Origin of the sequence: Brevundimonas sp., from assembly GCF_004210735.1 — a bacterium.
Taxonomy (GTDB): Bacteria; Pseudomonadota; Alphaproteobacteria; order Caulobacterales; family Caulobacteraceae; genus Brevundimonas.
The window spans coordinates 1-55,564 of sequence record NZ_SDZL01000012.1 but is presented as its reverse complement, the minus strand read 5'-3'; the positions used below and the strand labels follow the sequence as shown (position 1 = coordinate 55,564).

At 65.7% G+C, this 55,564-nt stretch carries 48 protein-coding genes and 1 tRNA gene; 18 read left to right on the top strand and 31 right to left on the bottom strand.

Annotation, left to right across the window (positions count from 1 at the left end; all coding sequences use genetic code 11):
• The first annotated feature begins 63 nt into the window (after nucleotides 1-63).
• The 6 genes from EON91_RS04260 (at nucleotide 64) to EON91_RS04235 (ending at nucleotide 9,967) form a co-directional block, all read left to right on the top strand.
• Complete coding sequence (locus EON91_RS04260) at nucleotides 64-1,440, top strand: pyruvate dehydrogenase complex E1 component subunit beta (RefSeq protein WP_292091834.1); 1,377 nt, start codon at nucleotides 64-66, stop codon at nucleotides 1,438-1,440.
• A complete protein-coding gene (locus tag EON91_RS04255) occupies nucleotides 1,437-2,705 on the top strand; it encodes a pyruvate dehydrogenase complex dihydrolipoamide acetyltransferase (protein ID WP_292091832.1) in 1,269 nt (422 codons plus the stop codon). The genes EON91_RS04260 and EON91_RS04255 overlap by 4 nt, the downstream gene beginning before the upstream one ends.
• Nucleotides 2,706-2,714: 9 nt before the next feature.
• Nucleotides 2,715-4,118: a dihydrolipoyl dehydrogenase gene (gene lpdA, locus EON91_RS04250; protein ID WP_292091831.1), complete on the top strand. Its 1,404-nt coding sequence runs from the start codon at nucleotides 2,715-2,717 to the stop codon at nucleotides 4,116-4,118.
• A gap of 284 nt (nucleotides 4,119-4,402) precedes the next feature.
• Nucleotides 4,403-5,134, top strand: a complete 732-nt coding sequence (locus EON91_RS04245) for a hypothetical protein (RefSeq protein ID WP_292091829.1) — start codon at nucleotides 4,403-4,405, stop codon at nucleotides 5,132-5,134.
• Between the two features lie 49 nt (nucleotides 5,135-5,183).
• Nucleotides 5,184-6,584 (top strand): DNA polymerase Y family protein, encoded by a 1,401-nt coding sequence (locus EON91_RS04240; protein WP_292091827.1) that lies wholly within the window; start codon nucleotides 5,184-5,186, stop codon nucleotides 6,582-6,584.
• On the top strand, nucleotides 6,581-9,967 hold the full coding sequence (locus tag EON91_RS04235; RefSeq protein ID WP_292091825.1) for an error-prone DNA polymerase: 3,387 nt from the start codon (nucleotides 6,581-6,583) through the stop codon (nucleotides 9,965-9,967). Before EON91_RS04240 ends, EON91_RS04235 begins: the two co-directional genes overlap by 4 nt.
• Before the next feature lie 147 nt (nucleotides 9,968-10,114).
• On the opposite strand, the gene EON91_RS04230 is transcribed toward EON91_RS04235, so the two are convergent.
• The 5 genes from EON91_RS04230 to EON91_RS04210 are packed head-to-tail and all read right to left on the bottom strand — an operon-like array spanning nucleotide 10,115 to nucleotide 14,128.
• Nucleotides 10,115-10,933, bottom strand: a complete 819-nt coding sequence (locus EON91_RS04230; RefSeq protein ID WP_292091824.1) for an MBL fold metallo-hydrolase — start codon at nucleotides 10,931-10,933, stop codon at nucleotides 10,115-10,117.
• On the bottom strand, nucleotides 10,930-11,715 hold the full coding sequence (locus EON91_RS04225) for a TatD family hydrolase (protein ID WP_292091823.1): 786 nt from the start codon (nucleotides 11,713-11,715) through the stop codon (nucleotides 10,930-10,932). The genes EON91_RS04230 and EON91_RS04225 overlap by 4 nt, the downstream gene beginning before the upstream one ends.
• Nucleotides 11,715-12,695, bottom strand: coding sequence for a DNA polymerase III subunit delta' (locus EON91_RS04220; RefSeq protein WP_292091822.1), 981 nt, complete (start codon nucleotides 12,693-12,695; stop codon nucleotides 11,715-11,717). Before EON91_RS04220 ends, EON91_RS04225 begins: the two co-directional genes overlap by 1 nt.
• A complete protein-coding gene (gene tmk / locus EON91_RS04215) occupies nucleotides 12,692-13,315 on the bottom strand; it encodes a dTMP kinase (protein ID WP_292091821.1) in 624 nt (207 codons plus the stop codon). Before tmk ends, EON91_RS04220 begins: the two co-directional genes overlap by 4 nt.
• 48 nt (nucleotides 13,316-13,363) lie before the next feature.
• Nucleotides 13,364-14,128 carry a septal ring lytic transglycosylase RlpA family protein gene (locus tag EON91_RS04210; RefSeq protein ID WP_292091820.1) on the bottom strand — a complete coding sequence of 255 codons (765 nt, stop codon included), beginning with the start codon at nucleotides 14,126-14,128 and terminating at the stop codon, nucleotides 13,364-13,366.
• A gap of 181 nt (nucleotides 14,129-14,309) precedes the next feature.
• On the opposite strand from EON91_RS04210, the gene EON91_RS04205 reads away from it, so the two are divergent.
• Nucleotides 14,310-14,399: transfer RNA gene (locus tag EON91_RS04205), tRNA-Ser, on the top strand.
• A 96-nt stretch (nucleotides 14,400-14,495) separates the two neighbouring features.
• Nucleotides 14,496-15,158 carry a hypothetical protein gene (locus EON91_RS04200; RefSeq protein ID WP_292091819.1) on the top strand — a complete coding sequence of 221 codons (663 nt, stop codon included), beginning with the start codon at nucleotides 14,496-14,498 and terminating at the stop codon, nucleotides 15,156-15,158.
• 232 nt (nucleotides 15,159-15,390) lie between these two features.
• On the opposite strand, the gene EON91_RS04195 is transcribed toward EON91_RS04200, so the two are convergent.
• The 4 genes from EON91_RS04195 to tpiA form a co-directional block, all read right to left on the bottom strand.
• On the bottom strand, nucleotides 15,391-15,597 hold the full coding sequence (locus EON91_RS04195) for a hypothetical protein (protein WP_292091818.1): 207 nt from the start codon (nucleotides 15,595-15,597) through the stop codon (nucleotides 15,391-15,393).
• 400 nt (nucleotides 15,598-15,997) lie between these two features.
• Nucleotides 15,998-17,650: a CTP synthase gene (locus EON91_RS04190; protein ID WP_292091817.1), complete on the bottom strand. Its 1,653-nt coding sequence runs from the start codon at nucleotides 17,648-17,650 to the stop codon at nucleotides 15,998-16,000.
• 122 nt (nucleotides 17,651-17,772) lie between these two features.
• Complete coding sequence (gene secG, locus EON91_RS04185) at nucleotides 17,773-18,189, bottom strand: preprotein translocase subunit SecG (RefSeq protein WP_366250162.1); 417 nt, start codon at nucleotides 18,187-18,189, stop codon at nucleotides 17,773-17,775.
• 96 nt (nucleotides 18,190-18,285) lie between these two features.
• A complete protein-coding gene (gene tpiA / locus EON91_RS04180) occupies nucleotides 18,286-19,035 on the bottom strand; it encodes a triose-phosphate isomerase (protein ID WP_292091815.1) in 750 nt (249 codons plus the stop codon).
• 120 nt (nucleotides 19,036-19,155) lie between these two features.
• Here tpiA and EON91_RS04175 point away from each other — a divergent pair, with 120 nt between their 5' ends.
• Nucleotides 19,156-21,075, top strand: a complete 1,920-nt coding sequence (locus tag EON91_RS04175; protein WP_292091814.1) for a peptidylprolyl isomerase — start codon at nucleotides 19,156-19,158, stop codon at nucleotides 21,073-21,075.
• Nucleotides 21,072-22,574, top strand: coding sequence for an anthranilate synthase component I (gene trpE / locus EON91_RS04170; RefSeq protein WP_292091813.1), 1,503 nt, complete (start codon nucleotides 21,072-21,074; stop codon nucleotides 22,572-22,574). Before EON91_RS04175 ends, trpE begins: the two co-directional genes overlap by 4 nt.
• Here trpE and EON91_RS04165 read toward each other — a convergent pair.
• The gene (locus EON91_RS04165; protein WP_292091812.1) at nucleotides 22,571-22,762 is read right to left on the bottom strand and encodes a peptidoglycan-binding protein; all 192 of its coding nucleotides are present in this window, start codon (nucleotides 22,760-22,762) and stop codon (nucleotides 22,571-22,573) included. The genes trpE and EON91_RS04165 overlap by 4 nt on opposite strands.
• 103 nt (nucleotides 22,763-22,865) lie before the next feature.
• Between EON91_RS04165 and EON91_RS04160 the strand changes: the two genes are divergently transcribed.
• From EON91_RS04160 to lexA, 5 genes are all read left to right on the top strand, one after another.
• Complete coding sequence (locus EON91_RS04160) at nucleotides 22,866-23,456, top strand: aminodeoxychorismate/anthranilate synthase component II (RefSeq protein WP_292091811.1); 591 nt, start codon at nucleotides 22,866-22,868, stop codon at nucleotides 23,454-23,456.
• Between the two features lies 1 nt (nucleotide 23,457).
• A complete protein-coding gene (gene trpD, locus EON91_RS04155) occupies nucleotides 23,458-24,498 on the top strand; it encodes an anthranilate phosphoribosyltransferase (RefSeq protein ID WP_292091809.1) in 1,041 nt (346 codons plus the stop codon).
• Nucleotides 24,495-25,292 carry an indole-3-glycerol phosphate synthase TrpC gene (gene trpC, locus EON91_RS04150; RefSeq protein WP_292091807.1) on the top strand — a complete coding sequence of 266 codons (798 nt, stop codon included), beginning with the start codon at nucleotides 24,495-24,497 and terminating at the stop codon, nucleotides 25,290-25,292. The genes trpD and trpC overlap by 4 nt, the downstream gene beginning before the upstream one ends.
• A gap of 109 nt (nucleotides 25,293-25,401) precedes the next feature.
• A complete protein-coding gene (locus EON91_RS04145) occupies nucleotides 25,402-26,091 on the top strand; it encodes a class I SAM-dependent methyltransferase (RefSeq protein WP_292091806.1) in 690 nt (229 codons plus the stop codon).
• 98 nt (nucleotides 26,092-26,189) lie between these two features.
• Nucleotides 26,190-26,882 carry a transcriptional repressor LexA gene (gene lexA / locus EON91_RS04140; protein WP_292091805.1) on the top strand — a complete coding sequence of 231 codons (693 nt, stop codon included), beginning with the start codon at nucleotides 26,190-26,192 and terminating at the stop codon, nucleotides 26,880-26,882.
• Here the strand turns inward: lexA and EON91_RS04135 are convergent.
• Entirely contained in the window at nucleotides 26,863-28,989 is a 2,127-nt protein-coding gene (locus tag EON91_RS04135; RefSeq protein ID WP_292091804.1) for a ComEC/Rec2 family competence protein, read from the bottom strand. The two genes, lexA and EON91_RS04135, sit on opposite strands and share 20 nt — an antisense overlap.
• A gap of 46 nt (nucleotides 28,990-29,035) precedes the next feature.
• On the opposite strand from EON91_RS04135, the gene gltX reads away from it, so the two are divergent.
• The 3 genes from gltX to EON91_RS04120 all read left to right on the top strand — a co-directional run bounded on the left by gltX (nucleotide 29,036) and on the right by EON91_RS04120 (nucleotide 32,503).
• Nucleotides 29,036-30,448 carry a glutamate--tRNA ligase gene (gltX, locus tag EON91_RS04130; protein ID WP_292091802.1) on the top strand — a complete coding sequence of 471 codons (1,413 nt, stop codon included), beginning with the start codon at nucleotides 29,036-29,038 and terminating at the stop codon, nucleotides 30,446-30,448.
• Nucleotides 30,449-30,512: 64 nt separating this feature from the next.
• A complete protein-coding gene (gene gltA, locus EON91_RS04125) occupies nucleotides 30,513-31,814 on the top strand; it encodes a citrate synthase (RefSeq protein WP_292091800.1) in 1,302 nt (433 codons plus the stop codon).
• 17 nt (nucleotides 31,815-31,831) lie between these two features.
• Complete coding sequence (locus EON91_RS04120) at nucleotides 31,832-32,503, top strand: phytanoyl-CoA dioxygenase family protein (protein WP_292091799.1); 672 nt, start codon at nucleotides 31,832-31,834, stop codon at nucleotides 32,501-32,503.
• Between the two features lie 175 nt (nucleotides 32,504-32,678).
• On the opposite strand, the gene lpxB is transcribed toward EON91_RS04120, so the two are convergent.
• The 20 genes from lpxB to proS all read right to left on the bottom strand — a co-directional run bounded on the left by lpxB (nucleotide 32,679) and on the right by proS (nucleotide 55,409).
• Nucleotides 32,679-33,881, bottom strand: a complete 1,203-nt coding sequence (gene lpxB / locus EON91_RS04115; protein ID WP_292091798.1) for a lipid-A-disaccharide synthase — start codon at nucleotides 33,879-33,881, stop codon at nucleotides 32,679-32,681.
• Nucleotides 33,878-34,717: a UDP-2,3-diacylglucosamine diphosphatase LpxI gene (gene lpxI, locus EON91_RS04110; protein ID WP_292091797.1), complete on the bottom strand. Its 840-nt coding sequence runs from the start codon at nucleotides 34,715-34,717 to the stop codon at nucleotides 33,878-33,880. The genes lpxB and lpxI overlap by 4 nt, the downstream gene beginning before the upstream one ends.
• Nucleotides 34,714-35,502 (bottom strand): acyl-ACP--UDP-N-acetylglucosamine O-acyltransferase, encoded by a 789-nt coding sequence (gene lpxA, locus EON91_RS04105; protein ID WP_292091795.1) that lies wholly within the window; start codon nucleotides 35,500-35,502, stop codon nucleotides 34,714-34,716. The genes lpxI and lpxA overlap by 4 nt, the downstream gene beginning before the upstream one ends.
• Nucleotides 35,499-35,963, bottom strand: coding sequence for a 3-hydroxyacyl-ACP dehydratase FabZ (fabZ, locus tag EON91_RS04100; RefSeq protein WP_292091794.1), 465 nt, complete (start codon nucleotides 35,961-35,963; stop codon nucleotides 35,499-35,501). Before fabZ ends, lpxA begins: the two co-directional genes overlap by 4 nt.
• Complete coding sequence (lpxD, locus tag EON91_RS04095) at nucleotides 35,960-36,973, bottom strand: UDP-3-O-(3-hydroxymyristoyl)glucosamine N-acyltransferase (protein WP_292091792.1); 1,014 nt, start codon at nucleotides 36,971-36,973, stop codon at nucleotides 35,960-35,962. The genes fabZ and lpxD overlap by 4 nt, the downstream gene beginning before the upstream one ends.
• Before the next feature lie 8 nt (nucleotides 36,974-36,981).
• Entirely contained in the window at nucleotides 36,982-37,566 is a 585-nt protein-coding gene (locus tag EON91_RS04090; protein WP_292091791.1) for an OmpH family outer membrane protein, read from the bottom strand.
• Nucleotides 37,567-37,598: 32 nt separating this feature from the next.
• Nucleotides 37,599-39,848, bottom strand: coding sequence for an outer membrane protein assembly factor BamA (gene bamA / locus EON91_RS04085; RefSeq protein ID WP_292091837.1), 2,250 nt, complete (start codon nucleotides 39,846-39,848; stop codon nucleotides 37,599-37,601).
• A gap of 182 nt (nucleotides 39,849-40,030) precedes the next feature.
• Nucleotides 40,031-41,248 (bottom strand): RIP metalloprotease RseP, encoded by a 1,218-nt coding sequence (gene rseP / locus EON91_RS04080; RefSeq protein ID WP_292091789.1) that lies wholly within the window; start codon nucleotides 41,246-41,248, stop codon nucleotides 40,031-40,033.
• A 19-nt stretch (nucleotides 41,249-41,267) separates the two neighbouring features.
• Nucleotides 41,268-42,464, bottom strand: a complete 1,197-nt coding sequence (gene dxr / locus EON91_RS04075; protein ID WP_292091788.1) for a 1-deoxy-D-xylulose-5-phosphate reductoisomerase — start codon at nucleotides 42,462-42,464, stop codon at nucleotides 41,268-41,270.
• Entirely contained in the window at nucleotides 42,461-43,279 is an 819-nt protein-coding gene (locus tag EON91_RS04070; protein WP_292091836.1) for a phosphatidate cytidylyltransferase, read from the bottom strand. The genes dxr and EON91_RS04070 overlap by 4 nt, the downstream gene beginning before the upstream one ends.
• A complete protein-coding gene (gene uppS, locus EON91_RS04065) occupies nucleotides 43,279-44,031 on the bottom strand; it encodes a polyprenyl diphosphate synthase (protein ID WP_292091787.1) in 753 nt (250 codons plus the stop codon). Before uppS ends, EON91_RS04070 begins: the two co-directional genes overlap by 1 nt.
• A 33-nt stretch (nucleotides 44,032-44,064) precedes the next feature.
• Nucleotides 44,065-44,622 carry a ribosome recycling factor gene (gene frr, locus EON91_RS04060; RefSeq protein ID WP_292091786.1) on the bottom strand — a complete coding sequence of 186 codons (558 nt, stop codon included), beginning with the start codon at nucleotides 44,620-44,622 and terminating at the stop codon, nucleotides 44,065-44,067.
• A 36-nt stretch (nucleotides 44,623-44,658) separates the two neighbouring features.
• The gene (gene pyrH, locus EON91_RS04055; RefSeq protein WP_292091785.1) at nucleotides 44,659-45,402 is read right to left on the bottom strand and encodes a UMP kinase; all 744 of its coding nucleotides are present in this window, start codon (nucleotides 45,400-45,402) and stop codon (nucleotides 44,659-44,661) included.
• 131 nt (nucleotides 45,403-45,533) lie between these two features.
• Complete coding sequence (gene tsf, locus EON91_RS04050) at nucleotides 45,534-46,475, bottom strand: translation elongation factor Ts (RefSeq protein ID WP_292091784.1); 942 nt, start codon at nucleotides 46,473-46,475, stop codon at nucleotides 45,534-45,536.
• Nucleotides 46,476-46,578: 103 nt separating this feature from the next.
• On the bottom strand, nucleotides 46,579-47,490 hold the full coding sequence (gene rpsB / locus EON91_RS04045; protein WP_292091782.1) for a 30S ribosomal protein S2: 912 nt from the start codon (nucleotides 47,488-47,490) through the stop codon (nucleotides 46,579-46,581).
• A 163-nt stretch (nucleotides 47,491-47,653) separates the two neighbouring features.
• On the bottom strand, nucleotides 47,654-48,013 hold the full coding sequence (locus EON91_RS04040) for a GFA family protein (RefSeq protein ID WP_292091780.1): 360 nt from the start codon (nucleotides 48,011-48,013) through the stop codon (nucleotides 47,654-47,656).
• On the bottom strand, nucleotides 48,013-51,468 hold the full coding sequence (gene dnaE / locus EON91_RS04035) for a DNA polymerase III subunit alpha (RefSeq protein ID WP_292091779.1): 3,456 nt from the start codon (nucleotides 51,466-51,468) through the stop codon (nucleotides 48,013-48,015). Before dnaE ends, EON91_RS04040 begins: the two co-directional genes overlap by 1 nt.
• A 581-nt stretch (nucleotides 51,469-52,049) precedes the next feature.
• The gene (locus tag EON91_RS04030; RefSeq protein WP_292091778.1) at nucleotides 52,050-52,793 is read right to left on the bottom strand and encodes an ABC transporter ATP-binding protein; all 744 of its coding nucleotides are present in this window, start codon (nucleotides 52,791-52,793) and stop codon (nucleotides 52,050-52,052) included.
• On the bottom strand, nucleotides 52,786-54,096 hold the full coding sequence (locus EON91_RS04025) for a lipoprotein-releasing ABC transporter permease subunit (RefSeq protein WP_292091776.1): 1,311 nt from the start codon (nucleotides 54,094-54,096) through the stop codon (nucleotides 52,786-52,788). Before EON91_RS04025 ends, EON91_RS04030 begins: the two co-directional genes overlap by 8 nt.
• Nucleotides 54,093-55,409 carry a proline--tRNA ligase gene (proS, locus tag EON91_RS04020; protein ID WP_292091775.1) on the bottom strand — a complete coding sequence of 439 codons (1,317 nt, stop codon included), beginning with the start codon at nucleotides 55,407-55,409 and terminating at the stop codon, nucleotides 54,093-54,095. The genes EON91_RS04025 and proS overlap by 4 nt, the downstream gene beginning before the upstream one ends.
• Nucleotides 55,410-55,564 lie beyond the last annotated feature (155 nt).

The following is a 55,564-nucleotide window of genomic DNA, read 5'->3' as shown; positions in this document are numbered from 1 at the left end:
CAAGAGAGCCCGGAACCCGATCCGTCCGAGCTCTACACCGACGTCTACGTGGAGGCCTGATCCGTGACCGACATTCTGATGCCGGCGCTGTCCCCCACGATGGAAGAGGGCACGCTGACCAAGTGGCACATCAAGGCGGGCGACACCGTGTCGGCCGGTCAGGTGATCGCCGAGATCGAAACCGACAAGGCTACGATGGAAGTCGAGGCCGTGGACGAGGGCGAAGTGCTCGAAATCCTGGTGGCCGAAGGCGCCGAGAACGTGAAGGTCAACACCCCGATCGCCCGTCTGGCGGGCGAGGACGGCGCGGCCGCTCCCGCGCCCAAGGCTGATGCGCCCAAGGCCGAGGACGCGCCAAAGGAAGCCGCTGAAGGCAAGACCGGCGACCCCGAAAAGGCGCCGGCCCAGACGCCTAGCCCCAAGGTCGAGCTGCGCGATCCGGAAATCCCGGCCGACGCCAAGCTGGTGAAGACGACCATCCGCGACGCCCTGCGCGACGCCATGGCCGAGGAAATGCGCCGCGACGACGCCGTCTTCCTGATCGGCGAGGAAGTCGCCCAGTACCAGGGCGCCTATAAGGTCAGCCGCGAACTGCTGCAGGAATTCGGCGAACAACGCGTCGTCGACACCCCCATCACCGAGCACGGCTTCGCCGGTCTGGGCGTCGGTGCGGCCATGGCGGGCCTGAAGCCGATCGTCGAGTTCATGACCTGGAACTTCGGCATGCAGGCCATCGACCACATCATCAACTCGGCCGCCAAGACCCTGTACATGTCGGGCGGCCAGATCCGCGCGCCGATCGTGTTCCGCGGCCCCAACGGCGCGGCGTCACGCGTGGGCGCCCAGCACAGCCAGGACTATTCGGCCTGGTATGCGCAAATCCCGGGCCTGAAGGTCATCGCCCCCTATGACGCGGCCGACGCCAAGGGCCTGCTGAAGGCCGCGATCCGCGATCCGAACCCGATCGTCTTCCTCGAACACGAGATGATGTACGGCCTCGAGTTCGATGTGCCCGAGGTCGAGGATTGGATCGTGCCGATCGGCAAGGCCAAGGTCCGCCGCGAAGGCAAGGACGTCACCATCACCGCCCACAGCCGCATGGTCGGATTCGCCCTGCAGGCCGCCGAGAAGCTGGCCGAGGACGGCATCAAGGCCGAGGTGATCGACCTGCGCACCCTGCGCCCGCTGGATCACGACACCATTGTCGAAAGCGTCAAGAAGACCAGCCGCCTGGTCTCGGCCGAAGAAGGCTGGGGCTCGATGGGCGTCGGCGCCGAGGTCGTGGCCCGGGTGATCGAGCACGCCTTCGACTATCTGGATGCGCCGCCCTTGCGCGTTCACCAGGAAGACGTGCCGCTGCCCTACGCCGCGAACCTGGAAGCCCTGTCGCTGCCGGGCGTGGACAAGATCGTGGCCGCCGTTAAGCAGGTGATGGCATGACCGACATCCTGATGCCGGCCCTGTCTCCGACCATGGAGGAGGGCGTCCTGGCCAAATGGCACGTGAAGGTGGGCGACACCGTCACGGCCGGTCAGGTGATCGCCGAGATCGAGACCGACAAGGCCACGATGGAGGTCGAGGCCGTCGACGAGGGCGAGATTCTGGAGATCCTGGTCCCCGAAGGCTCCGAAGGCGTGAAGGTCAACACACCGATCGCCCGCCTGTCGGGCGACGACCCCGCGCCCGCGCCGAAGAAGGCCGAAGCGCCCGTCGAGCCCTCCAAGGCCGAGACGCCCAAGGCTGAAGCCAAGCCCGCCGAGGCTTCCAAAGCCGCACCGGCGGCCCCGAAATCCACCGATGGCGGCCGCATCTTTTCCTCACCGCTGGCGCGCCGGGTCGCGGCCCAGAACGGCGTGGACCTGAAATCCGTCAAGGGCACCGGCCCGCACGGCCGCATCGTTCGCCGCGACGTCGAGGCTGCAGGGCAGGGCGGCTCCAAGTCTGCGGCGACCTCTGCATCCGCCAGCGCCGAACCGCGCAAGGTCCAGTCGCTGGAGCAGATGGGCATCGCGCCCGGCTCCTATGACCTCATTCCGCTGGACGGCATGCGCAAGACCATCGCGCGCCGCCTGACCGACAGCTTCCGCGACGTTCCGCACTTCCCGCTGAACATCGACCTTGAGATCGACGGCCTGATGGCCGCGCGCGCCCAGGTCAACGCCATGCTGGAGCCGCAGGGGATCAAGGTGTCGGTGAACGACTTCGTCATCGCCGCCGCCGCCCGCGCCCTGAAGGCCGTGCCGGAAGCCAACGCCAGCTACACCCCCGAAGGCATCGCCATGCATCACCACGCCGACGTGGCGATGGCGGTGGCGATCGACGGCGGCCTGATCACCCCGATCATCCGCAAGGCCGAGACCAAGTCGCTGTCGCAGATCGCGACCGAGTCCAAGGACCTGGCCAAGCGCGCCCGCGACAAGAAGTTGAAGCCCGAGGAATTCCAGGGCGGCACCTTCTCGGTTTCGAACCTGGGCATGTTCGGCATCAAGTCGTTCGGCTCGATCATCAACGAACCCCAGGGCGCCATCATGAGCGTCGGGGCAGGGGAGCCGCGCCCCGTGGTCAAGAACGGTCAACTGGCCGTGGCCACGGTGATGAGCATCACCCTGTCGTGCGATCACCGCGTGGTCGACGGCGCCGTGGGCGCCCGATTCCTGCAAGCGTTCAAGGCGCTGTTGGAAAATCCTGTGACGATGCTGGCGTAAGGAACGACCATGGCCGACTTTGATCTCGTCGTCATCGGCTCGGGGCCGGGCGGCTATGTCGCCGCGATCCGGGCCAGCCAGCTGGGCCTGAAGGTCGCCGTCGTCGAGCGCGAAAACCTGGGCGGGATCTGCCTGAACTGGGGCTGCATCCCGACCAAGGCGCTGCTGAAGTCCGGCGAGAAGTACGAGAGCCTGTCACACCTCAAGGATTATGGCCTGTCGGCCGAGAAGGTCGGCTTCGACTTCGACGCCATCATCGCGCGCTCGCGCGGCGTGGCGAAACAGCTGAATCAGGGCGTCGGCTTCCTGATGAAGAAGAACAAGATCGAGGTCATCGAAGGCACGGCCAAGCTGGAAAAAGGCGCGGCTGCGCCCAAGGTCGTCATCGCCCTCAAAGCCGGCGGCTCACGCACGGTCGAGGCCAAGTCGGTCATGCTGGCCGTCGGCGCCCGCGCCCGCGCCCTGCCACAGATCGGCCTGGAAGCCGACGGCGACCGCATCTGGGCCTATCGCGAGGCGATGGCTCCGAAATTCCAGCCCAAGTCGATCGTGGTCATCGGCTCGGGCGCCATCGGCATCGAGTTCGGCAGCTTCTATCGCGCCCTGGGCTCCGACGTCACGGTCGTCGAAGCCGTGGACCGCATCATGCCGGTCGAGGACGAAGAGGTCTCAAAGGCCGCGCAAAAGTCCTTCGAAAAGCGCGGCATGAAGTTCAAGCTGGGCGCCAAGGTGACCAAGGTCACCAAGTCGGCCAAGGGCGTTCAGGTCGCCGTCGAAATCGGCGGCAAGGCCGAAACGCTGGAGGCCGAGGTCTGCATCTCGGCCGTCGGCATCACCGCCAACACCGACGGCATCGGGCTGGAGGCGCTGGGCGTCGAACTGGACCGTGGCCACGTCAAGACCGACAGCCACTGCCAGACCAACGTTAGGGGCCTATACGCCATCGGCGACTGCGCCGGCGCGCCCTGGCTGGCGCACAAGGCCAGCCATGAAGGCATCCACGCGGCTGAGCACATCGCCGGCTTCAAGACGCCGAACGTCCATTCGCCCATCGCCGGCTGTACCTATGCCCAACCGCAGGTCGCGTCCGTCGGCATGACGGAGCAAGGGGCCAAGGCCGAGGGGCGCGAGGTCAAGATCGGCCGCTTCCCGTTCCGCGTGAACGGCAAGGCCATCGCCTCGGGCGACACCGACGGCTTCGTAAAGGTCATCTTCGACGCCAAGACCGGCGCCCTGATCGGCGCCCACATGATCGGCCACGAAGTCACCGAGATGATCCAGGGCTACGTCACCGCTATCACCATGGAGGCGACCGAGGAAGACATCCACGGCATCGTCTATCCGCACCCCACCATGTCCGAAGCCATGCACGAGGCGGCATTGGACGCCTATGGCCGCGTGATCCACATCTGAACGCTCGCGATTTTCCGCGCGGAGTCTGAGGAAAGAAAGTCGCAAAATTCTTAGATACGCCTAAGATATATTATGCGAAATAAGACATAGTCAGCTGCACAGCCATCAGTGCATGGCGGCTGATTTGGACCCTATCATGAATGATCGATTTCATAGGGGCCAGCTTAACAACCAGCCTTGATCGACCAGCAGCTTCGCTTGACTTGCAGAGCTGTTAGATCGAAATAGAACAAATGAAGAACGTCAGGGTTTTGCCCGGCCAGATTAACGCCTTAAAGGAGCGCTTGGCGGCCTTTGAGGGTTATTGCGGACGCCTCTGCGATCATGCCGGCGATGACGGGCCACTGGCGTCTTTGTCACGTCAGGCCCTGCACGACCTCTATGCCGCCTCCCCCGCAGACGCGATGGCAGGGAATGCGGTCGGACTGGGCATGGCCATTGAAGCGGCGGCAGAGCGGCCGGTCGTGTGGGCGCTCCACGAAATGGCGGCGCAGGAGGCAGGCCGCCCTTATGCGCCCGGTTTGAACGAGATGGGGCTTTTGCCCCAGAACCTGTTGCTGGTGCGGGTACGCGATATTCAGACCCTGCTGGCCGTGGGAGAAGAGGCGTTGCGCAACCAGGCAGTCGGGGCCGTGCTGTTAAGCGCCTGGGGTGAAGCAAGGGCGATGAATTTAACCGCCAGTCGCCGCCTGGCTCTGGCCGCCCGGTCCGGCGGAGCGACGGTCTTCCTGGCACGCGCGGCAGCCGAGCCGGCCCCAAGCGCGGCCGAGACGCGCTGGTCCGTGCGCGCTGTCGCCTCTGCGCCGCTGGAGAGGGACGCCCCCGGCCGCCCGGCCTTTTCCGCGACCCGGTTACGTCATCGCGGCGGGGGCGTACCCCGAACCTGGACACTGGAGTGGGATCGTGAACACCGCGTCTTCGTCGAACCCGCGCCGCTATCTGGCGGTCTGGTTTCCCTGGCTGCCGAGCGACCGGCTGGCGCGCGAGACACAGACATCGTCCGATGCATCGTCTGAGCCCGCTCTACCCTTGGTTCTGATCGAAAAGGTCGGCGGCTCGCTGGGGTTGGCCGCCGTCGATCCAGCGGCGGCGCAGGTGGGCCTGACGCCCGGTATGACCTTGGCCGATGCACAAGCGCGCACCCCCCTGCTGCGGACCGTCGTCCATCGCCCAGACCTCGACGATGCCCTGCTGGCGCAGGTGTTGGAGGACTTCGGCCGCTTCACGCCGATGATCGCGCTGGACCCGCCGCACGGCGTAATGCTTGATGTGACCGGTTGCGCCCACCTCTTCGGCGACGAGACGGGTTTGGCGAGAGCTCTGAAAGGGCGCGTCGGACGGGCTGGGCTTCAGGCCCGCGTCGCTCTGGCTGGAACGCCCCAGTGTGCGCGTGCCTTGGCCCGCTTCGGGTCTGGCGGGCTCTTCACGCCAGAACAGGATCGCGTTGCCGTCCGTCGCCTGCCGGTCGCGGCGCTGGAGCTTCCGGACAAGGTGGAACAAGCCCTGCGCCGTGCGGGACTGAAACGGATCGGCGATCTTGATGATCGGCCCCGCGCGCCCCTGGCCGCCCGCTTCGGCGCCGACTTTCCCGCACGGCTGGCGCGCGTGCTAGGCGACGAGGATGTGCGCATCACATCGCATCGGCCGCCGCCGCCGATCGTCGTCGATCGCATCTTCTTCGAGCCGATTTCCGCGCCTGAAGATGTCGAGCGTGTGTTGTCGGTCCTGCTGGTAGAGACCGCCGATCGACTGGATCAGGCCGGGCTGGGCGGGCGCGTCTTTGAAGCCGGATTCTATCGCGTGGACGGCGTCACCCGACGAATTATGACGCGCACCGGTCGGCCGACGCGCGACGCAGATGTGATCCTGCGCCTGTTCCGTGAGCGTTTGGCGGCCTTGGCCAACCCGCTGGATCCAGGTTTCGGCTTCGACCAGATTCGGATGGCGGTGATAACGGCCGAGACTTTGGCGCAAACTCAGCGCAGTCTGGATGGTGACCGGCCGACGGACGAGGATTTCAGCCGCCTGATCGACCGGCTGACCGCGCGGCTGGGGCCAGAAGCGGTGCTTCGGTTCGCGCCTTACGACTCGCACATGCCTGAACGTGCCCAGCGTATGATCCCCGCGGCCGCACACGTTTCGGACGGCGACTGGCCCGCGCCAGATCCGGACGCTCCTCCCTTGCGTCCCTTGCAGATGTTCCACCCGCCCCAGCCAGTCGAAACCCTGGCCGAGGTGCCGGACGGCTCGCCCCTGCGGTTCCGCTGGCGTAGAATCCTGCATCAGGTCGTGCGCTCCGAAGGTCCCGAACGGATCAATGGGGAATGGTGGCGCGCCCCTGACCAGCGAACCCGCGATTATTACCGCGTCGAGGATAGCGAGGGGCGTCGCTTCTGGTTATTCCGCCAAGGCCTTTACGGCGAAACGGCCGAGCCGCGATGGTTTATCCATGGGTTGTTCGCATGAGCGCTCACGACCCTCGCGGCGACTATGCAGAACTGGCGACCACCAGCAACTTCTCCTTCTTGCGCGGGGCCTCACACCCCAAGGACCTCGTGCTGACGGCTCTGCTACGCGGCCATGCCGGGATGGGCCTGGCCGACCGCAACACCGTGGCGGGGGTGGTGCGGGCATGGAGCGCCCTGAATGATCTGCGCCGCGACGGCCTGGCCCCGCCGGAGAAGCTGAGAGATGGCGGTAGTCCGGGCGAGGTCGCCTTTGTCGAAAACCCATTAAACGATCCGGCCCTGTCGGAAGAGATCAAGCAGTGGGCGGCCGATTTTCGCCTGATCGTCGGCGCGCGTTTGAGCTTCAACGACGGGACGCCAGACATTCTGGCCTATCCCGAGACGCGGGCGGGCTGGGGGCGATTGACGCGCCTGCTGACCTTGGGCAACCTCCGGGCGAAAAAGGGCGAATGCGAGATCGGCCTGCATGACCTGCTGGCCGATCCCGAGGAGCTGCTGCTGATCGTCATGCCGCCGGACCGGCTGACCGGACTGGACGCCACAGTGGCGCGCGTGGTCGAGGCAGCGCCGGGGGCGGTCTGGCTGGCGGCCGCCATGCTTCGCCGGGGCGACGACCGGCGCAGGCTGGCACGGTTGCAGGCGATGGCGGCGCGGACCGGTGTTCCCCTGCTGGCCATCAACGACGTTCTCTATCACTTGCCGGCAGAACGCGACCTTCAGGACGTTCTGACATGCATTCGGGAGGGTGTGACGATCGAAACAGCCGGACGCCGGCTGCAGGTCAATGGCGAATGCTGGCTAAAGCCGCCCTCTGAAATGCTCCGCCTGTTCCGGGATGCGCCCGAGGCCGTAACGGAGACGACCGCATTTCTGTCGCGAGTGATCTTCGACCTCAAGGACCTGACCTACAACTATCCGCAAGAGCCAACGCCGCCCCACACGACATCGCAGGAGTGGCTGGATTACCTGACTTGGCGCAACGCCGACATCCGCTATCCTGACGGTGTTCCAGAAGAAGTCAGAGCGACGCTCCGAAAGGAGCTGGATTTCATCCGGAACGCCGATTACGCGCCTTATTTCCTGACCATCCACGACATCGTCCGGGAAGCCAATAACCTCGGCATTCTCTGTCAGGGACGCGGGTCGGCGGCCAACTCCGCCGTCTGCTACGTCCTGGGTGTCACCTCGGTGGACCCGGCCAAGCACGATCTGCTGTTCGAGCGATTCCTGTCTACCAGCAGGAACGAACCGCCCGACATCGATGTCGACTTCGAGCACGAGCGGCGCGAAGAGATCATCCAGTATCTTTATAAGAAGTATGGACGCCATCGTGCCGGCATCGCCGCCACCGTCATCCGCTATCGCCCGCGCAGCGCTATTCGCGACGTGGGCAAGGCGCTGGGTCTGACTGAGGACATCACCGCCCGCCTGGCCTCCAGCCACTGGGGAAGCTGGGGGACCGAAATCGGCGACCGGCACGTCGAACAGGCTGGACTGGACGCCGCCAATCCGATGATCGGCCGCGCCGTTGCCATGGCCTCGCGCCTGTTGGGCTTCCCTCGCCACTTGTCCCAGCATGTTGGCGGCTTTGTGCTGACCCAGGATCGGCTGGACGAACTTGTCCCTATTGGCAACGCCGCCATGCCGGACCGCACCTTCATCGAATGGGACAAGGACGACATCGACGAACTGCGCCTGATGAAGGTCGATATCCTGGCGCTGGGGATGCTGACCTGCATCAGGAAAGCCTTCAACCTGATCCAGGCGCACCAGGACCGGACCTATCTGCTTCACACGGTGCCCGACGAACAGCCCGACGTTTACGCCATGCTCCAGAAGGGCCACTCCATCGGCGTCTTCCAAGTCGAGAGCCGCGCTCAGATCAACATGCTGCCACGGCTTAAGCCCAGGAATTTCTACGATCTCGCCATTCAGGTGGCGATCGTCCGCCCCGGCCCCATCCAGGGCGACATGGTTCATCCCTATTTGCGACGGCGCAGTGGCGTGGAGGAGGTCAAGTATCCCCGCCCCGGCCTCGAACACCCCCAAGACGAATTGGAAGCCATAGTCAGGAAAACCCTAGGCGTGCCCCTGTTTCAGGAACAGGCGATGAAGATCGCCATGGTCGCTGCCTGCTTCACTCCTGAGGAAGCCAACGGCTTGCGCAAAGCCATGGGCACCTTCAGGGGCGACGGCGACTTGATGAAATACGAAGACTTGATGGTCTCCAACATGATCGCGCGCGGCTATGATCCAGACTTCGCGCGGCGCTGCTTTGAACAGATCAAGGGCTTCGGCTCCTACGGTTTTCCAGAGAGCCACGCCATTTCCTTCGCCAGACTGGTCTACATTTCCTCCTATCTGAAGAAGCGGCACCCGGCCGCCTTCGCCTGCGCCCTCCTGAATAGCCAGCCCATGGGCTTCTATGCCCCAGCCCAGATCGTGCGCGAGGCGCAAGAGATCGGCGGGATCGAGGTGCGCCCCATCGACGTCTCCCACAGCGATTGGGACAACAGCCTGGAAGGCCCTTCCGATGCGCCTGTCCTGCGCCTGGGCATGCGTCAGATCGAGGGGTTCAGGGAGGATTGGGCGACCTCAATATCTCTCGAACGGGCCGATAGTCCCCTGACCGATCCTGAAACCCTGGCCCGGCAGGCGAGATTGTCCGGCGCCGCGATGCGTAAGCTGGCCGATGCCGACGCCTTCCGCTCCTTGGGCCTGGACCGGCGTGAGGCGCTATGGGCAGTCCGTCGCCTGCCCGACGACGCCCCCCTGCCCCTGTTCGCGGCCGCCGAGGCGCACGAACGCGGCGCCCGCGAATTGGGCGCCGAAGAGGACGCCTGCCTTCCGGTAATGCCGCTGGGCGAGCATGTCGCCTCCGACTACCAGACCACGCGCCTGTCGCTTAAGGCGCATCCTATGCAGTTGCTGCGCCCCGTCTTGGATGCCGAAAAGGTGCTCAGTTGCGCAGCGACCGAGACCCGGTGCGGCGGCTCCGTGATCAAGGTCGCGGGTGTTGTCCTGGTGCGTCAGCGACCGGGTAAGGGCAACGCCATCTTTGTCACCCTGGAAGATGAGACCGGCATCACCAACGTCGTCCTTTGGGCGCGAATGTTGGAGCAGTTCCGGCGCGAGGTGATGTCCGCCCGCCTGATGCTGGTCGAGGGAGTGGTCGAGAAAAGCCCTGAAGGAGTCATCCACGTCGTCGCCCGGCGCGTCGTCGACCGCTCGGCCGAACTATCGCGCCTGTCCGAGGATCATGTGGCGGAAATCCAACTGGCCCGCGCCGACGTCGTCGCCCATCCCCAGACCCCGCGCCAACCGCCACACCGCCATCCCCGCGACGTGCGCATCCTGCCGGGATCGCGCGACTTCCACTGAGCAACGCTGATCATCCGGCCATCAGATCGCCCGTTTCGTCACGCCTACAACGCTCAAGATTGAGACTTCAAACGCTTGTCGAAGACGGTGGAGAGACGATTACCCAAGAACATCACATTTTCTTGTAGCAGACCAAGAACCGCAAGCCTACCGCCGCCATACCCAACCATCGAACGCCACTTCGACATTGGGCGGTACTTCAGATCGCAAGCAATTGTAATCTAGATCAATGTGAAGATTCGTCAGGACGGCGCGCGGCACGCCGGTTCGCACAATCCAACTGAGGGACTGATCAACATGAGCGTGGCTGGGATGGCGTGTGTAGCGTAGCGCGTCCAGAATCCACAGGTCGGCCCCGCGAACGGCGTCCAACGCGACCTCATCCAAACCCGACACGTCGCTGGAATAGACGACTACACCGGTTGTCGCATCGCCCAGCCGGTAACCGACCGAGCGGATCAACCCGTGCTCCTGATCAAAGGTCGTCACCGGCAAGGGGCCGCCCGGCCCGTCGATCACGAAACCCTCGCCGTACGGCGGCAACCGACGCGCCTCGATGATCGCCGGATAGCCCAGCTTGCTCTCGAAAATATAGTCGAACCGATGCGTCAGCGATCGCTCGGTGGCGACATCCATCCATGCGGGAATGCGCCGTCGCGACCGGATGGCGAAGACGCGCAGATCATCGATTCCGTGAACCTGATCGGCATGATCGTGGGTGAACAGCACCCCGTCGACATGGGTGATCCCGGCGGCCAGGGCCTGAGCTCTCAGGTCGGGCGAGGTGTCGATCAGCACGCTGGTCACGCCGTCCGGGCCGTGCAGGCGCGCCAGCATCGAGCAGCGGGTGCGCCGGTTCTTCGGTTCGGTGGGATCGCAGTCGCCCCATTCGCCGTCCCCGCGCGGTACGCCGCCGGAGGAGCCGCAACCCAGGATCACGACCTCCAGCGCGCCCTGCCCGCTCATGCCGCTGGCCGGGGAATGCGGTCGAACAGAGCGAAGAAGGCGTCGGTCGTGCGTCGGTCGGCATCCTCATGTGACCAACCGCGAATCTCGGCCAGTTTTTCCAGAACATGGCCGATATAGGCCGGCTCGTTCCGCCGCCCGCGATGCGGCACGGGCGCGAGATAGGGGCAATCGGTCTCGACGATGATGCGGTCGGCCCGCATGTCGCGGATCACCGCCCTCACCTCTTCGGCCGCCTTGAAGGTGGCGATGCCGGAAACCGAGAACCACGCCCCCAGTTCCGCCGCTGTCCGCGCCAGTTCAGGCCCGGAGGTGTAGCAGTGCATCAGCAGGCGGAACGGCCCCCGCGCGTGTTCTTCGATCAGGATCTGCGCCATCACATCGTCCGCTTCGCGCGTATGGACGACCAGCGGCAGGCCCGTTTCGCGCGCCGCGACCACGTGGCGACGGAACACCTCGGCCTGAATCTCGCGCGGGCTCAGGTCATAGTGGAAATCCAGGCCGCACTCGCCGACCCCGACGACCTTGGGCCGCTGCGCCAGTTCGACCAGCCGCGCGGTCGTCAGGTCTTCGTAATGCCGCGCCTCGTGCGGATGCACACCGACGGTGCACCAGATGTCGTCGTGCGCCATGGCCAGACCGTGCGTCGCCTCGAACGTCTCCAGCCGGTCCGAAATCTCGACCATCAACCGCACGCCTGCCTGTCGCGCACGAGCAATCACGGCGTCACGGTCATCGTCGAACTGGGGGGCGTGCAGATTGACGTGGCTGTCGATCAGCATCAGCGGGCCGCCTTGGTTCGCGCCAGATCGGCCAGCGCCCCGGCCAGGGCGTCCCCCCGATCCATGTTCAGACCTGCGACCCGATCCGGCAATTCCGCCAACCGCGTCCACAGTTCGGCCCAGCAGGCGCCCTCGCCGCCCGGCGCGGTCAGGGCCCGGTCCTTCACAGCCGCGATCAGCCGGTCCAGCAGGGCGTCGAAACGCGCCGCGCCCTCGGCCCCGCGAAAGGTGTCGGCGATGGCCAGCTGTTCCGCCCGGTCAATGTCGCCGGCCTCGACCCAGCGGCGGGCCAGATCGTCCGCCTCCTGCGTCGCGCCGGAAGCCAGCGCCAGCGCCGCGCCCGGCGACCCGCCGGCCATGGCGGCGGCGCGTTCGGCCTGATCGGGCGTCACGCCGGTCCGGCTCATCACCAGATCCTCCAGCCGGGCCTGTGGCCAGACGGGGAAGTTCAGACGCCGGCAACGCGACCGGATCGTGGCCAGCAATCGCCCCGGCGCATGGGTCACCAAGAATAGCACGCCATTCTCGGGCGGTTCCTCAAGAATCTTTAGTAAGGCATTGGCGGCGTTTATGTTCAGATCATCCGCCGCATCCACGATCGCCACGCGATAGCGGGCCTGCGACGGGCTCTTGGCGAAGAATTCGGGCAGATCGCGTGCCTGATCGACCGAGATGGTTTTCTTGACCTTGCCCCCCTCAATCGCGCGTTCCAGCACCAGCAGATCAGGATGGGCCTGGGCCGAGATCAGACGCGCCACCGGATCATGCGGCGACACGCCCAGCGGACCGCGCGTTCGATCTTCGACCCCGCCCAGCAGGCGACGTGCCGCGCGATAGGCGAAGCTGGCCTTGCCGCTTCCCTCGACGCCGCACAGCAACCAGGCATGGTGCAGCCGCCCCCGCGACAGGGCGTCCAGAAACGCCTCTTCGGCCGCCGCATCGGGGATCAGGTCGAACCGGTCACGCGGATGCTCGCTCACAGCAGGCGCTCCGCGGCGCGCCACAGTCGCTCGGACACGTCTTCGACCTCGCCCGTGGCGTCGATGACCACGCAGCGCCCGGGATGCCTTTCAGCAACCGCCAGAAAACCCTCGCGCAGCCGCTGATGATAGGCCAGCCCCTTGGATTCAAAGCGCGTCTCGAACAGGCCACGCCCGAACGCCCGCTCCAGCCCAACCTCGACCGGCAGGTCGAAAATCAGGGTCAGATCCGGCTGACTGCCCCCCACAATGGCCGCATCCAGCGCCTCGATCAGGGTCAGCGGCGCCCCGCCGCCTGCGCCCTGATAGACACGGCTGGAATCCGCAAACCGATCGCACACGACCCACTTCCCGACCTCGAGCGCCGGGCGAATGGTCTTCTCCAGATGGTCCGAACGCGCGGCGTACATCAGCAGGGTTTCGGTATGCGAGGACCAGCGCTCGGCGTCGCCTGACACGACCAGATTGCGAATGGCCTCGGCGCCCGGCGATCCGCCCGGCTCACGCGTCTGGACGACCTCAAGCCCATGGGCGCGCAGGCGATCGGCCAGCAGCCGCGCCTGCGTCGTCTTGCCGGCGCCCTCGCCGCCCTCGAACGTGATGAATTTTCCGCGAGTCACGCGCGCACCATGGCCGCGCAGACGGCCTAGGCCAAGACCCGGCGGCGCTCAGGAGCCGGATATCAACAAGGCGTCGCCATAGCCGCGCGCCACGACCGCCTGACGCGCACGCTCGGCGGCGTTGGCGTCGGGCCAGGGACCGATCAACACGCGCCAGGTTTGCGGCTGCGCCATACCGACGACATCCAGACGCGCCTGCTCCCCCAGTCGTCTGGTCGCCTGTTCCGCCTCCGCCCGGCTGGCGAAGATGGCGGCCTGCACCCAGATGGTGTCCGCTTCGGCCGGGAGCGGCGCGACCTGCGCCTCGCGCGCCGGGTTGTCGTTCCCGGCCCGGGTCGCCGTCGCCCGCACGCCCCCGCCCGTTCGCGGGGCCCGGCCGACATAGCGAACCCGCACCCGCCCCACGCCCCTGTCCAGCAGGCCCAGTTCCTGGGCTGCGCCGCGTGACAGATCGATGATCCGTCCATCCGAGAAGGGGCCCCGGTCGTTGATGCGCAGGATCGCCTGACGCCCGTTCTCCAGATTGGTCACCTCGACCAGACCGGGCAAGGGCAGCGTCTTGTGCGCCGCCGTCAGCGCATTCATGTCAAAGGTCTCGCCGCTGGCGGTCGGCCGCCCGTTGTGCTGGGCGCCGTACCACGACGCCATGCCCACCTCGTCATAGCCGGCATCTTCGGCCGGTCGGTACCAGCGGCCCTTGATCTGATAGGGCCGCATGGTCCCCAATACGATCGGCGCCGGATCCATCACCACCGGCGCGCGGACAGCAGGGCCATGACTCCCGCCCACGCTGGCGCAGGCTGTCAGCAACATGCTGGCCGCCGCCATCGCCCAACCATTCCGGATATTCGCTCGTCCGCTCATGCGCCCACAATGACGCGCGGGCCTTCCAGCCTGGTTAACGAAAACCTCACAGACTGACTCCGTCCCTGCGCGATTTCTGCTTGGGTAGACGCAGGATTGTGGCTATTCACCCCGCTCGCGGTTCGCCGCTGGACAGGTGGCCGAGTGGTTTAAGGCAGCGGTCTTGAAAACCGCCGTAGGTGAGAGCCTACCGTGGGTTCGAATCCCACCCTGTCCGCCATAGCGGCCGCGACACGTTGGTCGACCGTTCGTCCCGTACATCTTTTCAATTATCGTCGAGCGACGACTTTGGCCGGACATTTTCCGGAGCAATTTCGTGACCCGCATTCGTATCATCCTGGCCACCCTGTCAGCAGTATCCGTAGCCGCGCCGACCGTTGTCCTTGCCCAGGACTGGCTGGGTCGCATGGCGCGTGGTGCGGCCCAGAGCGCCGCCCAGGGCGTGGTCAACAACGCCGTGTCAGGCGCGGCGAACGGGGGTGCGCACCAAGGCTCGACCGCGCCCTCGCCTCAGCCTGCCTCCACGCCCGCGCGCGCTCGGCAGGAACCGCAGATCGTTCCGGCGTCCAGTTTCGCGAACCCCGCGCCGATCAACTACACGACCGCCATGCGCAACCCGAACGACATGCGCTTCGGCGCCGATCACGAGGCGGCCAAGAAGGCTTATGAGGATTTCGGCAAGGTCGACTGCGACGATTGCGAAGGCGGCTACGCCTATGAAACCTGGATCCGCCATGCTCGCCGTGAGCTGATGGGTTTTCGGGTCCTGGAAAGCCGTATCGGCGGCATGGCCATCGGCGAATCGCTGGAATGGACCGGTAGCCGCGGCGCGCGCTACGCCCTGACCGTCGTAGACGATCAGCCGGTTGGAAGTTGGCCCTGCAAACAGGTCAAATGGACCGGCGACCGGGGCCCGGCGCACGCCGAACGCATGGGCCTGTACTGCCAGTTGAACAACAACTGGATGGATGTGTTCTAAGGGATCGAGCCGCCCCCGAACTCATCTTCGTCGTCTGGCCGCGCGCTGGTCGATAACCGGCGGATCGCTTTCCGGTTCTGGCTCAGGGTTCCGACCCCCTCAGAATTCGGAGCCCGGCCATGCGCATATCCGCCTTCGCCTCCCCCCTCATTGTCGTTGGCGCTCTCGCCCTGGTCGCGCCCGGAGCGGCCATGGCCCAGGATTTCCTGGGCGCCATCGCCCGCAGCGCCGCTCAATCCGCCGCGCAAGGTCTGGTCAATCGCGCCATCCAGGGCGCCACACGCCCCTTGACCACGCCCCCGGCGCGCCCGCCCGCAACCACACCGGCGACCACCACGCAAAACACCACCCGTCCCCCGGCCGCCGCCTCGACACCGCCGCAGGCCACAGCCGGAGGGCTGGCCCAGGACTTCCCCGCGCCGCGCCCCACCAATTTCACCGGTTCACTTCGCGATCCGACAGAGATGAAATTCTCGCAGGCGGACGAAGATGCCCGAAGGGCGTTTGACGAAGTCGGTCGCTACGCCTGCAGCAGCTGCGAGGGCGGCTACAATTTCGATTCTTGGGTCCGGCACGAAGTTCCCAAAATGTGGGGCCAGTATGTGCTCGAGAACCACCTCGGCGGTCTGGCCGTCGGCCAGGCTCTGCGCTGGACCGGCTCGCACACCCGCACCGCCTATGCGATCACCGTGGTCAGCGACCGCGCGATCGGCCAATGGCCGTGCAAGCAGCTGAAATGGACGGCCGACCGCGGCACGACTCACGTCGAACGCCTCGGCCTGATCTGCAAACCGACCGACAACTGGCACACCGCCTGTGACCGACGGGAGCCGGCTGGATCAGACCAGCCGGCTCTGCACCACCGCCGCGCCGATGAAGCTGGCGAACAGCGGGTGCGGCTTGAACGGGCGGCTCTTCAGCTCCGGGTGATACTGGACGCCGATGAACCACGGATGGTCCGGGCGCTCGACCGTTTCGGGCAGGACGCCGTCGGGCGACAGGCCGGCGAAAACCAGACCGGCCTTCTCCTCGATCGCTTCGCGATAGTTGATGTTGACCTCGTAGCGGTGGCGGTGCCGCTCGCTGATGTCGGTCGCGCCATAGATGTCGGCGATCTTCGATCCGGCCTTCAGCGTCGAGTCATAGGCGCCCAACCGCATGGTGCCGCCCAGGTCGCCGCCCTGCTGGCGCAGGACGCGCTGGTTCCCTTGAGTCCATTCGGTCATCAGACCGACGACGGGCTCAGCCGTCGGGCCGAACTCGGTCGATGACGCCTTGGGATAGCCGGCCAGATTCCGCGCCGCCTCGATCACCGCCATCTGCATGCCGAAGCAGATGCCGAAATAGGGAATCTTGCGCTCGCGGGCAAAGCGGGCCGCCTCGATCTTGCCTTCGGCCCCGCGCTCGCCGAAGCCGCCGGGCACCAGTACGGCGTGGGCGCTGGCCAGCCGCGTCTCGCAGGCCTGGGGATCGCCCTCGAAGGTGTCGGCCTCGACCCAGTCGATGTTGACTCGAACATTGTTCGCCACGCCGCCGTGATGCAACGCCTCGATCAGCGATTTATAGGCGTCCTTGAGAACCGTATATTTGCCGACCACGGCGATATTGACCTCGCCATCCGGATGCAGCCGGCGCCGGACGATCTCTTCCCAGCCGGTCAGGTCGGGCTCGGGCGCGTCGGTGATGCCGAAATGAGCCAGAACTTCGCTGTCCAATCCCTCGCGGTGATAATCCAGCGGCACGGCATAGATATCGGCCGAATCCATCGCCTGGATCACGCCGCTTTCGCGCACATTGCAGAACTGCCCGATCTTGCGCTTTTCGTCGGCCGGGATCGGCTGCTCACAGCGGCACAGCAGGATGTCCGGCTGGATGCCGATCGAGCGCAGTTCCTTGACCGAGTGCTGTGTCGGCTTGGTCTTCATCTCGCCGGCCGTCTTGATGAACGGCAACAGCGTCAGGTGGACAAAGCACGACTGGCCGCGGGGCAGGTCCTGGCCCAATTGGCGGATCGCCTCAAAGAACGGCAGCCCCTCGATGTCGCCGACCGTGCCGCCGATCTCGACCAGAACGAAATCCACGTCCTCACCGTCATCGGTCAGGGCCTTGGTCAGGCAGAAGGATTTGATCTGGTCCGTAACGTGCGGAATGACCTGGACCGTGGCGCCCAGATAATCGCCGCGCCGTTCCTTCTCGATGATCGTCGAATAGATGCGGCCCGTGGTGATGTTATCAGACCGCGCCGCCGACACACCAGTGAAACGCTCGTAGTGGCCCAGATCCAGGTCGGTTTCCGCGCCGTCGTCGGTCACAAAGACCTCGCCGTGCTGATAGGGGCTCATCGTGCCCGGATCGACGTTCAGATAGGGGTCCAGCTTGCGCAGGCGGACCTTGTAGCCGCGCGCCTGCAGAAGAGCGCCGAGAGCGGCGGAGGCGAGGCCTTTTCCAAGCGAGGAAACCACGCCGCCGGTGATGAACACATAGCGAGCCATGGGCGGACACCTTACTCCATGATTCGCGGCGCGGGCATGGCCCGATCGCGAACGAACTGTTGATCAAAAGAAGAAAGCGCGCCCTGCGGCGCGCTTTCCTGAACTCGGTGGTGGCTCCGGCCCTACTGGGCCGGCGGGGAGGCCGGGGCCGTCTGGGTCGATGGGAGGCTGGCCTCCAGATCATCCAGCGACGGAGCCGCCGGTTGGGCCGGGTTGGTCGCGGCGGGCGCATCAGCGGCCGGCGCGGCGGCCTGGCCGCCCACGGCGATGGAGCCCACGGCGCCCGCATCGATGATCGAACGCGACGCCTTGCGCTCCATATTGCCCGCGACGGTCAGGCCGATGGCGCACAAGAAGAACATGATCGCCAGGATCGACGTTGCCCGCGTCAGCAGATTGCCCGCACCGCGCGCGGTCATGAAGCCCGAAGGCCCGCCGCCCATACCCAGGGCGCCGCCCTCGGAGCGCTGCAACAGGATCACCCCGGACAGAGCGACCGAGATCAGGATCATCGCGACGAGAAGAATGGTCTGAAGCATGGTGACATTCATGTGGGCGCGGACGTGCGCCGATCAAGCGGCGGCGTCTAACACTGATGCGGCTCGCGGGCAAACCATGGCCGACATCGACTGCCGTCAGGCCGCGCGGATGATTCCCAGAAAGTCCGCCGCCTTCAGCGACGCTCCGCCGACCAGCGCGCCACCGACCTCGGCCGTGGCCAAGATCTCCGCCGCGTTCGAAGGCTTGACCGAGCCGCCGTACACAATGGGCGCGGCGCGCCCCGCTTCGCCCAGCTTCTCAATCAACGCTGCACGCACTGCGGCGTGGATTTCCGCAATCTGCTCCAGCGTGGGCGTCAGGCCCGTGCCGATGGCCCAGACCGGCTCATAGGCGACGGCCCACGATCCACCTGACACCGCTGCGGGCACGGAACCCAGCACCTGACGGGTCACTACGGCGACCGCATCACCCGCCTCGCGTTCGGCCAGAGTCTCGCCGACGCAGATAATGGGCTCCAGCCCCTGCCCCACGGCCGCCTCGGCCTTGGCGGCGATGTCGGCGTCCGTCTCTCCAAAGGCGGCTCTTCGTTCCGAGTGACCGACGATCACCAGCGACGCTCCTGCATCCTTCAGCATCCCTGCCGAAACCGAACCGGTACAGGCTCCCGAAACCGCAGCGTGACAGTCCTGTCCGCCCAGTTCGACCGCGCCGCCCGCCAGAATTCGGCCCATTCGCTCGATCAGGGTCGCGGGCGGGCACAGGGCCACACGGCATGACGCGGCGTCCTGCGCCAAGGCCGCCTTCAGAGCCTCGGCTTCGACCAGATCGGCGGCGACGCCGTTCATCTTCCAATTGCCGGCGATCAACTTCACGGATTGTTTCATGCCCGCCTGTCTAGGACGGTATAATGGTCAAGCCAAGCCGTCCGCTTGCGGTCTGGCGCGGCGCCCCGTAAAGCCCGATGCGGCACACCGCGTCGCCCGGTCGACCCTCAGGTTCATTCGATGATTTCGCACTTCCGCAGCTTCGCCAAATCCAAATGGGCCGCCGGCCTGTTCGCCCTGCTGATCCTCAGCTTCCTGGTGGTCGGGGCGCAATCCGACATCTTCGCCAGTCTGGGGCCGAAGCACGTCATCGACGCGGGCGAGCGCAGCGTGGACCAGACCCAGTTCCGCACCGAGATGGATCGCGTGCGAAACAACCTGCAGCAGCAGGCGAGCCGCCCCGTGACCTTCGAGGACATGGCCAAGGAGAACATCCACCTGCGCTATCTGGAGAGCCAGACCCAGCGTCTGGGCTTCCTGGACTGGGCGTGGAAGGTCGGCGTTCGCCCCGGCAAGGAGCTGGTGCTGAAGGAGATCCGTCAGATCCCGGCCTTCTTCAACTCCATCACGGGCCAGTTCGACCAGCAGCAGTATCAGCAGGCGCTGGCGCAGCAGAACCTGACCCCAGCCATGCTGGAGCATGAGTTCCGCGACCAGTACGCCACCAACCATTTCGCCGCCGGCCTGTTCGCCGGCGCGCGCACGCCGCGCATCTATGGCGCCCTGCTGGCCGGTCAGGCGATGGAATCGCGCGATGGCCGCTGGTTCGCCGTGACCCAGGCCATGGCCGGCGCCGCGCCTGCCCCCACCGACACCCAGCTGACCGCCTTCCTGAACGAGAACGCCGCCCAGCTGCGCCGTCCGGAATTCCGGACCGCCTCGGTCGTCCTGTTCAGCCCCGGCGGCACGGCCGCGGCGCCGATCGACGAAAAGCGCATCCAGGAGCGGTTCGAGTTCCGCAAGGCCGCCCTGTCCCAGCCGGAAACCCGTTCGTTCGTCACCCTGTCGGTGCCGGACAAGGCCAAGGCCGACGCCGTCGTCGCCGCCCTGCGCGGTGGTCAGGATCCGGAAGCGGTCGCCCGCGCCAACGGCGTCCAGCCCCAGACCTATGCCGGTTCGCCGCAAACAGCCGTGGGTGACGCCGCCGTCGGCGCCGCCATCTTCCGTCTGGCTGCCGGTCAGGTGTCTGATCCGATCCAGGGCCAGGTCGGCTTCACCGTCGCCAAGGTCGCCTCGGTCAGCCCGGGTCGCCCGGCCACGCTGGAAAGCGCCCGCGAGGCGCTGATCCAGGAACTGCGCGCCGAGGACGTAAAAGGCGCCGTCTACGAAAAGGTCGAGCAGTTCGAAAAGGCTCGCGAGCAGGGCAAGCCCCTGGCCGCCGCCGCCGAAGAGGTCGGCGCCCGGATCGTGCAACTGCCGCCCTTCACCGCCGATGGCCGCCTGCCGGACGGTCAGCAGTTGAACGCTCCGCCGCAAATCTTCACCACCGCCTATGGCCTGGCCAAGGGCGGCGAGAGCGAGGTCGTGGACGCCGGTCAGGGTCAGTATTTCGCCCTGCGTCTGGACGACGTGAAGCCTGCCGCCCTGCCGACCCTGGATGAAGTCCGCGCGCCGCTGGCCCAGCAATGGACCCTGCGCGAAAACGCCAAACGCCTGGCCGCCAAGGCCGAGGAACTGGCCGGCCGCATCCGCTCGGGTCAGGACATCGGCGCCGTCGCCACCTCGGCCGGCGCGACTGTCACCACCAGCAACGGTGTGAAGCGCGATCGCGAAACCCAGGAGTCTCTGGGCCAGGGCCTGCTGATGGGCCTGTTCGGTCAGGGCCGCGGCCAGACCTTCGTCCAGCCGCAATCGCAGAACACCTACGTCGTCGGCCGCGTCGAACAGATCCACGCCGCGACACCGGCCCTGGCCGCTCCGCTGGCCGAACAGGCGCGCGGTCAGCTGACCCAGGAACTGGGCAACGCCCTGGTTGAACGGTCGGTCGCCGCCGCCGCGACGCGCTCGGGCGCGCGCAACAATCCGGAGCTGGCGCGTCAGGCCCTCGGCCTGACCACGCCGACCCCGGCCCCGGCGGCGCCCACCGCTCCCGGGAAATGAGCCACGGCGACGACTTCGCGGCCTTTTCCAAGGGACTGACCGCCGGACGGCCACAGGTGGTGGTCCGGCGTCTGGTCGACGATCTGGAGACCCCGGTTTCGGCCTATCTGAAGGTCGGCCGGGGTCGCCCCTACGCCTTCCTGCTGGAATCGGTGGAAGGCGGCGCGGTCAACGGCCGCTATTCCATCATCACCCGCGAACCTGATGTCGTCTGGCGCTGCCGTGACGGTCAGGTTGAGGTGGCGCGCGGCGGCGATGTCGCGACCGCCCGGTTCACGCCGACCGAAAGCCTCGCGCTCGACTCCCTGCGCGCGCTGATGGCCGCTTCGCGTTTCGATCTGCCGGATGACCTGCCGCCCATGGCCGCCGGTCTGTTCGGCGTGTTCGGCTATGACATGGTCCGCCTGCTGGAGCCGCTGGGCGCGCCCAATCCCGATCCGCTGGACCTGCCCGACGCGGTGCTGACCCGTCCGGCGCTGGTCGCCATCTTTGATTCGGTGAAGCACGAGATCGTGCTGGTCTCGGCCGCCTATCCCGATGCAGGCCTGTCGCCGGACGCCGCCTGGACCGCCGCGGTCGCCCGGCTGGACGCCTTCGAGAACGAGCTTCGCGCGCCCCTTCCCGCCCGATCCCGGCCGCAGCCCGCGCCAGCGCCTGCGTTCACCTCGCCCGTCGGTCCCACCGACTTCGACGTCATGGTCGCAGCGGGCAAGGATTACATCAGCTCGGGCGACGTGTTTCAGGTCGTGCTCAGCCACCGTTTCTCGGCCCCGTGGAACACCGACCCCTTCGCCTTCTACCGCTCGCTGCGGCGGCAGAACCCCTCGCCCTACCTCTTCTATCTCGATTTCCAGGACTTCCAGCTGGCCGGCTCCAGCCCCGAGATCCTGGTCCGGCTCAAGGACGGCGGCGTGACCATCCGCCCGCTGGCCGGCACCCGCCCGCGCGGCGCCACGCCCGAGGCGGACAAGGCGCTGGAGGTCGAGCTTCTAGCCGATCCCAAGGAACGCGCCGAACACCTGATGCTGCTGGACTTGGGCCGCAACGACGTTGGCCGCGTCTCGGCCCCCGGCACGGTCGAGGTGACCGAGAGCTTCGTCGTCGAACGCTACAGCCAGGTCATGCACATCGTCTCGAACGTCCAGGGCCGGGCGGATCCGTCCATCGACGCGGTCGACGCTTTGCTGGCCGCCCTGCCCGCCGGCACCCTGTCGGGCGCGCCCAAGGTGCGGGCGATGGAGATCATCGACGAGTTGGAGCTGACCAAGCGCGGCGTCGGCTATGGCGGCGGCGTGGGCTATATCTCGGCCAGCGGCGAGGCGGACATCTGCATCGTCCTGCGCACCGCCCTGTTCGCGCGCGACCAGATCTTTGTCCAGGCCGGCGCCGGCGTCGTGGCGGACAGCGACCCAGCCGCCGAATACGCCGAAACCCTGGCCAAGGCCCGCGCGCCCATGCGGGCGGCCGAGGACGCCTGGCGCTACGACATCGTCGGTTAGCGGCTGACGCGCGCCTGCGGGTTCTCGACCTCAAACCCCGGCCCCAGCACGACCGTCCCGGCCATCAGCAAGGCCGCACAGGCCGCGAAACCGGCCGCGGCCAGCGCGCGCCACGGGCTTTCGGCACGCACGCGCGGCGGCGTCAGCAGCGCTCGCGCCTGTTCGATCTCGGCCGTCACGTCGCGCATGAATCCCCCCTCAGCGGCGACAATAGCGCGCATCGCGGGTTAAGTTTTCGCTTAAGGTCATCCCCCGCTTGGCGCGTGCCCGCCTGACGCCTAGAAGCGGGGCATGATCCTGGTCGTCGATAACTACGACAGCTTTACCTACAACCTTGTCCACTACCTCGCGGAGTTGGGCGCGACGACGCACGTCATCCGCAACGACGACCTAACGGCGGACGAGGCCTGGGCCTTAAAGCCCGAGGCCGTGCTGCTGTCTCCAGGCCCCTGCGCCCCGGATCAGGCGGGCATCTGCCTGCCGCTGATCGACACGGCGCCGCTGGACATGCCGATCCTGGGCGTCTGCCTGGGCCATCAGTCGATCGGTCAGGCCTTCGGCGGCGAGGTGATCCGCGCCAAGACCCTGATGCACGGCAAGACCTCGCCCATCCTGCACGACGGACGCGGCGTGTTCGGCGGCTTGCCTTCGCCGTTCACAGCCACCCGCTATCATTCCCTGGCCGTGCGCCGCGAGACCCTGCCTGACGTGCTGGAGGTCACCGCCTGGACCGGGGACGGCGAGATCATGGGCCTGTCGCACCGGACCCGCCCGATCCACGGCGTCCAGTTCCACCCCGAGTCGATCGCCACCGAACATGGCCACGACCTGATCGCCAACTTCCTGACCCTCGCCGGCGTAAAGCGGCTCGCGACCGTCTGAGATGGCGGACGGGTTCAAGCCTCTGCTGGCCAAACTGGTCGACGGTCGCGTGCTGTCGGCGGGCGAGGCGTACGCCTTCTTCGCCGCCTGCCTGCGCGGCGAGCCGACCCCGGCCCAGGTGTCCGCCGCCGTCACCGCCCTGCGCATCCGGGGCGAGACGGTGGACGAGATCGTCGCCTTCGCCAGCGCCATGCGCGAGGCGGCGCTGTCGCTGGACCATCCCTTCGACGAGGTGATCGACACCTGCGGCACGGGGGGCGACGGGGCGCATACCTATAACATCTCCACCGCCGCGGCCTTCGTGCTGGCGGGCGCGGGGCTGAAGGTCGCCAAGCACGGCAACCGGGCCATGAGTTCGAAGTCCGGCAGTTCCGACGTGCTGTCGGTGTTAGGCGTGAACCTGGCCGCCACGCCGGCGCAGCAGGCCCGCGCGCTGGATCAGGCAGGCATCGCCTTCCTGTTCGCCCCCACCTATCACGGGGCCATGCGTCACGTAGGTCCGGTGCGCGCTGAGATCGGTTTCCGTACGGTTTTCAACCTTCTGGGGCCGCTTTGTAATCCGGCGCACGCGACGCGCCAAGTGATGGGCGTCTATGATCCCGCCCTGCTGGAACCGCTGGTCGAGGTGCTGGGCCGTCTGGGCGCCCGGCGCGCCTGGACCGTCCACGGTCAGGGTCTGGACGAACTGACCACCACGGGCCCGACCGAGGTCGCGGAATGGAAGGCCGGCGCCGTCCGCCGCTTCACCGTCACGCCCGCCGACGCCGGCCTGCCGCTGGCCACGCTGGCGGATCTGCGCGGCGGTGACGCAGAGGAGAACGCGGCGGCGCTGACCGCCCTGCTGGCCGGCTCGCCCGGCGCGTACCGCGACATCGTTGTCCTGAACGCCGCCGCCGCCCTGGTGGTCGCCGACCGCGCATCGGACCTGAAGACCGGGGCCGAACTGGCCGCCGCCGTTATCGACGACGGCCGCGCCGCTGCCGCCCTGACGACACTGGCCCGTATCTCCAGCACTCCCATAGAACCGGACGAGGCCGCATGACCGACGTTCTGGCGCAGATCGCCGCCTACAAGCGTGAAGACGTCGCCGCTCGCAAGGCCGCAACCGCTCAGGACGCCGTCGAGGCGCTGGCGAACGCAGCCTCTGCCCCGCGCGGTTTCCGCGCCGCCCTTGAACAAACCGCCGAGGAAACCGGCCGCCCTGCCCTGATCGCCGAGATCAAGAAGGCCAGCCCGTCCAAGGGCCTGATCCGCGCGGACTTCGACCCGCCTACCCTCGCAAAAGCGTATGAGCGCGGCGGCGCCACCTGCCTGTCTGTCCTGACCGACGGCCCCAGCTTCCAGGGCGACGACGCCTTCCTGGTCGCCGCCCGCGACGCGGTCGCCCTGCCCTGCCTGCGCAAGGATTTTCTGGTCGATCCCTGGCAGGTGGCCGAGAGCCGGGCCTTGGGCGCCGACTGCATTCTCATCATCCTGGCCATGGTCGACGACGCCCTGGCGGCCGAGTTGCTGGCCGAGGCCGAGCGCTTCGGCATGGACGCCCTGATCGAGACGCACGACGAGGCCGAGATGGTCCGTGCGTGCAAGCTGGGGGGCGATCTGGTGGGCGTGAACAACCGATCCCTGCGCACGTTCGAGGTCGATCTGGACGTGACCGAACGCCTGTCCATGCTCAGCCCCGTGCGCGCCCTGCTGGTCGCCGAAAGCGGCATCTTCACCCCCGAAGACGTCGAACGCGTCGCCGATGCCCACGCCCAGGCCATCCTGGTCGGCGAAAGCCTGATGCGTCAGCAGGATGTCGAGGCGGCGACACGGGGACTTCTCAACGCGGCCTAGCCTCAATCGGCGCATGCTGGTCGCAACCGGTTGCCTTCCTCCGGTCTTCCATGCTGTTTGCCCCCGACGGAGCCCGCCGGGCGCCCCCCCCCAACCTTGGAGTGCTCGCGTGACTGTTCGGCAGGACCTCGTTGATCGTCTGTTCTTCGGACGCGACCCCCTCAAGGATTTCCCTGCCGGCGTCATGGAGACTGACCTGCAGGGCTGGCAGTCGCAACACAAATACCTGACCGAAGCCATCCAGATCGTGGCCCCCAAGGTCATCGTCGAAATCGGAGTCTGGAAAGGCGCCTCGGTCGCGACCATGGCCAAGGCGCTGAAGGCCCAGGGCGCCGACGCTGTCATCATTGCGATCGATACCTGGCTGGGCTCCAGCGAGCATTATCTGGAAGAGCGATTCGCCGAGTCCCTGGACTTCGAAGACGGCTACCCGCGCCTCTATCGCCGGTTCGCCGCCAATATCTGCAACGAAGGTCTGCGCGACTATGTCCTGCCGCTACCGCTGGACAGCCTGAACGCCTTCGAGGTCCTGAACGCCCGTGAAGTGCGGCCCGACGTCATCCATATCGACGCGGGACACGACTATGCCTCCGTCATGGCCGACCTCAAGGCATGGTGGCCGCTACTGCGGCCGGGCGGCGTGCTGATCGGCGACGACTATCACGCCGAGCGCTTCGGCAAGGACAAAGGCAAGTGGCCCGGCGTCCGTCAGGCTTTCGACGAATATTTCGCCGCCCACCCGCACACCGGATTCAAGAGCGGCAAGGGCAAATGCCTGGTGACGAAACCCTCTGCCTGACCGTCGAGCACGCCTAACCGCCGTTAAGTTGACATTAGGCAAGAACACTTACAGAACATCGGCAACGGTTCACGCCTTGTTCTGGAAGCCCGACGCCGATGCTCACTCGCAAGCAGCACGAACTCCTGATGTTCATCCACGAACGCATCAAGGAGACGGGCGTCTCGCCCTCCTTCGACGAGATGAAGGAGGCGCTGGATCTGGCGTCCAAATCGGGCATCCACCGCCTGATCACCGCGCTGGAGGAAAGGGGCTTCATCCGCCGCCTGGCGCACCGCGCCCGCGCGCTTGAGGTCGTGAAACTGCCCGAGGCGGCATCCGCCGGCGCGCCGCGCGGCCACGCGGGCTTCAAGCCCGGCGTCATCGAAGGCGGCGCCCGCGCTCGGGTCGCCGAACCGGCCAACGACACCCGCGAACTGTCGCTGATGGGCAAGATCGCGGCGGGCACGCCCATCGACGCCATCGAGCATGAGACCGCCCGCTATCCGGTGCCCGAAGCCATGCTGGGCGCCGGCGAACACTATCTGCTGGAAATCGAAGGCGATTCGATGATCGAGGCGGGTATCCTGGACGGCGACATGGTCGTCATCAAATCCACCGACAGCGCCTCGTCCGGCGAGATCGTGGTGGCCCTGGTCGAGGGCGAGCAGGCCACGCTGAAACGTCTGCGCAAAAAGGGCGCCTCCATCGCGCTGGAGCCCGCCAACCGCAACTATGAGACCAAGATCTACGGCTCGGATCAGGTCGCGGTTCAAGGCAAGCTGGTCGGCCTTATCCGCCGTTATCACTGAAATCGGGATCGGCCTGGCGCGTCCACGGCCGGTCTCCCCTGACATCCACCGCCCACAGGGCGCGCCAATGTGCGCCGTTGCGCCACAGCTCGACCGAGCCGCCGTGCGCATAGTCTGTCCCGTCCAGCACCAGTCGCCCGTCACAGCTTGACGGCAGGTCAATCAGCGCCGCGCGGACGCTGACGACCGGGGCCGACCGGCACAGGATGTCCATCTGCTCCATCGTCGGCGCCTTGCGTCCCCACCACAGCGCCACCGGCCCGGCCTCTGACGTCTGCGGGGCGCAGACCGAGCGCTGGCAGACCCAGCCCTCGTTCGGACGCGGCGTCAGTTCCAGCCCTCGCCGCCGTGACCACAGATCCGCTGCGAACTGGCGCACGCCCGGCCGCACTACGACCGCCTGCTCGGCTCCCATGAAGGCGGCGTTGGTTCCGCCGTCCCCGATCCACAGGTCAGGCGGCGCGGGCCGCGGCCAGATCAGCACCGCCGCCGCCAGCGGCAGACCCAACAACCTCAGCCGCCCGCGCCACAGGCACAGGATCAGTATGCCGACGAAAGCGATCGGCAGGGCCACCGCCGGTGCGCTGGCGATCGTCCGCACTGCGCCCGGCAGACCGGCCGTCCAGTGACCGATGGCCAGCATCATGTCGACGCCCTTCCCCGCCAGCCACAGGAACGGCCCGCCCAGCCCCAACGGCTCCAGCGCCGCGCCCAGCGCCAGCGCCGGCATCAGGATGAAGTCTGCGATCGGCGCCGTGGTCAGATTGGCCACCAGCCCATACAGCGCCGTCCGGTTGAAATGCTGCATGGCGAACGGCCCCGTCGCCATGCCCGCCACCAGGCTGGCCGAACAGGCGACGACGAGCCAGGCGCCCAGCCGCTGCGCCACCACGATGGGCCAGGGCGCCGCGAATTCCCGGATGCGCTTTGGCCACACCTCGACCAGCGCGACCAGCGCCGCCGTCGCGGCGAACGACATCTGGAACCCCGGCGTCACGATCGCCTCGGGCTGCAACAACAGGACGACAAAGGCCGCAACCGCCAGCGCGTGCATGGTCACCGCCTGCCGGTCCAGCAGTATGGCCGCAAAGGCGATGGACGCCGTGATCGCCGCCCGTTCCGCCGGGGGGGGGGCGCCCGAAATCACCAGATAGACGCTGACGGCGATCAAGCCCGCGACCGCCGCGATCTTCTTGCCCGGCGCCCGCAGCGCCAGCCACGGCCATGCCGCCACGCCCAGCCGCACCCCGAAGAAGACAAAGCCGCCGACGATGGCCATGTGCAGGCCCGAAATCGACAGGATGTGCGCCAGTCCGGAATCCCGCATGGCGTCCAGATCCTCGCGTCCGATCCAGGTTTCATGCCCCGTGGTCATGGCCGCCGCCACACCGCCGGTCCGCTCGCCCAGCCGCGCCACGATCCGCTGCGCCAAGTCATAACGGACAGCGTTGACCTTCATCGCCAGCCGCAATCGCCACGGCGCCGGCGCCAGATCCGTCGGCCGCGTCTCACCCAGGCCGAACAGCGTCCCGCCCATACCCTGGAAATAGGCGTTGCGTCCGAAATCATAGGCGCCCGGACTGGCCGGCGGCGGCGGCGGATTCAGTATCCCGTACAGGCGCACGGCCGCGCCGGGCGGCGGCGGCGCGCCCCGCACCGTGGCCCTGAGTCGCGTCGGTGTCGCCTCGGGCGTCAGGCCGCGTATCCGCACCGGCGCGATCACCACGCGCGCGCCGCGCTCGCCCGGACTGTCGACGTCCAGCACCCATCCTTCGACTGTGACCGGCTCGCTCATGGCCGGCGCGATAGGCCCGCTGACCGCCAGGGTTCGCAGCTTGGCCACCGCCAGACCGCCGCACAGGCAGGCCAGCATCAGCAGCGTCAGCGTCCATCCCCGAGCCAGACCGACCCGGCGTCCCACAATCCAAGCGCCCGTTGTCAGGGCCGCCGCCAGCGCCAGCGGCCACAGCAGCGGTTCGGCCTTCAAACTGAAATAGATCGCGCACCCGCCCCCCAAAAACACGGGCGCCCACAGCCGCCACCGGTCGGTCTGATCCGCGACCTCGGCGCGCATCCCGTCACGAAGCCGCGCGGCGAGGCTTCGCATCCGCGCATCGGGGCGTATAAGGGCGTCCGCAACGGATCCCGCCTGAATGACCTCTTCCTCGACCGTCGTCACCCGCTTCGCCCCCTCGCCCACCGGCTATCTGCACATAGGCGGCGCCCGGACCGCGCTTTTCAACTACCTTTACGCGAAGGCGCGCGGCGGCAAGTTCCTGATCCGTGTGGAAGACACCGACCGCGAGCGGTCCACCGACGATGCGGTCAAGGCGATATTCGACGGTCTGAGCTGGCTGGAGCTGTTCGCGGACGAGGAACCCGTGTTCCAGTTCAGCCGCGCTGACCGCCACCGCGAGGTCGCCGACCAGTTGCTGGAAAACGGCCACGCCTATCGCGATTTCCTGACGGCCGAGGAAACCGGCGCCCTGCGCGACGCGGCCAAGGCCGAGGGCCGTAGCTTCGAATCACCCTGGCGCGACCGCGCGCCCACGGTCGATGATCTGGCCCGGCCGCACACCATTCGCTTCCGCCGCCCCACCGACACCGCCGTGGTCGTAGACGACGCGGTCCAGGGCTCGGTCCGTTGGGAATCATCCGCTCTGGACGATCTGGTCATCGTCCGGTCCGACGGCGCGCCCACCTATAATCTGGCCGTGGTGGTCGATGACCACGACATGGGCGTGACCCACGTGATTCGCGGCGATGATCACCTGAACAACGCCGCCCGTCAGAGCCTGATCTATGACGCCCTGGGCTGGACCCGGCCGACCTTCGCCCACATCCCCCTGATCCACGGCCCCGACGGCGCCAAGCTGTCCAAGCGGCACGGCGCCCAGGCGGTCCATGAATACGCCGAGATGGGCTATCTGCCCGAGGCGATGCGCAACTATCTGGCCCGTCTGGGCTGGGCCCACGGCGACGATGAACTGTTCAGCGACGAACAGGCCCAGGCCTGGTTCGACCTGCCCGGGGTCGGCAAGGCGCCGGCCCGTCTGGACTTCGACAAACTGGCCCACGTCAACGCCCACTGGCTGCGCCTGGCCGAGGATGACCGCCTGGCCAAGCTGGCGCTGGACGTCCACCTGTCGCGGGGCCGCACGATCCAGCCCGATGACGAGGAACGCCTGCTGCGCGCCATGCCGTTCGTAAAGGACCGGGCCAAGACGGTCCTGGAACTGGCGGATCAGACCGAGTTCGTCCTCAAGGCCCGTCCCTTGGCCGTCGATGACAAGGGGCGCAGCCTGCTGTCCGGCGAATCGGGCGAGCGCATCGCCCGCCTGCGCGACCGTCTGGCCCTGTTCGCCAGCTGGGACGTTTTCGCCTTGGAAGCCGAACTCAAGGTCTTCGCGGAAGAAGAAGCCGTAGGCTTCGGCAAGATCGGGCCCGCCATGCGGGCGGCGCTGACCGGCGGGTCCGTTTCACCCGACATCGCGCGGATTCTGGCGGCAATTGGGCGTGATGAGAGCCTCGGGCGCTTGGATGACGCGCTGCAACATACTAAGTGAACAGGCATAACCCATCGGCCCGTCGCCTCCCCGCGTCGGACTCGAAGAAAAACGAAGGGCCCAGATGACCGAGAAATCCCAAGCCGCCGGATCGGCGACCCTGACCTACGGCGAAAACAGCGTCGAACTGCCTGTTCTGTCGGGCTCGACCGGTCCCGACGTCATCGACATCCGAAAGCTGTATGGCGGCACGGGGGCCTTCACCTTCGACCCGGGCTTCACCTCGACGGCCTCGTGCGAGTCGGCCCTGACCTATATCGATGGTGACGCGGGCGTGCTGCTGCACCGCGGCTATCCGATCGACCAGCTGGCGTCGAAGTCGAACTTCGTCGAGGTTTGCCACCTGCTCCTGCACGGCGAGCTTCCGACTGCGGCCCAGTACGCCGAGTTCGAGAACAGCGTCACCATGCACACCATGCTGCATTCGCAGTTCGACCGCTTCTTCGAGGGCTTCCGTCGCGACGCCCACCCGATGGCGATCATGGTCGGCACCGTCGGGGCCCTGTCGGCCTTCTATCACGACAGCCTGGACATCCATGATCCGGTCCAGCGCAATATCTCGGCTATCCGTCTGGTCGCCAAGATGCCGACGATTGCGGCCCGGGCCTACAAATACCACATCGGCCAGCCCTTCATCTCGCCGCGCAACGACCTGTCGTACGCCGAGAATTTCCTGCGCATGTGTTTCGCCGTCCCGGCCGAGGATTATCATGTCGATCCGGCGCTGGTTCGCGCCATGGACCGCATCTTCATCCTGCACGCCGACCACGAGCAGAACGCCTCGACCTCGACCGTCCGTCTGGCCGGGTCGTCGGGCGCCAACCCGTTCGCCTGTATCGCCGCCGGCATCGCCTGCCTGTGGGGCCCGTCGCACGGCGGCGCCAACGAAGAGGCGCTGAACATGCTCAAGGAGATCGGCACGCCGGACAAGATTCCGGAGTTCATCCAGGGCGTTAAAGATCGCAAATTCAAGCTGATGGGCTTCGGCCACCGCGTGTACAAAAACTACGATCCGCGCGCCAAGGTCATGCAGCAGTCGGCCTATGAAGTGCTGGCCGCCACCGGCCGCGAGAATGATCCCCTGTTCCAGGTCGCCAAGGAACTGGAGAAGGTCGCGCTGCAGGACGAGTATTTCACCTCGCGCAAGCTGTTCCCGAACGTCGACTTCTATTCGGGCATTACCCTGTCGGCGATGGGCTTCCCGACCACCATGTTCACCGTCCTGTTCGCCCTCGCCCGCACTGTGGGCTGGATCGCCCAGTGGCAGGAAATGATGGCTGACCCCTCGCAAAAGATCGGTCGCCCGCGCCAGCTCTACACCGGCCCGACCGAACGCGACTACGTGCCGATCCAGTCGCGCGGCTGATCGAAGGTCATCGGCTTATGGCCGATCTGAATTTCCAGATGGATGGGGCGCAGCGGTTTCGCTGCGCTCTTTCCAATTCCGAGGTTCAGGCCGCGTTGGCTGCCTTCGATCATCTTCCCAAGGACCGGGCAGGCCTTCGGCTTGCGGGCATAATCGACCTGGCGTCTCTCGTGTCGGGCGACAGCGCCCTGGGATGCATCGCCGCCAAACTCATTGGCCGCCAGTCCAAGCCTGTGCGCGCAATCCTGTTCGACAAGAGCGAGGCGACAAACTGGAGCCTGGCCTGGCATCAGGATCGCACAGTCGTTGTCCGCCAGCGCATCGAGACGGCGGGCTACGGCCCTTGGTCTATCAAGTCCGGCCTGACCCACGTGGCGCCGCCCTTCGATATTCTGGTGGGTATGGCGACTTTGCGCCTGCATCTGGATGATGTGGACGAGAATAATGCGCCGCTGCTCATCGCGCCGGGATCGCATCGTATCGGCCGAGTGATTGAGCAGGAGATACCGGCGACCGTTTCACGACTGGGTATAGCGTCGTGCCTTGCGGACTCGGGTGACGTCTGGGCCTACTCAACCCCCATCCTGCACGCTTCAAAGGCTGCGGCTCTCCCGCGCCGCCGGCGCGTTCTGCAGGTCGACTATGCCAATCGTGACCTGGATGGCGGCCTGGAGTGGCTGGGGGTCTGATCCATCCCATGCCCCTGCTCGCATCGAGCGAGCATTGCCCATCATGAGATTTCAAGGGCTTGTCTCACAAATGGGCGTTCGACCTGGCGGTGCTCAGGACGGTGATAGACTGGCGCTTCCTTCTGCATCCGGAACGTCGCCTTGCCCTCTCCCCTTCCGTCTCACGCCTTTCCGCTCATGAGCGAGGCGTTGCACTACTTGCACTGATTGCACTGTTTTTTTCGCTTTGCACTGCAATCACCTCCAGCACTGCCTGGGCTGCCAGATCCGACGGGTCGCGTCCGCCGCGTCCCATCAGGTCCAGCGCGGCCGTCTGGCGGCGGGCCTGGTCGGCGGCGGCGGCCCGGTCATCCAGCAGGCGCGCGACCTCGGCCGCGACCTTCTCCGGGGTGGCGTCGTCCTGAATCAGTTCGCGGGCGATCTCCTGATCCGCCGCATGGTTGAACAGGGTCGCGTATTTTCCGGTGAAGAAGGGCCGCATGATCGCATAGCTGATCGGCGCGAACCGATAGGCGATGACCATGGGCGCCTCCGCCAGCGCCAGTTCGGTCGACACCGTGCCGCTGGCCGCCAACGCCACGTCACAGGCCCGCATGGCGTCGTATTTGCGATCTTCCTGAACCAGATGCACCCGGAACGGCCAGGCCGCGACCCGCGCCGTCACATCCTCGGCCACCGTTCCGGCCGCCACCACGGCGACCTGAAGGCCGGGATGGCTGGCCCTCAGCCGCGCCACAGCCTGTTCAAACACCGGGGTCAGAAGCCGGACCTCGGATGGCCGACTGCCCGGCAGCACCAGCAACAGCGGCGCATCGGCGGCGATCCCCTGCTGGGCGCGGAAACGGGGGCCGTCCGCGCCGCTCATGTCCACATGCAGGGCGGCCGAGCCGACGACCGTGGTCGGCAGGCCCTCGCGCTCGAACCATGGCGCGTCAAAGGCATAGAGCGCCAGCAGATGATCCACCGTGTCGGCCAGGGTCTTCGCCCGGCCGGGCCGCGACGCCCAGACCTGGGGCCCGACGTATTTGATCAGCGGCACGTCCGGCATCACCTGACGCAGCGCCTTGGCCACTCGGATCGTGAACCCCCAGCTGTCGATCAGCACCACGGCGTCCGGCCGCTCGCGCACCGCCAGCGCCACGGTGTCCGCCACCCGTCGCTTGACCCGGCCATAGGCCTTCAGCCCCTCGATCCAGCCCAGCACCGACAGTTCGGCGATGTCGAAAGGGCTGCCCACGCCCTCGGCCGCCATCTTCGGCCCGCCCACGCCGACGAATGTCACGGCTTGGTCACGCGTCCGCAGCGATCGCGCCAGTCCGGCGCCCAGGGCGTCGCCCGACGCCTCGGCCGCAACCAGCATGATCTTCAGCGGCGTCATCGCGCCTCGCCCCAGACGAACAGGCCCAGACGATCCGCAGCCTCGATCACCGCCTCGCGGTCGATCAGGATCAGCCGACCGGCCACGCCCGCCACGCCCGCCAGCCCGGCGGCGGCCGCCAGTTCAATGGTGCGCGCGCCGATGACCGGCATGTCCACCCGCAGGTCCTGGATCGGCTTGGGCGCCTTGCCCAGCGCGCCTTTCAACGCCCCCGGCGCGCCGCGCAGATCGGCGGGCAGGCCGGCGACCCGCATCAGCATGGCGTCCGTCCCCTCCTGCGCCTCGACCGCCAGGACCAGGCCGTCGCACACGACCGCGCCTTGCCCGATATCAAGTTCGCCTGATTTTTCCGCGACGTGCAGCGCCTTCTTCAGGTCCACCATATGTTCGTCGGTGGGTCGCACCTGCCCCAGGGCGCCCATCGGCAGCGCCTCACCGCCCAGGATGTCGTCAGCGCCCTCGATCGCATATCCCTCGTCCTCGAACACCGACAGAACCTTGCGCAGCAGGGCGTCATCACCCTTGGCCGCTGCCGCCACCAGGCCCGGCAACACAGACGCCCCCTTAAGATCAGGCCTCAAATTCTTGAAATCAGGGCGATTCACATAACCCGCGAGACAGACAGAGCCGCAGCCCTGCGTTTTTAGCGCCTTCAGCACGCCGCCGATCTCGGCCATGCCGAACTCGGCGCCCGGCCAGCGCACCATATGCGGATCGGCGAACCCGGCCAGACGGATGACATACAGATCCCGCCCCTCGGCCTCGCAGCGCGCGGCGATCTTCTGCGGCAGTTCGCCCCCGCCGGCGATCAGGCCCAGCTTCGGGCGCTCGGTCATTCCCCGCCCGGCAAGCACAGCGGGCGCTTGGCGCCGTCACGGATGAAGGCGACGATCTCCATGATCTCGGGCAAGTCGGCATAGGTCGCTTCGACCCGATCCAGCCGCTCGGCGAAGACGCCTTCACCCTCGAACAGGTCGCGATAGGCGGCCAGCAGACGGCGTACCGCGTCCTTGCCGTATCCCTTTCGCTTCAACCCGATCAGGTTCAGCCCATGCAAGCTGGCGTGGTTGCCCCAGGCTGAGCCATAGGGGATCACATCCCGGGTCACGGCGGCCAGGCCGCCGACAATCGCGCCCTGTCCCACGCGGCCGTTCTGATGAACGGCGCACAGGCCGCCCAGGAACACCTTATCTCCGATCCAGGCATGGCCGCCCAGTGTGGCGTTGTTGGCCATGACGACATTGTCGCCCACCACGGCGTCGTGCCCCACATGGGCGCCGGTCATGAACAGTCCGTTCGAGCCGACGCGCGTCACGCCCGTTCCCTGGGGCGTGCCCCGGTTGAAGGTCGCGTACTCGCGAATAACATTGTCGGCCCCGATCTCCAGTCGGACCGGCTCGCCCCTGTAACCATTATGCTGGGGATCACCCCCGATGACGGCGAAGGGATGGATCACGGTGCGGGCGCCGACGGTCGTGTCCTGCTGGACCACGACATGACTGACCAGCCGGACCTCTTCGCCCAGGCTCACGCCCGGCCCGACAATGCACCAAGGGCCAATCCGGACACCCTCGCCCAGCACGGCCGAGGCGTCCACGACAGCGGTCGGATGGATGGTCACGCAGCGGGCTCCGCCACCGTCACGACCATGGCCATGAACTCCGCCTCGGCCGCCAGCTTTCCGTCGATGAAGGTTTCGCCCCGGAATTTGTAGGCGTCCCCACGCGCCCGGATCACCTTGACCTCCATTCGCAATTGGTCGCCTGGCCGCGCCGGCTTGCGGAAGCGCACTCCGTCGATGGACATGAACATGATGACCTTGTCGGCCACCGCCACATCTAGCGACTTGGACATCAGCAACGCGCCCGTCTGGGCCATGGCCTCGACGATCAGAACCCCGGGCATGACCGGATCAATGGGGAAATGCCCAGGGAAGAAGGGCTCGTTATGGGTGACGTTCTTGATGCCGACGATCGAGGTCGCGGCGACAAAGTCTTCGGCCTTGTCGACCAGCAGGAAGGGATAGCGGTGCGGCAGACGCCGCATCACCTCGGCATAGTCGATCTTGCTGTCTTCGCTCATGATTCCTTCGGGCCCTTCTTCCGACCCGCCTGTTTGGCCAGCCAGATCGCCTCACGCAAGGATTGGCGCAAGGGTTTGGCGGGATAGCCGGACCAGGTTTCACCTGCCGGCACGTCGGCCAGAACCCCGGCCCCGGCGGCGATCCGCGCGCCCTGGCCGATGGTGATGTGGTCGCCCACGCCCGCCTGCCCGCCGAACATGACATTGTCGCCAACTGTGACCGAGCCGGAAATCCCGCTGTGCGCCGCCATCAGGCAGTTACGACCGACCACGCAGTTGTGGGCGATCTGGACCAGATTATCGATCTTGGTGTTCTCGCCTACGACGGTGTCGTCATAGGCGCCCCTGTCGATGCAGGTATTGGCGCCGACCGTGACGTTGTCCTGGATAATCACCCGCCCCAGTTGGGGGATATCCACCGGTCCCGTGCGGGACGGCGCTGCGCCGAAGCCGGCCTCTCCAATCCGTGCGCCCGACAGGATGCGCACCCTGTCGCCGATCAGACAGAAGGCCAGCGACACATTCGCCCCGATCACACAGTCTCGTCCGATCTGCACGCCCGGGCCGATCACCGTATTGGCGCCGATCTCGCTGCCCCGGCCGATCCGCGCGCCCGCACCAACCACAACGCCCGGAGCCAACAGTACGGCGTCGTCTTCGACGACCTGGGCCCTATCCGCTGATCGATCCAGCCGGTGGGCCCGGTGCAGCAAAAGGGACGCTCTTGCCCAGGCGGCCTGCGCCTCACCGGATTCGATCACGGCGATCCTGGCTGGAACCGCATCGACAAAGGCGCCGGCCACGATCACGCAGCCGGCGCCTGTTGTCGTCAACCGGTCCGCCAGCTTGCGGTCCGACAGAAAGGCCAGTTCGGTCTCCCGAGCCGTAGCCAGGGGCGCGACCGCCGCGATGTGGCGCTCTCCTCCCCTGACAACCCGACCTCCGACCTGTTCGGCGATCTCGGCCACGGTGAGTGGCGCGAGCGTTTCGAAAAAGCGGTTGTCAGGCATGATTACCCTTACTGGGCCTGCTGGACCGGAACCTGCAGGCGGCTGAAGCTCAGGGTCGGCAGGGCGGCATTGGCGCGCTGGATGATGACATCGGTCACATCCATGGCCGGGTTCACCATGTAGACGCTCTCGCGATCGATCATGATACCACAGCCGCGCTCTTGATAGACGGCGACCAGGATCGGTTCGATCACTTCGGTGATCTTCTTGCGCTGTTCCGACAAGGTGTAGCGAAGCTCGTTGTCGCGGGTCTGCTCCAGTTGCTGGGCTTCCTGAACGCGCTGTTGCAACGCCTGACGGCGCTGGTTCTGCTGATCAGCCGGAATGGTCTGGGCGCCGGCTTGCAGGGCCTGGGCTTCGGTCTGGATCGCGGTGGCGTAGGGCTGCAGCTCGCCGCGAACCTCAGTCGCCAGTTGCTCCATGCGGGCCTGCACAGCCTGACCGGCGGTCGACTGCGCCATAGCGCGCTGGTTGAAATAGACGCAGACGCCCGGCAGCGCCGGGCCGGGGTTTTGCGGACCTTGAGCTTGGGCGGCGGCGCCCGTGGCGGCGAGCGAAGCGAGGGTGAAAGCGCCGATAGCGAACAGTTTCATGGCAGGCCTTTAATGCGGACGAACGCCGCGGTTTAGAACTGGGTGGAGGTCGAGAAACGGAAGCTCTCGGTCTCGTCGTAGTCTTCCTTCGCCAGAACCTTGGCGAAATCAAAGCGGATCGGCCCCATCGGCGACTTCCAGTGCACACTCAGGCCGGCAGAGGCCCGAAGCGCAAGGTCATCGACGATGTTGGTATTGGGCTGGCCCGCAGAGTTGATCAGGTAACGGTCGTCCAGCATCCCCAGGGTACCGACATCCGCAAACAGGGAGGTGCGAATGCCGTATTGTTCAGGCAGTCCATTCGGCAGGGTCAGTTCGACCGTTCCGATGGCGTAGAAATTGCCGCCGAGCGAGTCATTGGTTGTCAGGTCGCGCGGCCCCATACCGGCGGTTTCGAAACCACGGAAGGTGTTGCCGCCCTTGAAGAAACGGTCGTTGATCCGGATCGAGTCGCCCGACCAGCCCGAGATGTAGCCGACCTGGCCCTGTACACTGACGGTCCAGTTCGGACGCACGCCCCAGAACCACGACGCGTCCGCCTCGGTCTTCAGATAGTTCACGTCGCCGCCGATACCGGCCAGATCCTGACGCAGCGAGCCCGTCCACCCGCGCGTCGGCCGAACCGGATCATTTCGACGGTCGACATACAGGGTATAGCCCGCGGACGAATTCACGAACGAGCCGATCTGATCACAAAGCGCCGACGACCCCTGTCCTGCCGAACCGCAATAGCTGAAAGGGACGATGATTTCGTCAGCCTTCAGGAAATATCGCGGGCTGAACAGCGTGTAGGCATTGAGTGGATACGACAGACGGAGGCCAGCCCCCGTCGACTTGTAGTCATAGGAAGAATAGTCGCTCAGATCGTACCGTGAGTGGAACAGGTCGAAACCTGCGCGAAGATCGCGCCCTAGGAATTTGGGTTCGGTGAATCGGAAATCGGCCTGTTGCCGCAGCGACCCCCACTCAACGCGGGCGACAACGTTCTGGCCCCGGCCACGGAAGTTGCGTTCCGAAATGCCCAGGTTGACGACGAAGGAATCGACCGAGCTGAAACCCGCACCGACCGAAAGCTCGCCGGTGGGTTGCTCCTCAAGCGTCACATTAACGATGGAACGATCATCGGCGCTGCCGCGCGCCTCTTCGATCTTGACGTCCTTGAAGAAGCCCAGAGCACGAAGGTTATTCCGCGACCGCTCCATCAGCGCGCGGTTGAAGGCGTCCCCTTCGGTCAGCAGCAATTCCCGGCGAATGACTGGATCAATCGTCCGAGTGTTACCCACAACGTTGATGCGATCAATATAGACACGCTGCCCCTCGCTCACGTTGAACGTCACATCGACGGTGTCGGTTTCGGGATTGGCGTGATAGCTCGGGTTGATCTCGACGAATGCATAGCCGGCCGAACCGGCCGCGAAGGTCAGGGCGTCAACTGAGCTTTCAATCCGGTCGCTTTCAAACAGCTGGCCCGAACGGATCGGCAGTATACGTTTCAGAAATTCGGCGTTCAGTCGCTCGTTCTCGGTAACGACCTTGATCTCGCCAAAATTATATCGATCCCCTTCCTCAACCGTAAGCGTCATCAGGAAGGCGCTATTGTCGGGCGCAAGTTCAGACACACCGGAAACGATACGGAAATCGTAGTAGCCGCGGTTGGTGTAGAATTTTCTCAGTTGTTCGCGATCGTAATCCAGCCGGTTCGGATCATAGTTGTCGTTAGAGCTGAACAGCCGCCACCAACGCGACTGCTTGCTGACCATCACGTCGCGCAGGTCATTGTCCGAAAAGGCCGCGTTACCCAGGAAGTTGATCGACTGCAGGCCCGTCTCCGGTCCCTCATTAATTTCGAACACGACGTCGACGCGGTTTTGGTCGAGCTGAACCAGTTTAGGAGTCACTGTCGCCGAGATACGGCCGGACAGGCGGTACAGCTCCACCAGGCTGCCGACATCTTCCTGGACACGCGCGCGCGTATAAATGCCCCGCGGCTTCAGCGTGACTTCCTCGGTCAGCTTGGTTTCGTTGACCGCCCTGTTTCCTTCGAACACCACCTGGTTGATGATGGGGTTCTCGACGATCTCAACGACCAGATCACCGTTCTGAACGCCGATCTGCACATCCGCGAATAGCCCGGTGCGGGACAGTGTGCGAACTGCGACATCCAGCGTGGTGGCGTCGACAGCGTCACCTGGCTGAATCGGCAGATAGGACAGAACGGTCGTTTGATCGATCCGCTGGTTGCCGCGCACCTGAATACGGTTGATGCGGATCGCCTGTGGCATAACCGCTTCGGCCGGAACCTCGACCGTGATCGGCGCCTGGGCCGGCTGTTGCTGGGCGAATGCAGGCGCGGTCAGACCGGCGGCGACCATCAGGGCCAGAATGCTGGCTCGGCCACCCAGTCGGTAGGAAGCGCGCGTATCAGTGTGAGTCATATAGGAAACCGTCGGGGGCTGGCGTCGGCTCATGAAACGAGCCCGCCGAGGAATTTGAAGAGATTGAGCTTCTGCAGGTCGTTCCAGGTCGCGAACAACATCAAACCCGCCAGCAAAGCAAGACCGACCCGATATCCTGCTTCCTGGACCCTTGCCGCCACGGGACGCCGCGCCACCGCCTCATAGGCGTAGAAAACCAGGTGGCCGCCGTCCAGTATCGGGATGGGCAACAGGTTTAGAAAGCCGATTCCGATCGAAAGTATGGCGGCGAAGCTCGTGAGCGTCAGCGCCAGATTGGCTGCGATGTAGACCGGATCCGGGTTGGCCTTAACGGCTGCATTGGTCAGAGCGCCCGACGCCTTGGCGATGCCCAGGGGACCGCTCAGTTGATCGCCGGATTCGCGGCCTGTCACGATCCGCCCGAGATAGGTCAGGGTCGTGCCCAGCACGGCTCCGGTCTCACGCACCCCCTGCCCCACCGCCTCGATCGGATTATAGCGCACGTGACGCACATCGGTAGCGGATGACGCCAGCCCCAAGCCGATACGACCGACGCTGATCTTGCCCGCGATCGGATCATTCTCCACGCGACGTTCCGGCGTGGCCACGATTTGCATGACCTGCGCACCGCGCTCGACAGTGAAGCGCACCGGATCGCCGCTGCTCAGGGCGACCACGCGAGTTACCTCGCCGGCGTCTGTGATGGTCTTGCCGTTAACGGCGGTGATCACGTCGCCCGCGCGGAAACCGGCGGAAGCTGCCGGTGAACCGGGTTGAACCTGTGCGACATTGGCCGGGCGAAGCTCGACCCCCACGGCAGTGAAAAGGACCGTGAAGATCACGATGGCCAGAATGAAATTCGCGATCGGACCCGCTGCCGTCACCAGGGCGCGCTGCCACACCGGCTTGAAGTGGAAATAGGCGCGCTCGGCGCCGGGGCCTTCCTCCGCGATGATCCGCTGACGCAGTTCGGCCAGACCCGCCTGGTCGGGCACGCTGGAGGCATCCAGATCGCCCGCGAATTTCACATAGCCGCCCAGCGGCATCCAGCCGACGCGCCATTCGACGCCATGGCGGTCCGTACGGCTGAACAGGGCGCGGCCAAAGCCGATGGCGAACCGGTCGATCTTCACGCGAAACGCGCGCGCAACCAGGAAATGGCCCAGTTCATGGATGGTCACCACAAGGGTGAGCACCAGCAGAAACGGCACGATATAGGCCAGGACCTGTCCAAGCGCGCCGATCATGCCGTCTCCATCCTAATCATCAGACCACGAATCCACGTCGCTGCACGACCGCCTGGGCGACACGCCTCGCTTCGGAGTCGATCGCCAGGGCCGCCTCGCACGCGTCGCCGGAGTCTGAAATCCCCGTCACCGTCGCCAGGACCTCAAGGGTTTCTGCGACGACTGCGGCAATATTGAGAAAGGCCAGACGACGGTCAAGGAAGGCCATCGCGCCCACCTCGTTGGCGGCGTTGAAGACGGTCGGCGCCGCGCCCCCCGCCATCAGGGCCTCACGCGCCAGCCGCAGGGCCGGAAAACGGGTTTCGTCTGGCGCCTCAAAGGTCAATTGACCCAAGGCTGCAAGGTCCAGCCGAGGCGCCGGCCAGGCCAGGCGGTCAGGCCAGGCCAAGGCGCAAGCGATCGGCGTCTTCATGTCCGGCGGTCCCATCTGGGCCAGCGTCGATCCATCCACATATTCCACAAGGCTGTGGATAATCGATTCCGGGTGAACCACTACGTCGATACGCCCAGCAGGCGTATCAAACAGATACGCCGCTTCAATAGTCTCCAGACCCTTGTTGGCCATGGTGGCGCTATCGACGGATATCTTGGCGCCCATGCTCCAGTTAGGGTGGGCCACTGCCTGCTCGGGTGTGATGCCACGCAGCGCTGCCAGCGGTGTTTGACGGAAAGGCCCCCCCGAGGCCGTCAGGATCAGCCGCGCGACCCGTTCGGGCGCGTCGGCGGGAAACACCTGAAAAATCGCGGAGTGCTCGGAATCCACCGGAATTACCCGCCCCCCCGCTGTCCTGACCCGCTCGATCAAAGCGGGTCCACAGCAGACCAGGCTTTCCTTGTTCGCCAGCGCAAGCGTCGCGCCGGTCGCGGCGGCCGCCCAGGCTGAGCGAAGGCCGGCGGCGCCGACGATGGACGCCATGATCCATTCCACCGGCCGGGCCGCTGCTTCAACGACCGCGTCCTCGCCCGCCGCGACCTCAACACCCGTTCCCGCCAACCCCTCGCGCAGCGCCGCCAGCCCTGAAGGATCGGCCGTCACCGCCAGCTTTGGTCGCCAGCGGCGCACCTGCTCGATCAGCAGCGCAACATTGCTGCCGCAGGTCAGGGCCTCGATCTCGAACCGCGCGGACCCGGCCGCTTCGGCCTGGGCCATCAGATCAAGCGTGGAGACACCGACCGAACCGGTCGATCCAAGTACAGTCACCCGACGCTGGATCAAACGCCGCGCTCCAGCATCAGCACCAGCAGACGACCAAACGCCACGACGACGACGGCGAACATCAGGCCGTCAACTCGGTCCAGCAATCCGCCGTGGCCCGGGATCAGGTTACCCGCGTCCTTGACCCCGAAACGACGCTTGAGGGCCGACTCCCACAGGTCACCAGCCATTGTCGCCAATGCTGCGCCGAGGCCCAATACAGCGCCCCACAGCGCTGTCAGATGCCCCATGTCCAGCCAGGCGGCCATCACGCCCCCTGCGATCATCCCGGCCACCAGCCCGCCGATGAAGCCGGACCATGTCTTGTTCGGAGAGAAACGCGGCCACAGCTTGGGGCCACCGACCGTGCTTCCGACCAGATAGGCCAGAATGTCAGCGGCCCAGGCGACCGCGAACACCAGCACGGTCCAGTACAGACCGGTCGTCGAATCCATGTCGCGCAGCCAGATCAGCAGAACGGCCGGCCAGCCGAGGTAGAGGACGCCATAGGCGCCGTCGATCGCTTCCTGGCCCCAGCGCCTGGCGAACAGGGCCGACACGCCAGCCCCTACGACCAGCAAGACAAAGGCAAGGGACATTTGCGATAAATGCGCGGCGATCACAGCCGCGAACAGCGACACGGCTATCGTCACGCCCACGACCCGCCACGCGCGGGGCGCGCTCATCATCGCCCACTCCACGGCCAAGAGCGCGCAAGCCAGCAGCATCAGGGCCAGGAACCACACCCCGCCGGCCCAGGTCGCAGCCACGGCGGCCGGCGCCAGCACGACGGCGGACGCGGCCCTGGGCCCGATGTCACGACCGCGAAACGCCATCATCCCGCTACCAGCTCCGGCGTCAAATCCACTCCGCCGAAACGGCGGTTCCGTTCGTGATACTGGGCCACGGCCTCGGCCAGCGCGTCACGGCCGTAGTCGGGCCACAGGATGTCCTGGAACACCAGTTCGGCGTAAGCGGCTTCCCACAGCATGAAATTGGACAGACGGACCTCGCCGGACGTCCTGACGATCAGGTCCAGCGGCGGCGCACCGGCCGTGGATAGCCCCGTCTCCAGAAGAGCCTCCGTCAAAGGCCCGCTCGCCTCTCCGGCCTGCACGCGCTCGAAATGACGTTGCGCCGCGTGGACGATGTCGGCCCGGCCGCCATAGTTGAACGCCACCTGAAGCAGGAAGCGGTCGTTGTGCGCCGTATCCGCCTCGGCCTTGTCGATCAGGCCGGCGATATCCACGGGCACGCCTTCGCGCAAACCCAGCACCTTCAGCCGCACGCCGCCACGCGCCAATCGCGTCAGATCACTTTTCACATAGGCCCGAACCAGACCCATCAGATCCGAAACTTCGTCTGCCGGCCGGCGCCAATTCTCGGTCGAGAAGCCGAAGACAGTCAGGCAACGGATTCCCAGATCAGGCGCCGCTTCAACCGTCCGCTTCAACGCCTGCACGCCCTCGCGGTGACCCACCGCGCGCGCAAGACCCCGGCGCTGCGCCCAGCGTCCGTTTCCGTCCATGATGAGCGCGACGTGCCGGGGCCCGTCAGCGGTATTGGAAACGGCGGGATCGACCGTCATGTCGAGTAGATTCCTTCCGGGCGGAGTGCCGCCTCAGACCTGCATGATCTCGACTTCCTTGACCTTCAAGGCCTCGTCGATGCGCTTGATGGCGGCGTCCGTGTCCTTCTGGACCTCGGTCTCCATCTTCTTCTGTTCGTCCTGGCTGATATCGCCCGCCTTTTCGGCCTTCTTGAGGTCGTCATTGGCGTCGCGGCGAACGTTGCGCACGGCGATCTTCTGCTGCTCGGCGTATTTGCCGGCCAGCTTGGCCAGATCCTTGCGGCGCTCCTCGGTCAGGGGCGGGATCGGAACCCGCAGCGTCTGACCGTCCACGATCGGGTTCAAGCCCAGACCGGCGGCGCGGATCGCCTTTTCGACCGCGACCACCATGCCCTTGTCCCACACGCTGACCGAAATCATGCGCGGCTCGGGCACGCTGATGGCCGCTACGGCGTTGAGCGGTGAGGTCGAGCCATAGGCCTCCACCTGTACCGGATCCAGCAGACCGGCGTTGGCGCGCCCGGTGCGCAGACCGCCGAATTCCTCTTTCAGGGCGGCGACAGCCTTGTCCATGCGGTCGCGGTAGGTGCTCAGTTCGGGCTTGGCCATGGCCTTTTCCTCGATAGTCCTGGGATCGCCTGGCGGTCAGCCGGCGGTCTTGTCGTTGCTGATAACGGTATAGGTGCCTTCGCCCATCAGAGTCTTCCTCAGCGAGTCATCCTCGCGGATCGAGAAGACCACGATCGGAATACCGCTGTCGCGCATCAAGGCGATGGCCGACGCGTCCATGACGCGCAAATCCTTGGCCAGCACGTCCTGATAGGTCAGGCGCTCATAGCGGGTAGCGGTCGAATCCTTCTTGGGGTCGGCGGAATAGACGCCGTCGACGCTGGTGCCCTTCAACAGGGCGTCACAGCCCATTTCGGCGGCCCGCAGCGCGGCGCCTGAATCGGTCGTGAAGAAGGGCGCGCCCACGCCGGCGGCGAAGATGACGACCCGACCCTTTTCCAGATGCCGCAGGGCGCGGCGCCGGATGTAGGGCTCGGCGATGGCGGCCATCGGAATGGCGCTCTGCACCCGCGTATCGACGCCGATCTTCTCCAGCGCCGCCTGCATGGCCAGGGCGTTCATGATGGTCGCCAGCATGCCCATATAGTCGGCCGTGGCGCGCTCCATCCCCTCGGCGGCCTTCGACAGACCACGGAAGATATTGCCACCGCCGATGACCAGGCAGATCTCGACCCCTTCGCGCGCCACACGGGCGACCGCCTGAGCCACGACATCGACCGTCTTCATATCGACGCCATAGGCCTGATCGCCCATCAGCACCTCGCCCGAAACCTTGAGCAGGACACGTTTGTAGCGGAAGGCGGGGTCAGCGTCGGGCATGCGGAATCCATTGGCGAAACTGGGCACACCCGGAATCGGGCAGCCGATCATAGACGAAGGGCGCGCCGGCCATCAAAGCCGAACGCGCCCTGAAAGAAAAATCTCCCCGCCTGAGCGGGGAAATTCACAGCTTAGTTGCCGCCGGTCATCGAGGCGACTTCCGAAGCGAAGTCCGGACCCTCGACCTTTTCGACACCCTCGCCCAGCGCCAGGCGGACGAAACCGGCCAGATGCAGGTTCGAGGAGCCAAGTTCCTTGGCCGAGTTGGCGACCAGTTGTTCGATGGTCACGTCGGGATCCATGACGAACGGCTGCTTGGACAGCACCACGTCCTTCTGGAACTTGTTGATCTGACCCTCGACGATCTTTTCGATCATGTTCTCGGGACGGCCTTCTTCCTTGGCCTTCTCGATCAGCACGGCGCGTTCCTTTTCGATCGCGGCCGGATCCAGGTCGTCCGTGTTCAGCGACAGCGGCGCCGTGGCGGCGACGTGCATGGCGATCTTGCGGCCCAGTTCGCGCAGGGCGACCTTGTCACCCTCGCCTTCCAGAGCGACCAGCACGCCGATGCGGCCAACGCCCGGCGACACCGCGTTGTGGACGTAGGACGAAACCACGCCCTGCGAGACGGCCAGACGGGCGGCGCGACGCACCTGCATGTTCTCGCCGATGGTGGCGACCAGGTGGGTCACTTCGTCCTGAACGGTCTTGCCGTTTTCCAGCGTCGCGGCGTTCACGGCCTCGACGGTGTCATGATGCAGGGCCACAGCGGCGAACTGCTTGGCGGCGTTCTGGAACAGGTCGTTGCGGGCGACAAAGTCGGTTTCCGCGTTGAACTCGATCGCGGCGGCGACTTCACCGGCGCCGTCTTCGCGCGAAGCGACGGCGACCAGACCTTCAGCGGCGACGCGGTCAGCCTTCTTGGCGGCCTTGGACAGGCCTTTGGCGCGCAGCCAGTCGATAGCCGCATCGATGTCGCCGTTGTTCTCAACCAGCGCCTTCTTGCAGTCCATCATGCCGACGCCCGAACGCTCGCGAAGTTCCTTCACGAGGGCGGCAGTGATCTCGGCCATGTTCTTCTCCTTGGGGGTATTGCGTATGCGGGAACGGCCGGGTGATTAGCCCGGCCGTATGTCAGTTCGACGTACGACCTTCAAAGGAAGGTCGTTGCGATCCTCAGACCGCAGCCTTCTCGGTTTCGACGGCGTCGTTGGCTTCCGAAGTCGCTTCCTGGGCAGCTTCGTCGGCAACGGCCGGGGCAGCGGCGGCTTCCAGCTCGGCAGCGACAGCTTCCGTGCCGGCCGGAGCGGCTTCGGCTTCAGCCTTCGGGGCCGAGGCTTCACGCAGCATCGGCTCGACCGGAGTTTCCGAAGCGCCCAGGTCCACGCCCGACGCCGAAGCGCCGGCGGCCAGACCGTCCAGAACGGCGTCGGCAATCAGGTCGCAGTAGGTCTGGATGGCGCGAGCGGCGTCGTCGTTGCCGGGGACCGGATAGGTGATGCCGTCGGGGTCCGAGTTGGTGTCCAGGATGGCGATGATCGGGATGTTCAGCTTGCGAGCTTCCTGGATCGCGATCGCTTCCTTGTTGGTGTCGATCACGAACATGATGTCCGGAATCGAACCCATGTCCTTGATGCCGCCCAGCGACAGCTCCAGCTTGTCCTTCTCGCGTTGGAGGGTCAGCAGTTCCTTCTTGTTACGGCCTTCGCCGTTACCTTCCAGAACACCTTCCAACTCGCGCAGGCGAGCGATCGAGCCCGACACGGTGCGCCAGTTGGTCAGGGTGCCGCCGAGCCAGCGGTTGTTCATGTAGTATTGCGCGCAGCGCTTGGCGGCTTCAGCCACGGGATCCGCGGCCTGGCGCTTGGTGCCGACGAACAGCACGCGACCGCCCTTGGCGGCGACTTCACGCACGGCCACCAGAGCCTGGTGGAACAGCGGCATCGTCTGCGACAGGTCGATGATGTGGATGTTCGAGCGCGAGCCGAAGATGTAGCGGTCCATCTTCGGATTCCAGCGGTGCGTCTGGTGACCGAAGTGAGCGCCGGCTTCCAGCAGGGTGCGCATGGAGAATTCAGGCAGAGCCATGATCGTCTTGTCCTTTTTCCGATCAGCGTGGCGCAGGCGATAAAGGCTTTTGAAGGCCCTCGGAACGGAGCAGACCGGGATGTCTCCCCGGAATGCGCCACGCCTGCGTTGCGAAGTGCGCGCGCCATGTAGTCGGGATAGCCCCGAAAGGCAAGCGGAACGGCTAGAAGCTTCGCCCATCCACGCGTTGCGCGGTCCAGCCCCAGGGCTCGATATCAGTCAGGGTGCGCACATTGATCGCCGCGACGTCGGATCCGTCAGGGGCCACGCCATAACCGAACGGCTGAACGCCGCAGGTTTTGCAGAATCGGTGATCGATCTTGTGCTGGTTGAAGAAATAGCTGGTGGTTGCATCCTCGCCCGCCGTCAGCCGGAATGCGCTGCGCGGCGAGAAGGCCAGAACAAACCCCTTCCGATAACAGTGCGAACAGTTGCATTCGATCAGGCCATCCAGCCCGGTATCGACTTCATAGGTCACGGCCCCGCAGTGGCACGACCCCGTATGGGTTTTCGTCTCGCTCATCACGCGTCCTCCAGCATCACCACGCCCGGCGCGGATTTCAGCGCCCCTCGCAGGGCTGCGTCCAGTCTGTATCGGCCCGGCAGTTTGATCTCGACCTCATGCAGGCCTCCCAGTGTCGCCTGCAACCAGACCTCGCCCCCCTTGCCCTGGGCGCGCGCGCGTTCCAGCCGGGCCTTCAGCGCCTCCGCGTCGGCCGCCGCGGCCGACATGACAACGCGCAGTCCGATCTGAGTGTCATCCAGAAGGATGTCCATCCGACTGGCGTCATCGCCAAAGAACCGCACCTCTCCATCCGCCGACTTGGCCCGCACCTTCACCAGAACAGATGCGCCGACCTCCAAGGTTTCACGGCAGCGGCGCAGTTGTTCCGGCGGGAAGAGGCATTCGAACTCCCCCGTGGGATCCGAGAAAGTGACGAATGCGAATTTCTCACCCGTTTTGGCGCTGGCCCGCTCCTGACGGCGACGCACAACGCCGGCCATCTGGAACGCCTCATGCCCCGCCTCGGCTAACCCCTGCGCCTCGGCGACGAAGGTCACCCGCTTGCGCTTCAGGGCAGGCGTCAGTTCCTCCAGCGGGTGCCCCGACAGATAAAATCCGACCGCCGACAGCTCCTGATCCAGCTTGTCCGGCCCGGCCCACATTTCAACGCTGCGCAGGCGGGGTCGCGCGGCGCCCGCCTGATCGGCGCCGAACAGGCTGACCTGAGAAGACGCCCGTTCGGCCGCGACGCTCTGACAATAGGCCATCAACGTATCGGCCTGCTCGAACAGTTGTCGCCGGTTCGGATGAATGCTGTCGAACGCCCCGGCCTTGGCCAATCCCTCAAGCGCGCGCTTGTTCACGGCGCGAGGATCGACGCGTTCCAGGAAGTCAAAGATGTCGGCGAACCGCCCGCCGGTCTCGCGCACCTCGATAACGTGCTTCATGGCCTCGAGGCCCACGTTGCGGATGGCGCCGAGGGCATAGAGCACAGCCCCCTCTCCGCCCGCCCACTGCACGTCGAAGTCGGCGCTGGATCGGTTGATGTCTGGCGTCAGGACCGGCACTTCGAACCGGCGACAGTCCTGATAGAAGACCGCCAGCTTGTCGGTGTTCGACAGATCCAGCGACATCGACGCGGCGAAAAACTCCACCGGATGGTTGGCCTTCAACCAACCGGTCTGGAAGCTGATCAGGGCATAGGCCGCAGCGTGCGACTTGTTGAAACCATAGCCCGCGAATTTGGCCACAAGGTCGAAGATGGATCCGGACTGCGCCTCCGGCACGTTCTTTTCGGAGGCGCCCTTGATGAAGCGCGCCCGCTGGAAGTCCATCTCCTCCTTCTTCTTCTTGCCCATGGCCCGGCGCAGCAGGTCGGCCTCGCCCAGGCTGTAACCCGCCAGAATCTGGGCGATCTTCATCACCTGTTCCTGGTAGATGATGACGCCGTAAGTTTCCTTGAGCACCTCGGTCAGGGTGGGATGCAGATAGTCCACCTCGGCCCGGCCGAATTTCCGGTCGATATAGGTATCGATCATCTCCATTGGACCGGGGCGATAGAGAGAGATCAGGGCCGTGATCTCTTCGATGGAGCCACAGCGCATCTTGCGCAAGGTGTCGCGCATGCCTTGGGATTCCAGCTGGAACACACCCACCGTCTGGCCCGAGGCCATCAGTTCGTAGGTCTTGCCGTCGTCCAGCGGCAGCAGGTTCCAGTCCTGCGCGGCGCCCCGCCGCTCCAGATAGCCTCGCGCCCTGTCCAGCACCGTCAACGTCTTCAGGCCCAGGAAGTCGAACTTCACCAGACCCGCCGGCTCAACCCATTTCATGTTGAACTGGCTGGCCGGAATGGTTGACCGGGGATCCTGATACAGAGGAACCAGTTCCGTCAGAGGTCGGTCGCCGATGACGATCCCCGCCGCGTGGGTCGAGGCGTTGCGATACAGCCCCTCAAGCTCCAGTGCGGTTTCCAGCAGGGCCTGAACCGATTTCTCGGCATCCCGCGCCTCGCGCAGACGGGGCTCCAGATCGATGGCCTGCGCCAGGGTGACGGGATTGGCCGGGTTGGCCGGAACCATCTTGGCCAGACGGTCAACCTGGCCCAGGGGCATCTGCAACACACGGCCGACATCGCGCAGTACGGCGCGCGCCTGAAGCGTGCCGAAGGTGATGATCTGGGCGACCCGGTCGTTGCCGTACCGGTCCTGAACGTAGTCGATCACCTCTTCCCGCCGCTCCTGGCAGAAGTCGATATCGAAGTCGGGCATGGAGACCCGCTCGGGATTAAGGAACCGCTCGAACAGCAGGCCGAACCGCAAGGGGTCCAGGTCAGTGATGGTCAGGGACCAAGCCACCAGCGACCCCGCACCCGAGCCCCGGCCCGGCCCCACGGGAATGCCGTGCAGCTTGGCCCATTTGATGAAGTCCGACACGATCAGGAAATAGCCCGGGAACCCCATCTGCTGGATAATCCCGACCTCCCACTCCAGCCGGCTCCAGTAGTCTTCCTCCGACGCCGCCGGGACGACCTGTTGCAGCCGCGCCTTCAGCCCCTCGCGCGCCTGGTGGGCCAATTCATCGGATTCGTTTCGTCCCGCACCCGCGTCGAAACGCGGCAGGATTGGCGCACGCGTCTGCACCAGAAACGCGCAGCGCCGCGCGATATCCAGCGTATTGTCGCAGGCCTCTGGCAGGTCATGGAACAGCGCCCGCATGTCGGCGGCCGGTTTGAACCAGTGCTGGTCGGTGACCCGTCGACGCTCGTCCTGGCCGGTGAAGGCGCCGTCGGCGATGCAAAGCAGGGCGTCGTGCGACTTCGCCTGCGCAGCCCTGGCGTAATAGACGTCATTGGTGGCGACCAGCGGCACATCGTTGGCATAGGCCCATTCGACCAAACCCGGCTCCGCCATCGCTTCATGCGGCCAGCCGTGCCTCTGCAGTTCGACATAAAAGCGGTCACCGAAGACGCGCTTCATCTCGTTCAGCGCCGCTTGTCCTTCCGACGGCTTACCTTGCGCGAACAAGGGATTGACTGGCCCATCGGAACCGCCCGATAGGAGGATCAGTCCCTCGGACTTATCCACAACTTGTCCCCAGGGCACCCCGGGCTCGGCCATCTCGCCAGCCTCCAGGTAGGCAGCGGACGACAGGGCGCACAGATTGAGCCAACCTTGCTCATTCTGGACCAGCAAAACTACGGTCGGCGTCTTGGCCCAGCGTTCGGACATTTGTCCGCCAATGCCCAGCACAGGCAGGGCGCAGGCGATGATCGGCTGAACCCCCGCATCCTTGGTCGCCTGGCTGAACTCCAGCGCTCCGAACAGATTGGCGCGATCCGCCACGGCCACCGCCGGCATGCCCGTATCGGCCGCCATCTTGCCGATCTTCCCGGCCTTGATCGCCCCTTCCAGCAAGGAATAGGCGCTGCGGACCCTCAGATGGACAAAGCCTTGATCATTCACCGCCGCACGCACTCCATCCGCTCTCGCCTAGAGCAAATGCCCAGCGAGCGCTCATGTGAAGTCTCACATCAGACCGGACAGCGACACCTGAAAGCATCACCTAAGACCAGCGCTTGTGGATAGGCCGCTGCCCTCAACTCCCCGCCTAAATCTAAACGGGAGCAGACATCAAGGCCACCTGCCAGACCATCCAGACAAAGCCGCCACACGAAGCCAGCGACAGCAAGTCCCTAAACACACGCGGCATGACAGCTCTCCCAAAGTCATCGTTCCCTGTATGTTCTATGTTCTGCATTCGTTCGCGTCAAGTCGCTTGCGACACGGCAAGCACTAATCGGTAGCGCCCATGCCGCCGGAGCGTCTGCCCATGGAATGTCTGGCCGGTGGCGCGTTCCAGACCAGACAAGTGGAATCGGGCGAGCGGTGTATGCGTCGAAGTCGGGGTCATCCGGCGCCGGTTCGCCCGCCGCATGGCGTCCCCCGTCAATCCACAAAGGAGCGGGTGCCTTCGTACTGCGGCCAGCTTTTGATGATCAGGATCAGCACGCCCAACCGCTAACTGGACTTTATGAGTCCGCTCAAACGGCCAAGCTTCAATAGGCGTGGCTCTCTGGCGCTCGCTCTTCGAGATGGCCGTCCTTGATGGCGAAGACGCGGTCCATATGGCCGGCCAGTTCCATGTTGTGCGTGGCGATCAAGGCCGCCACGCCCGTGGACTTGGCGTGGGCGCGCAAGCTTTCAAACACCGCCTGACTAGTGGCCGGATCCAGGTTGCCGGTCGGCTCATCGGCCAGTAGCAGGCGCGGGCTGTTGGCCAGGGCGCGCGCGATGGCGACACGCTGCTGCTCGCCGCCAGAAAGCTGCCCCGGCTGATGAGTCACGCGATCGCCAAGGCCTAGGGACGTCAGCATCTGTTCAGCGAGACGCCGCGCTTCAGCGTGCCTTACGCCTGCGATACGCATCGGCAGAGCGACGTTATCGCAGGCGTCGAATTCCGGCAGCAAGTGGTGAAACTGGTAGACGAATCCGATGCGCGACAGGCGCAGGCGCGTGCGTGCGCCTTCGTCCAGATCGGCCACGTCCTGACCATCTATGAGCACCCGTCCACTCGTCGGATGCTCCAGGAGACCGGCGGCGTGCAGAAGAGACGACTTCCCCGATCCGGACGGGCCGATCAAGCCGACGACCTCGCCCGGCATGACGTCCAGATCGACGCCTTTCAGGACAGTCAGACCACCCTGAGCGGTCGGATAGGTGCGCGTTACGCCCCGCAGCGACAGGGTCGGCGCGCCGTCAACTTGGGTTGCGATCTTTGATTTCCGGGGCATCTTACTCATATCGCAGGGCTTCCACCGGATCGAGCCTGGCGGCCTGCCACGACGGAATCAGGCTGGCGACGCACGACATGAACAACGACCAGATGGCCACCCAGGTCACGTCCGCCGGATCCACCAGCGCCGGAATGGCCTCCAGCATATAGACGTCGGCATTAAACAGTTGAACGCCGAACAGACCCTCGAGGAAGTGCTGGATCGCGCCGATGTTCAGACAGAACAACAGGCCCAGAACCAGGCCTGTCACCGTCCCCGCCACGCCGATCATCGAGCCGGCCAGGAAGAACACTCTCAGCATCGATCCGCGGCTGGCGCCAACGGTGCGCAGGATGGCGATATCACGCGTCTTGTTCTTCACCAGCATGACAATGCCGCTAATGATGTTCAACGCTGCGATGGCGACGACCAGACCCAGGATGATGCTCATCGCCACGCGCTCGACCTTCAGCGCGCCCCAGAAGGCGGCCAGACGATTACGCCAGTCGGTGACCAGCGAGCCCGGACCGGCCGCGGCATGCACGGGTTCAAGGTATTTCTGAACCTGATCCGGCTCGGCGACCTTGAGCTCGATCACATCCCACAGTCCTTCCTTGCCGAAGAACAACTGGGTCTGCTCCAGCGGCATGAAGATGAAGCTGCGGTCGAAGTCGGCCGTGCCGGAGCTGAAGACACCGCCTACAAAATAGGTTTTCTCCAACCCGCCCAGATTGCCGAACGCGCTGTCGGCGCCCGTCGGGGAATAGAAGGTGATGGGGTCGCCCTCGTTCACGCCCAGGCTTTCCGCGAGAGCCTTGCCGATCAGGACGCGATCACCGCCATAGGCGCCCTTGCCGAAATCCGTGCGGGCCTTGGCCGAGAGGCTTTGATAAACGAACTGCATCGACTCCAGATCGCCGGTCTGAACCCCGCGGACGATGGCTCCCGTCGTCTGACCGCCCGCACGCAGCAGGCTCTGGGCCTCGACCAGCGGGGTGACGCTGACGACGCCCGGCACGTCGCGCAGTCGCTTGACGATCGCATCGCGATCGGGCGCTGTCAGGGGCGCGCCCGAAACATACATGTGTCCATTGAACGACAGCATCCGGCTGAGCAGTTCGGCGCGGAATCCGGCCATGATGCTCATCACGGTAATCAGCGCCATGACCGCAAGGGCGATCGCGACGTAGGAGATGATGGCGATCAGGGCGATGCCGCCCTCCTTGCGCTTGGCGCGAAGGTACCGCAGGGCCAGATCCAGCTCCCACCGGGCGAATGGCCCGGCCGGTTTCACCGGACGGGGCGTGGACGGCGCGGCGGCGTCGCTCATTGCGTCAGCAACTCGATCGCCGCGTCCAGCGGAAGGGTCTGCTTCTCGCCGGTGGCGCGGCGTTTCAACTCTACGACGCCATCAGCCAGGCCCTTGGGTCCAATCGTCAGTTGCCAAGGTACGCCGATCAGGTCTGCGGTAGCGAATTTGCCGCCCGGCCGTTCGTCGGTGTCGTCGTACAGGACATCCTTGCCTGCCGCTTCCAGCCTGAACACCGCTTCCTCGCAAGCGACCGAGACGGCCTCGTCACTGGCGCGCAGGTTGATGACGACCACGTCGAACGGCGCCACGGCGTCCGGCCAGATGATACCTCCAGCGTCGTGGCTAGCCTCGATGATGGCGCCCAGCAGGCGTGACACCCCGACGCCATAGCTGCCCATGTGGACCTCGGTGTCCTGACCATCCGGCCCGGCCACCCTGGCCTTCATCGGGACCGAGTATTTGGTGCCGAAATAGAAGATGTGGCCAACCTCAATGCCGCGCGCCGACAGGCGGTCACTCTCGGCGGTCTGGGTTTCGAACTGGGCTTGATCGTGCATTTCCTCGGTCGCGGCATAGAGCGCCGTGCGTTCGTCGAACACGCCCTGCAGCGCCTCGGCGTCCAAGCCGTGTCCGGGCGGCGCCATCTCGACCAGCTTGCGGTCGCAGAAAACCTCGCTCTCGCCGGTTTCAGCCAAGACAATAAACTCGTGGCTCAGGTCGCCGCCGATCGGACCGGTGTCCGCGCGCATCGGCACAGCTTTCAGCCCCATGCGAGCGAACGTGTTCAGATAAGCCACGAACATGCGGTTGTAGGCAATTCGGGCCGATGCTTCGTCCAGATCGAACGAGTAGGCGTCCTTCATCAGGAACTCGCGACCGCGCATCACGCCAAAGCGCGGACGACGCTCGTCACGGAATTTCCATTGGATATGGAAGAGGTTCAGCGGCAGCGCCTTGTAGCTCTTCACATAGGCCCGGAAGATGTCTGTGATCATCTCCTCGTTGGTCGGGCCGTACAGAAGTTCCCGCTCGTGGCGGTCGGTGATGCGCAGCATCTCCGGGCCATAGGCGTCATAACGGCCGCTCTCGCGCCACAGGTCGGCCAGTTGCAGGGTCGGCATCAGCAGCTCTACAGCCCCTGCCCGCTCCTGTTCCTCGCGCACGATATTCTCGATCCTGCGCAGCACCCGCAGGCCCAGTGGCAGCCACGCATAGATGCCGGCGGCCTCCTGCTTGATCATGCCCGCGCGCAGCATCAGCTGGTGCGACACGATCTGGGCGTCAGAGGGGGCTTCTTTCAGCGTCGGCAGGAAATAGCGCGACAGGCGCATTGGGGACTCTCGGCAAAAGGCGGTTAGGCCAGAGGTTTAGCCGGGGCGCGGGGACAAAAGCTAGGCCGCGCGCACCTTTCGCACGATCAGGCCTGCCCCACCGTCGGCAGCGGCAGCCAGCCCGTGAAGACCAGCAGGATCACAAACGCCCAGAC

Coding starts and splice junctions, on each gene's coding strand:
- EON91_RS04255 (WP_292091832.1), top strand. CDS start 1,437: ATGACCGACATCCTGATGCCGGCCCTGTCTCCGACCATGGAGGAGGGC.
- lpdA (WP_292091831.1), top strand. CDS start 2,715: ATGGCCGACTTTGATCTCGTCGTCATCGGCTCGGGGCCGGGCGGCTAT.
- EON91_RS04235 (WP_292091825.1), top strand. CDS start 6,581: ATGAGCGCTCACGACCCTCGCGGCGACTATGCAGAACTGGCGACCACC.
- EON91_RS04230 (WP_292091824.1), bottom strand. CDS start 10,933: ATGAGCGGGCAGGGCGCGCTGGAGGTCGTGATCCTGGGTTGCGGCTCC.
- EON91_RS04225 (WP_292091823.1), bottom strand. CDS start 11,715: ATGCTGATCGACAGCCACGTCAATCTGCACGCCCCCCAGTTCGACGAT.
- EON91_RS04210 (WP_292091820.1), bottom strand. CDS start 14,128: ATGTTGCTGACAGCCTGCGCCAGCGTGGGCGGGAGTCATGGCCCTGCT.
- EON91_RS04190 (WP_292091817.1), bottom strand. CDS start 17,650: ATGGCTCGCTATGTGTTCATCACCGGCGGCGTGGTTTCCTCGCTTGGA.
- secG (WP_366250162.1), bottom strand. CDS start 18,189: ATGCTTCAGACCATTCTTCTCGTCGCGATGATCCTGATCTCGGTCGCT.
- tpiA (WP_292091815.1), bottom strand. CDS start 19,035: ATGAAACAATCCGTGAAGTTGATCGCCGGCAATTGGAAGATGAACGGC.
- EON91_RS04175 (WP_292091814.1), top strand. CDS start 19,156: ATGATTTCGCACTTCCGCAGCTTCGCCAAATCCAAATGGGCCGCCGGC.
- trpE (WP_292091813.1), top strand. CDS start 21,072: ATGAGCCACGGCGACGACTTCGCGGCCTTTTCCAAGGGACTGACCGCC.
- EON91_RS04165 (WP_292091812.1), bottom strand. CDS start 22,762: ATGCGCGACGTGACGGCCGAGATCGAACAGGCGCGAGCGCTGCTGACG.
- EON91_RS04160 (WP_292091811.1), top strand. CDS start 22,866: ATGATCCTGGTCGTCGATAACTACGACAGCTTTACCTACAACCTTGTC.
- trpD (WP_292091809.1), top strand. CDS start 23,458: ATGGCGGACGGGTTCAAGCCTCTGCTGGCCAAACTGGTCGACGGTCGC.
- trpC (WP_292091807.1), top strand. CDS start 24,495: ATGACCGACGTTCTGGCGCAGATCGCCGCCTACAAGCGTGAAGACGTC.
- lexA (WP_292091805.1), top strand. CDS start 26,190: ATGCTCACTCGCAAGCAGCACGAACTCCTGATGTTCATCCACGAACGC.
- EON91_RS04135 (WP_292091804.1), bottom strand. CDS start 28,989: ATGCGAAGCCTCGCCGCGCGGCTTCGTGACGGGATGCGCGCCGAGGTC.
- gltX (WP_292091802.1), top strand. CDS start 29,036: ATGACCTCTTCCTCGACCGTCGTCACCCGCTTCGCCCCCTCGCCCACC.
- gltA (WP_292091800.1), top strand. CDS start 30,513: ATGACCGAGAAATCCCAAGCCGCCGGATCGGCGACCCTGACCTACGGC.
- EON91_RS04120 (WP_292091799.1), top strand. CDS start 31,832: ATGGCCGATCTGAATTTCCAGATGGATGGGGCGCAGCGGTTTCGCTGC.
- lpxB (WP_292091798.1), bottom strand. CDS start 33,881: ATGACGCCGCTGAAGATCATGCTGGTTGCGGCCGAGGCGTCGGGCGAC.
- lpxI (WP_292091797.1), bottom strand. CDS start 34,717: ATGACCGAGCGCCCGAAGCTGGGCCTGATCGCCGGCGGGGGCGAACTG.
- fabZ (WP_292091794.1), bottom strand. CDS start 35,963: ATGAGCGAAGACAGCAAGATCGACTATGCCGAGGTGATGCGGCGTCTG.
- lpxD (WP_292091792.1), bottom strand. CDS start 36,973: ATGCCTGACAACCGCTTTTTCGAAACGCTCGCGCCACTCACCGTGGCC.
- EON91_RS04090 (WP_292091791.1), bottom strand. CDS start 37,566: ATGAAACTGTTCGCTATCGGCGCTTTCACCCTCGCTTCGCTCGCCGCC.
- bamA (WP_292091837.1), bottom strand. CDS start 39,848: ATGCCACAGGCGATCCGCATCAACCGTATTCAGGTGCGCGGCAACCAG.
- rseP (WP_292091789.1), bottom strand. CDS start 41,248: ATGATCGGCGCGCTTGGACAGGTCCTGGCCTATATCGTGCCGTTTCTG.
- EON91_RS04070 (WP_292091836.1), bottom strand. CDS start 43,279: ATGGCGTTTCGCGGTCGTGACATCGGGCCCAGGGCCGCGTCCGCCGTC.
- uppS (WP_292091787.1), bottom strand. CDS start 44,031: ATGACGGTCGATCCCGCCGTTTCCAATACCGCTGACGGGCCCCGGCAC.
- frr (WP_292091786.1), bottom strand. CDS start 44,622: ATGGCCAAGCCCGAACTGAGCACCTACCGCGACCGCATGGACAAGGCT.
- pyrH (WP_292091785.1), bottom strand. CDS start 45,402: ATGCCCGACGCTGACCCCGCCTTCCGCTACAAACGTGTCCTGCTCAAG.
- tsf (WP_292091784.1), bottom strand. CDS start 46,475: ATGGCCGAGATCACTGCCGCCCTCGTGAAGGAACTTCGCGAGCGTTCG.
- rpsB (WP_292091782.1), bottom strand. CDS start 47,490: ATGGCTCTGCCTGAATTCTCCATGCGCACCCTGCTGGAAGCCGGCGCT.
- EON91_RS04040 (WP_292091780.1), bottom strand. CDS start 48,013: ATGAGCGAGACGAAAACCCATACGGGGTCGTGCCACTGCGGGGCCGTG.
- EON91_RS04030 (WP_292091778.1), bottom strand. CDS start 52,793: ATGAGTAAGATGCCCCGGAAATCAAAGATCGCAACCCAAGTTGACGGC.
- EON91_RS04025 (WP_292091776.1), bottom strand. CDS start 54,096: ATGAGCGACGCCGCCGCGCCGTCCACGCCCCGTCCGGTGAAACCGGCC.
- proS (WP_292091775.1), bottom strand. CDS start 55,409: ATGCGCCTGTCGCGCTATTTCCTGCCGACGCTGAAAGAAGCCCCCTCT.